Origin of the sequence: Paenibacillus sp. NPDC058071 (genome assembly GCF_042885235.1) — a bacterium.
Classification (GTDB): domain Bacteria; phylum Bacillota; class Bacilli; order Paenibacillales; family Paenibacillaceae; genus Pristimantibacillus.
Genome location: NZ_JBHVSK010000005.1, coordinates 346,029 through 392,987, shown reverse-complemented (window position 1 = coordinate 392,987; position 46,959 = coordinate 346,029). Strand labels below are relative to the sequence as shown.

Here is a 46,959-nt window from a genome sequence, read left to right as displayed (position 1 = left end):
TGGCGGATATCTCCCATGACACACCTCGACCTTTTTTGTTAGTTTTATTGTATCAGGTCGCTGTTACAGCGTGTCTACTTTTTAGTCTACATCCAGATTGGCTCCTGTAAGACGGAAAACCGGCTTACAGAGGTGAATTCAGGGCTGTTGCGCCTCTCTTGTACGCATTTCTCCGCTGTAAGGCGCTTTCGAGCCTTGCAGCACGGTGGCGGACTCGGTTTCTCCTCTGTAAGGCGCTTTCGAGCCTTACAGCACGGTGGCAGACTCGTTTTCTACCCTGTAAGGCTCTTTCGAGCCTTACAGAACGGGTGACGGACTCATTTTCTACCCTGTAAGGCTCTTTAGAGCCTTACAGCACGGGTGGCGGACTCATTTTCTCATCTGTAAGGCGTTTTCGAGCCTTACAGCACGGTGACGGACTCATTTTCTACCCTGTAAGGCTCTTTAGAGCCTTACAGCACGGTGGCAGACTCGTTTTCTACCCTGTAAGTCGCTTTCGAGCCTTACAGAACGGGTGGCAGACTCGTTTTCTACCCTATAAGTCGCTTTCGAGCCTTACAGAACGGGTGGCAGACTTGTTTTCTACCCTGTAAGGCGTTTTCAAGCCTTACAGACGCGAATCGGAGCCGGGGCGCTCCCTCTAAGACGGAAAACCGTCTAATAGGCGCGCATGCGAAGCCACCCCTTTCAGTCAGCCTCGCTGCCCGACCTATCAAAAAAATAAAAGGCTGTTCCGCGCGGGTCTCTATGACCTCGCTGGGACAGCCTTTCTTATCGTTCCGTATCGTGTAGTCCACCCGCTTAAAGTTGCAACTTGCTGCGTACCTCGAATATGGCGAACTTCAAATAGTGGCCTTCGTTGACGCCGAGAAGTTGAGGGTGATCTTTGCCTGCCGCCCGCCATTCCACGAGCCGCAGCAGTTTTCCAGCATCCGCAGCCGCTTCTTGGATCGTCTCCAGGAACAGATCCGGGCGCATATGGTACGAGCAGCTGGCGGTAACCAAATAGCCGCCTTCGTTTACAAGCTTCATACCGTGCAGATTAATGTCTTTGTATCCGCGACATGCCCCTGCTACCGCGCTTTTTGTCTTGGCAAACGCCGGCGGATCGAGAATGACGACGTCCCACGTCCGGCCGCTGCCTTCCAGCTTCTTCGACGTGTCCGTGCCCGCTTTGCTGCGCAGTTCGCGCTCCTCAATTCCTTTTACCTGCGTGCGCAAGTAATCGAAGGCGTCGGCTACGACAAATTCAACACGGTCGGTGAATCCGTTGCGCTCCACATTGCGGCGCGCGGTGTCGATCGCATGCTCCGATACGTCGAGGCAAGTAACCTTTTTGGCGCCGTATTTGCACGCGTGCAGCGTAAAGCTGCCTGTGTGGGCAAAGCATTCGAGCACAGTCGCGCCGTCCCAATACGGGAACGTGACTACTTTGCCGTTCGCATTAACCGGGACTAGTTCTCCTGTCTCGCTGGACTGTTGCGCACCAGAACCGGCCAACTCAACATCTGCTGCCCGACGCTCCAAGCGGATGCCGCTGCGCGAACCCCAGCCTTTCATTAATGGCTCGATGGATGCACGGTTTTCCCGCTGATCGTAAAAATAGCCGGTCTTCTGTCCCTCCACAATATCGACTTCAAGCTTCAGCCCGTTCTCTTCGATCTCGATAATCGGCGGACATTCGCCATACATAACGCCGGTACGCTTCTCCAACCCCTCGAGCTGTCTAACTCCGACGTCGCTTCTTTCATAAATGCCTTTAGGCTGAAAAACGTCGATCAACGCTTCCAGAAGCACGTCCCTGCGAATATCCATCCCCAGCGTCAGCAATTGCACAACGAGCACGTCCCCGAAGCGATCGACCGTCAACCCCGGCAAAAAGTCGGCTTCACCATAAACGAGCCTGCAATCGCTGTCCGCTACAAAACGGGAACGATGCGCCGCACATTGCTCCAGCCGCTCATGGAAAAATGCCGCATCCATTTCCTCAATTGGCTTGTAAGAAACGGTACGCACCATTATTTGAGACTGCGGATTGTAGTATCCGGTAGCCAAATATTGACCCTTATGGGTCACGATGTCGACGATGCCGCCCGGTTGCGTTTCCCCTTCCACCCGATCAATTTCGCTTGCGTACACCCACGGGTGTCCGTTTTCCAAACGCTTCTTGCGGCCGCGCTGCAGCCATACCGTTGCTTTGCTCAACTTTTGATCTTCCTCTCTATGTATCCACCGGGACTATAAAAATACTTGTCATTCCGGCTGTCATTCTTAATCCAGTACGTTCTGGCAAAAGGTACGCCCGCATAAGAATAGACAAGCTTCGCGCTTGTCTTATCTTTAAGCTTGCCTTGGTTTGCGCTTGGTTTGCACTTGGTTTGCGCTTGGTTTGCGCCATCGTTTGCGCCATCGTTTGCGCTTGGTTTGACGCTTATCTTTGCCCTTATCTTCCGCTTACCCGCCGACTTGTTCGCATCGACAAAACATTCAATTCATTCCAAAAAGAAACCCAGATTCAATTCAATTTCTTCTATTATGTTAAAAAAGGGGTGACCCTCCGATATGTTACACTCCATAGTGCTGCCAATGGCAATTGGATTTACGATCTTTCTCGGCGGCATGAAGCTGATGGAACTGGCGCTCCACCGGCTCGCCGGCCCCCAGCTTGGCCGGGTGCTGCACCGTTCGACGACTACACCCGGCCATGGCCTGATCGTCGGCACCGCCACCACCGCTTTTCTGCAAAGCAGCACCGCTGTAACAGTCATTGCCATCGGCCTCGTCAACGCCCGCCTGCTCACCTTCCCGCGTACCCTCGGCATCATTCTTGGCACCAATATTGGCACTTGCCTGACGACCGAACTGATCGGCCTTCGCCTGAACGAGCTGGCGTTCCCGCTGCTAGCCATATCGGCCGCCTTATGGTTAGTTACCGTGCTGCTAGACGAACTGCAGCTTCTCCCGCTTCGAACAGGCGCAAGAAAAAGGGTCGAGAAAACGCGCTTCGGCTCCGTCGCCTTAGGCGGTTTCAGCCTGCTGCTAACGGGAATGGCACTTATGCAAAGCATTGGACCTGCCGTGCAAAGCAGCCCTCTCTTTGATTGGTTTTTGGCCAAATCTGCTGAAAACCTATGGTGGGCGCTTGCTGCCGGAGCGGTGCTGACCGCGATCGTACACAGCAGCTCCGCCGTTATCGGCATTGTGATGGGCTTCGCCTCCATCGACGCAATGCCGCCTGAACTATGCGTCGCCATCGTGCTCGGCGCCAACGTTGGAACCTGTGTGACCGCCCTGCTCGCTTCCATCGGCGGTTCCAAAGGCGGGAAACTTGTCGCGCTGTCTCATATCGTTTTGAACGCAGGAGGGGCGCTGCTGTTTATGCCTTTTGTCGGCCAATTGACCGCCTTATCCGGTTGGCTCGCGCATTCACCCGCCAGCCAGATCGCCCATGCTCAAACAATCTTCAACCTTGCAAGCTCGCTGCTTGCGCTACCACTTTGCTACCTGCCGGTATTTAAACGCATGCAACTTGCCGATTAATCGGCCGGCAATCCGAGCAGGCGCAGCGCACCCGCCAAAATGCGGTTGTTGTTGTCGTAGCCGGATTGCTTCTGGCGTCTCCAGGCATCAGCGGGCTCGAACCAGTCCACCCCGCGAATTTCTTCAACTTGAGCTTGGAGCGTGCCGCCGATCGCTTCGACCAGATAGTAGTGGACTTCTTTGTCTACCGTCCCTTTTGCCTCGTCGTGATACTGATATTTAATTTGATCGATCGGCTCGATAATTTTTCCGATCAACCCCGTCTCTTCGGCGATTTCACGGAGAGCGGTTTGCTCAACCGTCTCCCCTGCTTCCATCTTGCCTTTCGGCAGCGACACTTTTCCGTATCGGTCCTGAATGAGCTGAATTTGCAGCGCTCCGTCCTCCGTATGTCGGAAGACGACGCCTCCAGCCGAAATTTCCTTCATGCCCGGTTCCCCCTTGCCTGCTTGACATCGATTGCGCATTGCATGCAACAACGAGGATTCGGCTTACGCCCATTTGTGGACGGCATACGGAACCCTCGTTGTGGAGCGCGTCGGGAGCAGCGTAGCAGCTTCTCTCCGGCCGCGTCTTTATTTGTTTTCGATTAAGCTTTCACTGTTTCCCCACCCGCAGCGTGAGCGAACGGATGCTTGAACGGAGAATCGCCATCGTTATCTTTCTCAAAACTGTACGAATGCGGCTCCGGCACAACAGCATTGTAATCGTCAAGTACACGCAGCAGCACGCCGCGGTTTTCGTTGACGCCCGGCTCCGTAACTTTCACACGGCACAGCTTCCCGATCAGCTCTTCACCGCCGTTAAAGACGATTTGCAAGTAGTTGTCGGAATAGCCCATAACAAGGCCCGTTCCCGGCGCACCTTTATAATCGCGCTCCGGAATGACGTCGACGACGTCGCCAACACGCTTCTCAGCATAGGCAAGCTGCATTTTCTCCGACAGATCGATCAGACGGTGAACGCGCTCGTTCTTAATTTCTTCGTCAATCTGATCATCCATTCTCGCAGCCGGAGTACCCGTCCGACGGGAATAAGGGAAGACGTGCATTTCGGAGAAGCCGACTTCTTCCATGAAGCGGTAGCCTTCTTCGAACATTTCGTCCGTCTCGCCCGGGAAACCAACGATAACGTCGGTCGTGATTGCAACGCCCGGCATCACTTCGCGAATCCGCTTCAGCTTACCCGCGAATTCCTCAGTCGTATATTTCCGCCGCATCCGTTTCAGGACAGCATTGTTGCCGGCTTGTAGCGGAATATGCAGATGGCGGCACATTTTCGACGAACGGTTCAATACGTCGATCATTGCATCGTCGATTTGGCTCGCTTCGATCGAACTGATCCGAATCCGCTCCAGCCCTTCGATCTTATCCAAATCCCAGAGCAGATCAGTCAAACGGTAGTTTTCCATATCGTCGCCGTAACCGCCGGTATGAATGCCAGTCAGTACGATTTCCTTGTAGCCGGAAGCCACGAGCTGCTTCGCTTGCTCGATGACGCTTTGCGGATCACGGCTGCGCGAAAGTCCGCGAGACCAAGGAATGATACAGAATGTGCAGAAGTTGTTGCAGCCTTCCTGTATTTTCAAAAAGGCGCGGGTTCGCTCCGAGAAATCCGGTACGTCCAGCTCTTCGAATTCTCTCGTTTTCATAATGTTGCGCACTGCGTTGACCGGCTGACGGTCCGCATGAATTTGGTCGACAAAGCTTAAGATCTTTTCGCGGTCCTGCGTGCCGATGACGAGATCGACGCCTGGAATCGCCATAATCTCAGCTGGCGACGTCTGCGCGTAGCAGCCAGTTACAGCGATAACGGCATCAGGATTGCGCCGCACCGCGCGGCGAATAATTTGCCGGCTCTTCTTGTCCCCCGTATTCGTAACTGTACATGTATTAATCAAATAGACGTCGGCAGTCGATTCAAAATCAACCTGCTCGTAGCCTGCATTTTTAAACAGCTGCCATATGGCTTCCGTATCGTAAAAATTCACTTTGCAGCCCAAGGTGTAAAATGCTACCGATGGCATAATCGCTTACGCTCCTCCCATTTCTCCGGCTTCGTATAGCAGGCAAGTCAGCCCGACTAAACCTGCGGTTTCCGTCCGCAAGATCCGCTTGCCCAGACCGACGATTACCGCCCCTGCCGCCTCCGCCTCATTCGCTTCCTTCTCAGTGAAGCCGCCCTCCGGACCGACGACGAGCAGCAGCTTAGGCGCACGGCCCGCCTCAAAGCGTCCGTCTTCGCGGCTTTTCCAAGCCTGTACGGCATCTCGAATGCCGATGCCTTCTGCGCTGTCGCCTTCCCGTTCATAACAAAACAACGTTAAATCGAACAATGCTATGGATGCAATCAGCTCGCGCCAACTGCGCACCGGTTCGATAACCGGCACGCGGCAGCGATGGGATTGCTCCGCCGCTTCCTTGGCGATTTTGCCCCATCGTTCGAGCCTCTTCGCTTCTTTTTTTCCGTCATATTGAACGATCATCCGTTCGGATTGAAAAGGCGCAAACGAATAAGCGCCGATCTCGGTTCCTTTCTGAATGACCAATTCCATCTTGTCGCCCTTCGGCAAGCTTTGCGCCACCGTCACCGACCATGCAGGCTCGCTGTCCATTGGCAGCTCCTCCACGATCGACGCGACAACTTCGCCGGCCGCCGCTTCCGTGACAGAAGCGAGCGCCAGACGGGACTCGCCGTCACTGACGACAAACTTGTCGCCTTCTTTCATCCGCATGACACGGATCGCATGAAAGGCGTCTTCTCCGGTTAATCGCACGCGCGAGCTTTCAAACTGCTCCGCTGCTACAAAATATCGCTGCATAACGTCAATCTAACCATCCTTCATCATAGCATGTTTTAAGCTAGAAAATCCATGATAAAGCTGTTCCAGTCCATATAGGTCGGGAAAACAGCGTTAAACAAACGAACGAAGCCCCAGAATATATCGCTCTGCAGCGCTAAAATCGGATCGAGAGTCACGCGCCGCAGCGGCGGAACGAAGACGAGCAGCAGAAAAATAAAGACGCCCCACTGCGCATTCTGATCCATCTTATACTGGACGGAGCGCGGCATTAAATCTTGAATGATCCGGTATCCGTCAAGCGGCGGCAGCGGGATCAAGTTGAACACAAACAACAAAAAGTTAAGCGAGAACATATAAAAGAAAAAATGAACGAGTGCACTGTAAACACCGGGCGAAACGGCCGCAAACGCGCCCGTTTCGTTCAAAATATAAACGCATAAGATGGAGAACGCGCCCAGCACCAGATTGCTGAGCGGACCGACCGCGGATACGATGACCCCCATCAGCCGAGGGTTCTTGAACCGTCCGCGGTTGACAAGCACCGGCTTGGCCCAGCCGAAGCCCGCAATCAGAATAAGAATCGCGCCAAGCCAGTCGATATGGACGCGGGGATTCAGCGTCACCCGGCCCATATCGTATGCCGTTCTGTCGCCGAATTTATAAGCGCTGTACGCATGTGCAAACTCGTGCACCGTGAAAGCGATAATCAGGACAAGCGCGATAAACGGCAAGTCCTCAAGCGGATAAGCAAGAATACGGTCCCAATCCATGCGTCACGTCACCCCGGCTTTCTCGCCACGAACGCGATCCAATCTTCGTCCCGGCGCTTTTCGACAATCGTAAATCCGGAGCGGACAAGTCCCTCTTCCACTTCCGTTTCTTTATTCTTATAAATGCCCGAAGCGATATAGATGCCTTCCGGCTTCAGCGCCTGATAGACGTCGTCGATAAACAGCAAAATAATTTCCGCTAAAATATTGGCGACTACAAGGTCGACCGGCAGTTCCACAGATGTGCGCTGCGCCTCGCGTTCGTTCGCCACATAGACCACTTTACCTCCAAGCACGCCGAGCAAATCGCTCTCGATTACTTCGATTTTGTCAGATAAGCCGTTCAATTGCACGTTTTCCCCGGCACTCGAGACGGCGACTGGATCGAGGTCGAGCGCGAGCACCCGATCGGCTCCCAGCTTCATTGCGCCGATAGCCAGAATACCTGAGCCGGTTCCGACGTCGATGACGCTCTCCCCACCACGAATGACCGACTCCAGTGTTTGCAAGCAAAGCGCGGTCGTCGGATGCGTACCGGTTCCGAACGCCATGCCCGGATCGAGATGAATAATCTTCTCCTCCGGCGACGGCTCATAGTTTTCCCATGTCGGTTTAATCGTCAAGCTGTCCGACACTTTGATCGGCTTGAAATACTGCTTCCAAGCATTCGCCCAGTCTTCCTCGTCGACAAGCCTCCAGGACAGCTCGTAATCGCCGGGATCGATGCCGAACTCGCGAAGCTCGTTGATGCGGGGCTTCAATTCCTCAGCCAGCTCATCCATGTCCGTGCCTTCAAGGAAGTAGCCTTTAATGACCGCATGCCCCTCCGGAATATCGTTCAACGGAAGTTCGTACCACTGTCCAAGCGAGGTGTCCCGCTGCTTATTGAGCGTACCCGACTCCTCGATGGAAACGCCGTCCGCGTCCCGTTCATGCAAAAAGTTGGAGATCATCTCAATTGCCTGCTCCGTTGTGTAAATCGTGATTTCCTGCCATTTCATGCTTTCGAATCCTCCATTAGCCGATTTATAAGCGGTTAACCGCATAAGTTCGCATTATTATGTAAAACGATCCTTTCTATTGTACACTAATCGGCTTTTATGCACAAAGTAAGCGTTCCTTGTGAAAGTTATGCTACAATAGGGTCTGCTTGCTGGAAAAAGATTGTTATTCTACCCACCGAGAGGGGCTGCGATCGTTATGTCGCCCAGAAATTTCGAAAAAGACAAAGAACTTCGCGCCGAACGCAGACAGCAGCTGCTGGAAGCGGCCATGCACGTCATCGCCCGTCGCGGGCTGCCCGCGACAAAAATTGCCGATATTGCCGCTGCCGCAAAAATGAGCGTCGGCAGCATTTACAACTATTTTCGCTCCAAGGAAGAAATATTCCAAGCGCTCGTCGAGAACGGACAACAGGAGTACCGGACATTCGTCGAAGAGGCGCTTTCACTTGAATCTACGCCTTATGAAAAGCTGCATTGGTACACGTCTAACTGGCTAGTCTACCGCAACGGCTGGGCGATTACCGTCCTTCTGCAATACGCCCGCACGTCCGAAGCGGTACCCGCAGAGCTAACGCAGGCAGTAAGCTCGCGCTTTATTGATAATTTGCGCCCGATGGCCTCGATCATTGCCGAAGGACAGCAGGCCGGCGTTTTCAAAGACGGTGATTCTACCCAGCTTGCGCTTATCTACGTCTCGATGATGGAAGGCCTCATTCTCCATGACATACCGGGCATTCATGAAATTGCGGCGTTAACGCCAGACCGCATGTTATCGCTCCTTCTGAAATAAATTTCCAATAAAACGATTGACTGGCGGCCGGAATTGCTGCTATCATGGTTACAAAGTGAATAATTATTCATCGTTCCTCAACCGGACCGCCGGAGACGCATAACGACTACTTGACCAAAGTGTTGTTATGCTTTTTTTATGATCATTATCCCCACTTATCCAATGAGATTAATTTGCTAAAAGAAAAGGATGAGCAGCATGCAATTTTTTTGGTTTATCCCAACCTACGGCGATGGAAGATACCTTGGCTCCGACAACGGCGCTCGAGCGGCGACGCCCGCCTATTACAAGCAAGTGGCCGTCGCGGCCGACGATCTTGGCTTCGATGGGGTACTGCTGCCGACCGGACGATCATGCGACGATCCTTGGGTGACCGCTTCCTCCCTCATTCCGGTTACGAAACGGCTCAAATTTCTGGTGGCCGTCAGACCAGGCTTGATGTCGCCTACTCTGGCTGCGCGAATGGCATCCGCCTTCGACCGTCAATCCGATGGCCGATTGCTCATAAATGTCGTCACCGGCGGAGATCCCGAGGAGCTGGAAGCCGACGGACTATTCCTCGGCCACGACGAGCGCTATAAGCTGACCGACGAGTTTGTATCGGTATGGCGCAGCCTGCTGAGCCGCGAAACCGTGACGCTCGATGGCCGCTACGTCAAAGTGAACAAAGCGGTCAACTGGCTGCCGCCCGTGCAGCGGCCGCATCCACCGGTTTTCTTCGGCGGATCTTCGCCGGCGGCGATTGAGGTAGCATCTCGCCATGCTGACTACTACTTGACGTGGGGAGAGCCGCTGGAGCAAGTGAAATCGAAACTGGAGCAGGTTCGACGATCAGCCGAAGCGGCTGGACGAACGGTGAAATTTGGCATTCGACTCCATATTATTGTGCGGGAAACGGAAGCCGAGGCGTGGGAGGCAGCCGATCGTCTGATCCGCCATCTTGATCAGGAGACGATTGATAAAGCGCAGCAAGTCTACGCGCGTATGGATTCCCACGGCCAACAGCGAATGACGGCTACCCATAATGGCGATCGTTCCAACCTGGTTATCGGCCCGAACCTTTGGTCCGGTATCGGCCTTGTCCGCGGCGGAGCAGGCACAGCGCTGGTTGGCGATCCCTCGCAAATTGCGGAACGGATGCGCGAATATGCGGTGCTCGGTATCGATACGATCATTTTATCCGGCTATCCCCACTTGGAGGAGGCTTATCGGACGGCTGAGCTGCTCTTCCCGCTCTTTAAGGCTTCATCCAACGGCGAAGCAATTGATTCTAAAAAAGATGCAGTGGTCGGGCGCGGTGAGACGATTGCCTACAGCTTCAAGCCCGGATCGGGCCGCTAGCACCGGAGGTCGAAAATGACTGATAAAAAATGGCTGCAGCCGCTGCTGTCGACGGTCGCCGTCGCCGTCGTACTGTTCATATGGTGGCTCATCACTTTCCGCCAATGGGTCAATCCGCTGTTCGTTCCAGCGCCAGGCAAAGTGTGGGAAGCCTTCATCCAAATCTGGCAGGAGGGCTATAAAAACGGCTCGTTGCTCCATCACATTGGAGCAAGCTTATACCGGTTGGGCGTTGCCTTCGCCTTGGCGCTCGTCACCGCCGTTCCGCTTGGTCTGCTAAGCGGCTCGTCCGTCGTCGTTCGTTCCCTGCTCGATCCGTTTATTGAATTTTATCGCCCGCTTCCGCCGCTCGCCTACTACACCATTCTTGTCTTATGGCTCGGCATCGGCGATTCGTCGAAAGTCGCCTTGCTTTACTTGGCTGCCTTCGCTCCGCTCTACCTGTCCGTCGTCGCAGGCGTGAGGCGCGTTTCCGCCGACCGGATCAACGGAGCGAAGTCTCTCGGAGCCAATCGGCGCAAGCTGTTCTTCCATGTGCTGCTTCCATCCGCGCTGCCGGAAGTGTTTACGGGCATCCGCACGGCGGTTGGCTTCGGCTATACGACGCTTGTCGCGGCGGAAATGGTAGCGGCCGTATCCGGCATCGGTTGGATGGTGCTAGACGCGAGCAAATTTTTAAGAAGCGACATTATTTTCGCTGGCATTATCATTATGGGGGTTATTGCCGTCGCGATAGACGCCCTCCTGCGCTGGCTAGAGCTCAGACTCGTTCCTTGGAGCGGCAAAGAATAACCAGCTTGCAAGATACCATTATTCATTTATCGGATTGGAGAGAAAAAAATGATCAAAAACCGTTCACTGTCGGCACTTTTTATTTTATCAATAGCTTTTACCATCCTTATGACCGCTTGCGGAGGAAACGGCGGCGGCAAACCCGCTGCGACCGATCCGCCTTCCGCGGCGACAGACAAACCCGCCCCCGCGGATACGACGCAGCCTTCGTCAGATAACAATACGGCGGAAGCATTGCCCAAGGAAGTTAAAATCGGCTTTCAAGTCATCCCTAACGCAGAGCTGCTCGTTAAGGCGCTCGGACTTGCGGAGAAAAAATTCCCTGACGTAAAATTCAACTGGGTACAGTTCGACTCCGGCCGCGACGTCAATACGGCGATTGCCTCCGGCAGCATCGATCTCGGACTTGCCGGATCAGTACCGGTAGCGATAGGACTTGCCAGCCAACTGCCGTATCATGTCTATTTTCTGCATGACATTATTGGAGACAATGAATCGCTGGCCGTTCGAAACGACGCTGGCATTGAAAGCGTAAAAGATCTCGCTGGCAAAAAGATCGCCGTGCCATTCGGCTCGACGACGCACTTCAGCTTACTGGCAGCGTTAAAGCAGGACGGCGTCGATCCGAAGTCGGTCACCATCCTCGACTTGCAGCCGCCGGACATCGTAGCAGCCTGGACGCGCAAAGATATCGACGGCGCCTTCGTCTGGCAACCTTCTCTTGCCAAGCTGGTTGCGGACAATGGTAAAGTGATCGTGTCGGCGAAAACATTGTCCGAAAACGGCAGCATTACGGCCGACGTCGGCGTCGTGCACACTTCCTTTTCCAAGCAATATCCGCAGTTTGTGAAAGAATATGTCGGCTTGCTCGACGAAGCCATTGCGCTTTACCGTTCCAAGCCGGAAGATGCAGCCAAAGCGCTCGCCCCGCTGCTCAGCCAGCCGGAAGCGGATACTCTCTCCCAAATGAACGAGCTCGTATGGCTTACCTCGGCTGAGCAAGCTGACGCCAAGTATTTGGGCAACGGCAGCGGAAATAGCGGTTTTGCGCAAGTCCTCAAGGATACTGGCGAATTTCTCGTCGAACAAAAAACGATTCCGTCCGCACCTGACGTCGCCGTCTATCAGCAAGGCATCTACACCGGAGCTTTGACAAAATAACAAACGAAAGGATGATGGGACGATGACGGAAGCCGTTTCGATTACCGGCCTTACGGAAACGCTGCCTGCTGCGGAGCCTGCCCCCGAAGCCATCTCGCTGCAAGGCATCGGCCTTTCCTACAGCACTCGCCGTTCAAACCGAATCGATACGATCGGGCATATCGACTTAAGCATTCGCCAGGGTGAGTTCGTTTGCTTGCTCGGGTCGTCCGGCTGCGGCAAAACGTCGCTGCTCCGGCTTGTCGCCGGATACGAGAAGCCGACTCGCGGAGATGTACGACTGTTCGGAAACGAACAGAAAGGACCGGGCCCGGATATCGGCGTCGTCTTCCAGCATGCCAATCTATTTCCGTGGCTGTCCGTGCAGCGGAACGCCGAGTTCGGCCTGCGAATGCAAAATACGGCTCGCACCGAGCGCCGGGACGTCGCCTTCTATTGGCTCAATCAGGTTTCCATGTCTGATTACTCGGCGCTGCTGCCCCATCAATTGTCGGGCGGCATGAAGCAGCGAACGGCTATTGCCAGAGCGCTTGCTCCCGATCCGCGTATTCTGCTGATGGATGAGCCGTTCGGTGCGCTCGATGCAATAACGAGAGAGTCGCTGCAATATTTAATTCGCAAGCTATGGCTTCAATCTGGCAAAACAGTCATATTCATCACGCATGACGTTGACGAGGCGCTGCTGCTTGGCTCACGGATTATCGTCATGAAGGGCGGCCCAGGCCGCATCGAGATCGATATGCCGAACGGATTGAACGCTGCAGGGAGCGGAAGCTCTGGAGAGGCGTTTCCATTCATTCGCAAGCATGTCCGCTTTGCGGAGCAGCGGGAGCAGCTCGTTAAGGCGCTTCGCACGGTGGAGCACAGCATCTCCTAGCGGCAACGCATCCTAGACCCGGCAACGGCAACTCTCATAAAAGTTGGATACCTGCATAAAAGCAACGCTGATGCTGTATACTTCCTGGGCGCGAAGAGACATTTTAGTGGTATAGCGCCGCACAGCCCTAACAAGCGGTCCAGAACCAAGCGATGGGGCGGCAAGCGTATCCATCACTCGAGCAAAGCAAAGAACCGCAAGCGGCAGTCGCATGCGGTTCTTTGCTTGTGGTTCTTTGCTTGTGGTTCTTTGCTTGCTGTTCTTTGCTTTACGGTTCTTCTTTACTTTGCGGTTCTTTAACTTGCGTTGCGTTTCTCTGCTTGCGATTCTTTACTGCCCGTCCCTCTTAATCAACCATTTCTGCGTTTCCGCCGATCTGGCTGATGAGATGGACCGCCCGGTCAACAACCTGCTCATCCACCGTAACTGTCAGCAAGCCGCTTTCGGGCAGGCCGCCGACATCGAAGGCGCGAAGCGACTGCAGCTTACGCTGCGCCTCTCGCGCTTCTTCCGGTCCGCCGAAGCTCGCTTTAATGCCTATCGGACTCATGACTGCCCGTTTTCGGCCGAGCCTTTTACACGCTTGTCCGCTTGGGCCGCCCGCTCATTCGCTACGCGGTCATCCTCGTCGGCCAACTCCTCCGAAAATTCTACATCTTCGTTTTCCGCAATCGGCAAATCGCCGAAATTTTGCTTTTCCAAATCATTTAATGCATTATCGTTTGCTTTCGTCATACTGCTGATCCACTCCAATGCGAGATTTCGGCTGCAAGCCTAGTCCATAGCATAGCTGCGGACCGCCGGATCTATGCAAAAAAACGAAAAAAAAAGCATTCCGGGCTATTCGCCGCGGAACGCTTTCTTCATCCGTTCAAAAATTGATTCGTGATGCTCGCCGCCTGTCTCCTGAACCGTGCCGCTGGATTCGCCGCCGAATTGGCGGAGCAAATCCTTCTGCTCGTCGGTCAGTTTCGTAGGCGTTACCACCGTCACCTTTACATGCTGATCGCCTTGTCCGTAGCCGCGCAGCTTCGGTACCCCTTTGCCCTTCAGGCGGAAGTACGTTCCGGTTTGCGTCCCGGCAGGAATCTTCAGCTTCACTTTCTCTGTCAGCGTAGGAATTTCGATCTCGTCGCCCAGCGCCGCCTGTACGAACGTAAGAGGCACTTCGCAATAGATATCGTCGTTCTCGCGCTCGAAAAACTCGTGCGACTTCACACGAATAACAATGTACAGATCGCCAGCCGGGCCTCCTCTGAGACCGCCCTCGCCTTCGCCGGACAAACGGATTTGCGCGCCGTCGTCTACGCCGGCCGGGATGCGAACATTAATTTTGCGCTGCTTTTTCACTTTGCCAGCGCCGTGGCAAGTGCCGCATTTTTCTTTGATGACGCGTCCCGTGCCGCTGCAGTTCGAACAAGCGCGACGGTTGACCATACGGCCAAACGGCGTGTTCTGCACGACTTCCTGCTGCCCGCTGCCTCGGCAGACGGAACAGGTTTCCGGCTTCGTGCCCGGCTTTGCGCCCGATCCTGTACAGGTGTCGCAGCTTTCGGTGCGCGGAATCGTAATCTCCGTTTCCTTGCCGAATACCGCTTCCTTGAACTCGATCGTCATCGTATATTGCAGATCGTTGCCCCGCTGCGGCGCATTCGGATCGCGGCGATTGCCTCCGCCACCGAAGAACATATCGAATATATCGCCAAATCCACCGCCGAAATCGCCCGAGAAGCCGCCGGCTCCGCCCATTCCCTGATTCGGATCGACATGCCCGAACTGGTCGTAGGTCGAACGCTTACCATCGTCGCTCAAGACGTCGTAAGCTTCCTTTACTTCTTTGAATTTCGTTTCCGCATCCGCTTCTTTGTTCACGTCCGGATGGAATTTTCTCGCGAGTTGCCGGTATGCTTTCTTAATATCGTCCCCGGAAGCGTCCTTGCCGACTCCCAGCACCTCGTAATAATCACGTTTATCTGCCAACTGTTTCTCACCTCCGCCCATGCTCCATCTTATGCTATAAGTGCGCGACAAGGCCAAAGACAGGCTGCCCTGTCTTTGACCCTTGTCATAAGAGCTTTATTGGATAACACCCTTATACGCGCGAACTATTATTTGTTGTCGTCAACGACTTCGTAGTCGGCGTCCACAACGTTGTCTTTGCCTTTCGCACCGGCACCGCTGCCTGCGCCGTCGGCAGCTTGCGCGCCTTCAGCACCCGGTTGACCTTGCGCTTGCTCGTACAGCTTCACGCTCAGCGCCTGCACGATTTGCGTCAGCTCTTCAACCGCTGCGTTGATTTCTTCCAAGTTTTCGGTCGCGAGTGCAGCCGTTACTTTTTCTTTCGCGGCATTCGCTTTTTCGATCTCGGATGCGTCGACTTTGTCGCCCAAATCTTTCAGCGTTTTTTCAGTCGTGTATACGAGCTGGTCGCCCGCGTTTTTCGCTTCTACCAGTTCGCGGCGTTTACGATCATCTTCCGCGTTCAGCTCGGCGTCCTTCATCATTTGCTCGATATCAGCGTCGCTCAAGCCGCCCGAAGACGTAATCGTAATTTTTTGGCTTTTGCCTGTTCCTTTATCAAGAGCCGATACGTTTACGATGCCGTTCGCGTCGATATCGAACGTAACTTCAATTTGCGGCACGCCGCGAGGCGCAGGCGGAATGTCACTCAGCGTGAAACGGCCAAGCGTTTTGTTGCCGTTAGCCATTTGGCGCTCGCCTTGCAGGACGTGAATTTCAACGCCCGGCTGGTTATCGGCGTAAGTGGAGAACACTTGCGATTTGCTCGTCGGAATCGTCGTGTTGCGGTCGATCATTTTCGTAAACACGCCGCCAGCCGTCTCGATGCCGAGCGACAATGGCGTTACGTCAAGTAATACAACATCTTTAACGTCGCCAGTCAGAACGCCCGCTTGCACCGCTGCGCCGAGGGCAACGACTTCGTCAGGGTTAACGCCTTTGTGCGGTTCTTTGCCAGTCAGCTTCTTAACCGCTTCCTGCACGGCAGGAATACGAGTCGAACCGCCGACAAGTACGATTCTGTCCAGCTCGCTTGCAGACAGGCCGGAGTCGCTCAGTGCTTGACGCACTGGACCAAGCGTACGCTCTACAAGGTTTGCGGAAATTTCTTCGAATTTAGCGCGAGTCAGGTTTGTCTCCAAATGCTGAGGCACGCCGTCTACCATCGTAATGAACGGCAGCGAAATCGTCGTCGTCATAACGCCGGACAGTTCTTTTTTCGCTTTCTCGGCAGCATCCTTAAGACGTTGCACAGCCGCTTTATCTTTGGAAAGGTCAACGCCTTGCTCTTTTTTGAATTCAGCTACGAGATGATCAATGATGACTTGGTCAAAGTCGTCGCCGCCCAGTTGGTTGTCGCCGCTTGTCGCTTTTACTTCGAAGAAGCCGTCGCCAAGCTCAAGAATCGATACGTCGAACGTACCGCCGCCAAGGTCGTATACGAGAATCGTTTGATCTTCGTTTTTCTCAAGGCCGTAAGCAAGAGCTGCCGCTGTCGGCTCGTTGACGATACGAAGCACTTCGAGACCGGCGATTTTGCCTGCGTCTTTCGTTGCTTGGCGCTGGCTGTCGTTGAAATACGCTGGAACGGTAATAACCGCTTGCGTGACAGATTGGCCAAGGTATGCTTCGGCGTCGGATTTCAGCTTTTGCAAAATGATTGCGGAAATTTCTTGCGGCGTAAACTCTTTGCCGTCGATGTTTTCTTTATGATTCGTGCCCATATGCCGTTTAATCGAAATAACGGTGCGGTCCGGGTTCGTGATCGCTTGGCGTTTCGCCGTTTCGCCGACAATCCGCTCACCGTCTTTCTTGAAGCCGACTACGGACGCCGTCGTGCGGTTGCCTTCCGGATTCGGAATTACAACTGCTTCGCCGCCTTCCATAACGGCTACGCAGGAGTTGGTGGTACCAAGGTCAATACCAATTACTTTACTCATCGTCATATCCTCCTAATCATTCTTCGTCATTATATAATGCTGCTATAAGCGATGGTTCAATGTCTTTACGAAACTTATCCGCTTACTTTAACCATTGCCGGTCGCAGCACTTTCTCTTTCAATATATAGCCCTTCTGTACTTCCTCAACGATAATGCCTTCCGCATGCTCTTCGGATTCAACCGTCATAATCGCCTGATGATATTCGGGATTGAACGGCTCGCCTACTGTTTCCATCACCTTCAATCCTTCTTGCTGAAGGGTTTGGTCCAATTGGCGGAAAATCATGTCCACACCTTTCACAAGCGAATCGTAATCGCCGGCGGCGGAAGCCGCAGCAACGGCGCGTTCGAAATTATCGACAACGGGCAGCAATTGCCCGATTAATTTCATAGAAGCGTATTGAGCCAGCTCTTCCTTTTCCTTCATCGTACGGCGACGGAAATTATCGAAGTCTGCTTGCGCACGTAAGTATCGCTGCTGGTTCTCTTCGGCAAGCTTCTCAAGTTCCTCCAAACGCGGTTCGGCTTGAGCCTGCTCCTCTTGCACGGTCTCCTGTTCTTGCTCCAGATCAACCGCTTCTTCCTTAATCTCATTATGTTCGTTGCTCATCCTGTTCACCTCCTTGACCCGAGTTCCTCCCGGCTATCGTCCGCTCGGCTTGCTTATTTGTACCAACGGCTGAACATCGACGTCATATCCTTCGAAATAAGATCGATTAGGCTAATTACTTTGCCGTATTCCATTCGCGTTGGTCCCAAGATTCCGATTGTCCCCACCGATTGTCCGTCTATCGCATACGTGGCGGTAATCAGGCTGCAATTCGCTATTGCCTCATGGTCATTTTCTGTCCCGATACGCACTTGTATACCCGACGGCAAAGCGGAAAACATTTTCATGATGGCAGGCGTCTCATCCAGCAAATCAAGAATCGTCTTCACCTTATCGACGTCTTTAAATTCCGGCTGCGTAAGCATATTCGTCGTCCCGCTCAGGAAAATGCGATGCTCGTCGTCGCTTTGCAGCGCCTTGTCCAGCACACCCAATACTTCCTCGCAATGATCGACGTATCGTTCCAGCTCCTGGCCGACTTCGGCGTACAGCTTTGCCTTCAATCGGACGAGCGGAATGCCGACCAGCTTCGTATTCAGAATGCGTACAACCTTCTCCAATTCTTCCATGCTGACTCCGCTCGGAATTTGTACCGTTCGGTTTTCGACATGGCCCGTATTGGTCACAATGATCGCTACGGCAGATGTTTGATCAAGCGGAATCAGGTTGAAATGCTTTAGCGAAGTGCTAAACATTTCCGGCCCGAGCAAAATCGACGTGTAGTTGGTCAGGTTGGACATAATCATGGCCGCATGCTGAATAACCTGTTCCATTTGATTCATTTTTTCATTAAAGAAGGAACGGACTTTCGTAAAGTCGCTTTCGTTCACCTCGTTAAGCTTGACGAGATGATCGACATAATACCGGTATCCTTTAGTGGAAGGAATCCGTCCAGCCGACGTGTGCGGCTGCTCCAGAAAACCAAGCTCCTCCAAATCCGCCATCTCGTTGCGAATGGTAGCGGGACTGAAGCCGACATCCCCGCGCTTCGAAATGCTTCGTGAGCCGACAGGCTCGGCAGAACGGATGTAATCATCTACTATAGCATTCAGAATCATGCGTTGGCGATCCGTCAACATGTCAATCCCTCCCCTGTATGATGGCCGTTCCTTTGCTCGTTAGCACTCATTAACGCCGAGTGCTAATCATTAATACAAAAATACCAAAATCAATATTCGATTGTCAAGTCGCATCGTCAATTTCAGAATCCCGACTTACAACATAGACGTAAAAAACCGCCTCCCTGTGACTAACGGGCGAGGCGGTTTTGAAGCCATCTATAAGCGCTCCAATACATTCAATACAATAGAAGCCTTAAATTATTACTTTAAGAACCGCAACTTCATCGCATGCGTGCTGCTTCGGGCAATTGACGCAATCGGTCCAAACTTTTTCAGGAAAAATTTCTTTATCGACAATGGCAAAGCCGTTCCGCAGAAAGAAAGGCACCGCGTACGTTAATGCCATAATTTTCGGTATCCCTTGCTCTTTAGCCTGTGCGGTCAGAAAATCAACCAGCTTGCTTCCGATGCCGAGACCTTTATAGCCGTCCGTCATACCGAGCGAGCGAATCTCGACCAGTTCCGAACCCAGCCTTGTCAGCGCGCCGCAGCCGACTACCGTCTCCCCGACTTCGGCTACAACGAAGGTATCGATTTGACGCTTTAGCGCCTCCCGGGATCGGGGCAGCATGATCCCTTGCTCTGCATAGCCTTTAATTAATTCGAATAATACGTCCACATCTTCCACGGTTGCCAATCTGCAAACCGCTTGCAATTGATCTGTCGCTCCCATGCCGTTATCGCCTCCGTCCGGTGTAACCGAAATCTATTGAATAAATATACAACCAGACGCATTAATTATCAAGAGGCAATTTTCACGATTTTCAATTCGCTATTCTTCGAGACCGATAAACGCTCCGAAAACGTCGTTTCCGAACAATACGCCGCGATCCGAAAGCTTGTAGACGGTGTCGCCGTCCGCGGTGTCGATCCGTTCGAGCAGACCGTCTTTGAGCATTTTGTCCAAAACATCGCCGAACTTATCCTCGAGCGTCGTGCCCGGGAATTGCGCGGCGAAGGACGACGAACGGACGCCTTCCAGCAGGCGAAGGCCAACCATCATAAAATCCTCTATCGCTTCCTGCTCGGACACATGATGCGTCTCCAGCCTTGGCAGCTTCGTATGCGTGTAATCGATGTAAGGCTGTACGCCTTTCACATTGACATGACGCTTTCTTCCCGCGTAGCCGTGTGCGCCTGCACCTAAGCCATAGTACGCCTCGTTTCTCCAATATGTGGAGTTGTGGCGACCCTCGTAGCCCGGCTTCGCAAAATTGCTAATCTCATAATGGCCATACCCTGCGCCCTTCAATCGGTCCATTAAATGAACGTACATGCTGTACTCTTCGTCTTCGGAAGGAAGAGGCAGCTCGTCACGCTGGTAGAGCTTATGGAAAAGCGTATTCTCCTCTACCTTTAAGCTGTACAAGGAGTAATGAGGAAGATCGAGCGCAAGCGCCTTTTCCACACTGTCCTCAAGCGATTCGATCGTTTGCTTCGGCAGCCCGAACATCAAATCGATCGACAGATTGGTAAAGCCGGCAGCTCTCGCATTGTCCAGACTGCGATACACGTCGTCGACGTTGTGAATCCGGCCAATCCGCTCCAGCAGCTCGTTATTGAATGATTGAACGCCGAAGCTGATCCGGTTGACTCCGCCTTCGAACATCGCGGCGAGCTTCTCGGGATCGGTCGTGCCCGGATTTGCTTCCATCGTAAATTCTACATCGTCCACCAAAGGAAAATGACGTTTGACCGACTCCAAAAACCGCTTCATCTGCGGCGGCGTCAGTACCGTCGGCGTTCCGCCTCCAACGAATACGGTGTCGATCCGCTCTGGAGGCAGCTCCTTCACGGTCAACTCCATCTCCCGTTCAAGGGCATCCAAATAGTCGTCTACCGGCTGTCCCTTCAACACGTACGAGGTGAAATCGCAATAATGGCATTTGTTCGTGCAAAAAGGAATATGAATGTACAGCGCTTTTGGCGCGGCCATAGGGACTCTCTCCTCGTGCTGCCGTTCGGCCGTTCTCGCTTCCGTCATGCCACTCGGCCTCCTTCTTTCGGCATCCGCTCAAAGGGCTGCCGTTCTATTTTTCAAAAAATCGGCAGAATGGATGAGAACGAGCCGCTCTCCGCCATCCTGCCGATTCGTATGCTTGCATTAATCCTCGTCGATTTTCAGTACCGCCATAAAAGCTTCTTGCGGCACCTCGACGCTGCCGACCTGCTTCATCCGCTTCTTGCCTTCCTTCTGCTTGTCGAGCAGCTTCCGCTTCCGGGAGATGTCGCCCCCGTAGCATTTCGCCAGTACGTTTTTGCGCATCGCTTTTACCGTTTCGCGTGCGATGACCTTCGTACCGATCGAAGCTTGAATCGGAACCTCGAACATTTGACGAGGAATCAGTTCTCTCATCTTCTGGCAAATGACACGTCCGCGGTTGTAGGCGCGGTCGCGGTGAACGATAACCGACAGGGCGTCGACTTGCTCGCCGTTCAGCATAATGTCCATCTTCACCAGGTTAGAACGACGGTAACCCGTAAGCTCGTAATCGAACGACGCATACCCTTTCGTGCTCGACTTCAGCTGGTCGAAGAAGTCGTAGACGATTTCCGACAGCGGAATCTCGTAGGTGAGCGTGACACGGTTCGTGTCCAAATATTCCATGTTCACAAACTCGCCGCGCTTGCCTTGGCAAAGCTCCATAATCGCTCCGACGAAATCATTCGGTACGATTACCGACGCTTTCACGTACGGCTCCTCAACGAATTCCAGCTTGCCTGCTTCCGGATAGTTGGACGGATTGTCAATTTCCATAACAGTTCCATCCGTCAGCGTTACCCGATATATAACGCTCGGCGCTGTCGTAATGAGCGGAATGTTGAATTCCCGCTCGATCCGCTCCTGGATGATCTCCATGTGAAGCAAGCCGAGAAAACCGCAACGGAAGCCGAAGCCGAGGGCAGTCGACGTCTCCGGCTCGTAACGGAGCGAAGCGTCGTTCAACTCGAGCTTCTCGAGCGCATCGCGCAAATCGTTGTAATCCTGCGTATCGATCGGATAGAGGCCGCAATAAACCATCGGGTTGATTTTACGATAGCCCGGCAGCGCTTCCGGCGCCGGACGTTTCGCTTCGGTTACCGTATCGCCGACACGGGTATCCTTCACGTTCTTAATGCCGGCTACGATAAAGCCGACATCCCCGACGGATAGCTCATCGACGATCGACATGCGCGGTTTGAATGCGCCAACCTCGATAACTTCAAATTCGGCTCCGGTTGCCATAAAGCGGATCTTCTTACCCGCTTGAATGCTGCCGTCGATAACCCGCACGTAGACGATAACGCCTTTGTACGGATCGTAGTGCGAGTCGAAGATGAGCGCTTTCAGCGGCTCGTCTGGATCGCCTTGCGGAGCCGGAACTTTCTGCACGACCTGCTCCAAAATCTCTTTAATTCCAATGCCGGCTTTCGCCGAAGCAAGCACCGCGTCGCTGGCGTCAAGGCCGATTACGTCCTCGACCTCTTGCTTTACCCGGTCGGGCTCGGCGCTTGGCAAGTCAATTTTGTTAATAACGGGCAAGATTTCAAGATTGCTCTCCAGAGCTAAGTATACGTTTGCGAGCGTCTGCGCCTCGATGCCTTGCGCAGCGTCGACGACGAGCAGCGCGCCTTCGCAGGCGGCCATGCTTCGCGATACTTCATACGTAAAATCGACATGTCCTGGCGTATCGATCAAATTAAGCAGATACGTTTCGCCGTCATCCGCTTTATAGCTGAGACGAACCGCCTGCAGCTTGATCGTAATGCCCCGCTCTCTCTCCAGATCCATCTGGTCCAGCACCTGCTCCTGCATTTCACGCTGGGTGAGCGCGCCGGTATATTCCAAAATACGATCGGCAAGCGTTGACTTGCCGTGGTCAATATGCGCAATAATAGAAAAATTTCTTATTCTCTTTTGCCGGTCACGAACGTCTGTCATGCACAACCCCCACACAATCCAATATTCTTATTATTATATCAGCTTGTAAGGTTGCCAGCAATCCGCTTATTGCCGTCGCAACTCGAAACCGCCTTAATTCGCCACCGATCCGAACAGCGAGACCACAAATTTGATGCTGCCGCTCGACACCGACTGCAGCAAACCGGCCGTTTCGTCGGCCAGTTTATTGACGGTCGGTTTGCCGTCCCCGGTCTTAATGCCCGGCAACCGTTCCTTCTGCGAATTGAGCTCGGCCAGCTTCCTTACCTCCGCCAGCTCTTTCTCCAATCGGGCAATTTTCCGCTCGGCTTCGTCCGATAACGGCGCGCCCCCTTTGCCGTATGCCGGTTCCGCTTCCGGCTCCGTATAATCTTCCTCCAAAGAACCGTTCCCGGCAACCGCAGTCGGGCGTCCCCCTTCGATCGGCCCGTAAATCCGCTCAATGCCTGTTTGCGACATTTCCATCGCGTATAGAACAATAAAGACGAGCACGCCGCCAAGCACCATCCATTTGATTGCGTTTTTTTTCATTCCGAAAACCTCCTTTCGATAAACAGCCGACCTGGCTGCAAGCTTATGGAGCGGATACCTTCTCCGCTTCCTGGTAAACGTCTGCGATCGCCTGCGCCAGCGCGTTCACCGTCCGATACGACTCCTCCAGCGTATTATCAACGCCGCCTACTTCGATCAGTACGCTGTCCTGCGCAAGCGACTGATTGTATTCCCCATTGCCGTTCGCCGCTGTTTTACCCCAGATGCCGCGTGAGATGCCTGGATAAGCTTTCTCCAGCACTTGATGAATCTGCGTTGCGAACTGCTCGTTTTTGCGCCAATTCGGATTTTTTTGTCCGATAATAAAATAAACCTGCGCATAGCTTTTACCGTTTATATCAACCGTCGTATGCTTTCTCGTATTGGAATCGCGATGAATATCGAAAATGTATTGCAGCTTTTTATTGCTCGCGAGCGCTTCCTGAACTGTTTTCTTCGAATATTTGTACGATAGATTCCAGTTGTAGCCCGGTACGCTTGTCATATAATCGGTGTCGGAATGAGCTGCGCCGATGCCAAGCTCGTTCAAGCGGTCAGCCAGCTTTTCCCCGACCAGCGTTATATTTTTTGTTTTGGAGTTCGGGTCCTTCGCATCCGAATCTAATTCCGGATACCAAGACTCCCGATTATGCGAATGGTAGATAAACACGACCTTGCCTTCCTTCTCCGCTTTACCAGGGTCGATCGGCTGTGAAGGCTCGTCCGTTGGAATAGGCGTATCACCTCCGCCTGGGTCGGGATCTTCGCCGCCCTCCGTTTCCGCAGCCGGTGGATCATGCGGCAACGGCATGTGATCCTCTGGCCCTGCGGAAGTATCCGTGCCGACTCCACTGCGAATGAGCGTCGATTTGCTTAGCCCCATGCCTGGAATTTCACCCGCCAACAGACTGCGAGGATCTTGCGGATTAATATCGGTCAGCAGCCGCAGCAGAAACGCGCTCGCCAGCTTGCCGGAGATTGGCTCCGACGGATGCCCGCTCTCGAACTTCGGCATCTCCATCTCTAGCATATCCCCAAAGAAGCCGCTTGAAACGGCGGCTGCGAAGCCCTTCATTGACGATACTGGCGTATTCGCCGATTCGCGATGAGCGATACCGGCCAAGCCTATCGCGACGAACAAAAGCATCGAGCATAAGGACAATATGGCGAACGTCCTGACGTTAACGAGCAATCGGCGAAGGCGCATGCTTTCTTTGGCTATGTCAATCAGCATTATTTTTTTCATGGTCATCCTCCCATTTGAAACGAATCTGTCTGCTATTAATCTATGAGCCCGAATCGATTCATAGAACCGAATCTAGCAATTTCAGCTGGGAGGGGTTCAAAGCATTCAATAGTTTTAGAGAATGGGGTTCAGTTCAGCTCACGAAAAAAAGCTTGCCTCGTCGGCATTCTGGCGCTATCGCCGAAACCCGACTGCAGACAAGCTCTTTCAACTAAGACTTTAATGCGTATATGCAGCCACATTGTCCGTATCGACCGCATCATGCAGCGCCGCGTTCAAACCGCTCGCGATGATATTGGCAATGTCCTCGATAAATTGATCGACTTCCTTCGGCGTCACGAGCAAATCATGTCCGATCGGATTCAACACTTCTTTCACAAGCAACAGCCGCTCGTTCTCATCCATGCTGTTGATCAGTCCGAACACTTGGTCGTTATCCGCCTTGTTGGCCTTCATATGGCTTTGCATGAGGTCAAAGGCGCTGTTTACGATCGTCGACGCATAGACAACTGTGGGGACGCCAATTGCAATGACGGGAACGCCTAATATATCCTTTGTCAGACCTTTGCGCTTATTGCCGATACCGGAACCCGGATGAATGCCGATATCGGCGATTTGAATCGTCGTATTGACCCGTTCCAACGATTTCGACGCCAGCGCGTCAATCGCGATAATGACGTCCGGCTTCGTCCGGTCCGCAATACCGCGCACGATTTCGCTTGATTCAATGCCGGTAATGCCAAGCACCCCCGGTGCAACGGCGCTGACGGCGCGGTATCCCGGCGCGACCTGATCCGGCATCAGCTCGAAGAAATGACGGGTAACCATGACATTTTCTACGACGAGCGGTCCCAGCGCATCCGGCGTCACGTTCCAGTTGCCAAGTCCGACGATCAGCACGTTCGCCGTCTTGCCTACGCCGATGCGCTGCAGAAAAGCTTCGAAATGCTTAGCGAAATGGGTCGCTACCCGATCTTGCAGACCGGTATCCTGGTTGCGCAGCGCAGGCACTTCAATTGTCACATAATTGCCGATTACTTTCCCGATCGCTTTCGAGCCTTGCTCGTTTTGCACTTGAAGCTGCGTGATCGTTATGCCGTCGTCTTCCGTCGACGAAGATTGAATGCCGGGAATGGCGCCGCCTCCAGCGCTTTCGGCCATTTCTTTCGCTTCGAGGGCAAGATCGGTACGCACATTATATTGCTGCAAATCAAGTTCGCTCAAATTAGTCAGTCTCCCTTCCGGTACATGCCTACTGGAGTTATTGTTTGCAGGCTCCGGCATTTCATACCTTGGAAGCGAAGTCGACGCTATTGCTTTTCGTTCAAGCGCATGGTAATATATTTTAAGTTGTGTTACTTAGAAAAAAACCAGCGTATCTATTGTTTGCTTTTTTGCAAACAACGTAGGAGGTGAAACTCGATGCCAAACATTAAATCCGCAATCAAACGCGTGAAAACGAGCGAGAAACGCCGCGCTCTGAACGCTTCCCAAAAATCCGCGCTTCGTACGGCTGTTAAATCTGCTGACCAAGCTATCGCTGGCACTGATGTAGATGCTGCTAAAGCCGCTCTCGTCGCTGCAACGAAAAAATTGGACAAAGCGGTTACTAAAGGCCTGATTCATAAAAATGCGGCTGCCCGCAAAAAATCACGTCTTGCTAAAAGGCTGAACGCCCTTTCGGCACAAGCTTAAACCGCTAAATAAAACGGCTTCACATCCGGTTAACGCCGGAATGTGAAGCCGTTTTTTAATGTCGTTTGCACCTGCGTCATTCATAATCTGCGGAGCGACTATGCTTCCCGCTTCTGGCCGAGAGAGAGCAAATAAAGCTCCAAGCCGAGACTTTTATCGACCGCTCCCGTCTTCATCCGGTAATCGAGCTCGGCAATTGACGAAAGCAGCCGCCCAAGCCGGCGAACATCGAACTTGCGGCACTTCTCAGCCGCCAGCTTGACTGCATACGGATGCAGGCCTAGCTGCCCGGCCATCTGCTGCGGGGAATATCGATGCTGCTCCAGCTCTTTAATTTGCAGCATAATCCGCAGCTGCCTCGCAATAAGCGCCGCGATTTTAATCGGCTCTTCGCGCCTGATTAGCAGCGCGCGGTAAAGACGAAGAGCGCGGTCGACCTTTAGCTCGGCGATCGCGTCGACAAGCGCAAAGACGTCCTCCTCCACCGTAGACGCCGTGAGCATCTCCGTTTCCTCGACCCCAATCGAGCCGCCAGGTCCGGCATGCAAGCATAGCTTGTCCACCTCGATTGCAAGCTGCTGCATATGTGCTCCAACTCTGGAGAGCAATAGATCTGCTGCTTCGGCAGTCATCGTTCGATTCTGCCCTTCCGCGTGCTTGACGACCCACCGCTTCAATTCCGCCGCATCCAATTCCGGAAAAGCGAGCAGCGCATCGCGCTCCTTGAGCAGCTTCACCAGCTTGCGGCGCTCGTCCAGCTTCTCCGCATCGACGATAAAAAGCAGCACTGTCGTTTCCGATGGAATATCGAGATATTGCTGAAGCCTGTCCGTTTTATGTTCAAGCTTGCCGCCCTCTTTGCCTCCCGCCGCGAATACGACGGAATCGCGTACGATAACGAGCTTTCGCTCCACAAAGAACGGAAGCGTCTCGGCTTCCAGCGTCGCTTCCTCAAGCGGCGTTTCCGCCGTATCAAACTTAACTATACCAAGCTCGCGTTCATCGGGCTTAAACATCGCATTCGCCAGCGCGTCTGTGAACTGGCCGATCCGATAGCGGTCTTTGCCGTACACGACATAGGCCGGCCGGAACTTTCCGCTCTTTATTTCTTTCAACGCTTCCCGCGCTTCCATGCCTTTCGCCACCTTCCGCTTTCCTTACAAGCATACTCAACTTTGACCGCAACGGCAACAAAGGGATGAGCCTTTTAACGGCATCATCCCTTTGTCCCTGAACATCTATATAAACATTGGCAGGCAGGTCCATGGTACCGCCCTGCGAATGGTCATACGACGGTCAAGGCATCGTCGCTGACTCTCTATTCTTTACTATACGCAATCGACCTGCAATGTGTGCAGATAACCATTTCGCACGCCGAATCCAATTATTCCGGCGAACCCTTCGATTCTGTCAGCGTCTCTAGATCGACGATGTAGCGTTCCATGCCGCCGGATTCCAGATGAATGGCGTAAGTTAGCGACTTGCTGTCCTCGGACCAGGCCAGGTCCGCGATCTGGCCGTTTTTGCGGCTCGTTTCGAATACCGCCTTGCTTGCGCCCTGCTTGTATATACGCACCGAATATGCGCCTGCTTTAGCTACATAGCCGTTATCTGGCGACGACGCTTCAAGCGGAGCCGGCGAATCGCCGCTTCCGGCATCCGCTTCCCCTTTTTCCGGCTCGCCACCGTTCGAGGTTGCTCCAAATTCATTGGCAGGAGCTACAGCACCTCCCCCGGCAATGCTCTTCTGGTCGCCTTCCGAAACCGGCGGTTTGTCGGATACTTTCTCCGACTTGCCGGTCACGAGCTCCTGTCTCTGTTCCTTGAACGACTCCACATTCACTTCGTTGCTCGATCGGAAGGACAACGCTCGCGGCTCTTTGTCGGCTGTAGATGCACTGTCTGCTACGCTTTGCTCGGGAGCCGATGCGCTGTTAAGCGCCGCATCGCCTTTGCTGGCGGACTGGAACAGACCGCTGTTGTACGAAACGATGAACAGACCGGCCACCACGGCCGCGGCCGCGACGCCGCTCCACTTCGCCCACGGCAGCCGTTTGCGGGCGGATCGGCTTAAGCGCGACTCCGTCACCGCTTCCGTCTCCACCGACGCGGCATCGTTCATGCGGATCGGCTCAAGCTGATCAAGCTGCGGCAGAATGGCATCGACCAAACTGTAGCTAGGCATCACTTTCGGCAAGTTTTCGAGCTCGGCAGACAACCTCTTGAGCCTTTCAAACATCGCAGCGCAGTCCGGACATTGCCTCGTATGATCCAGCAAAGTTTCCCGTTCTTGCTCGCTGAGGTCACCGTCAAGCTGCCTTTGCATAAGTTCCATCACCTCTTGGCAGTTCATCCCCGGACACCACCTTTCTGATAGTCATGAAGTAACGTTTGAAGCTGTTGCCTAGCTCGGAATAGGTAAGATTTGACCGTGTTTAAAGGCAGGTCAAGCGAATCGGCTATCTCCTTGTAAGAAAAATCCTGCAAGTAGCGAAGGACGACTACGGCCCGATGATGTTCCGGCAGCTTATCGATGGCGCTTCGAATGTCTTTGGCGGCGTAAGCCGACATGACTTCATCCTCAACGTTCTGCCTTTCCTGAAACACCATATCATGCTCTTCAATGGAAACGGTTGGCTTGCTTCTTCTGAATTTATCGATACAGATATTCGTTACTATTCTTTGAATCCATGTTTTAAACTGTGCCTTTTCTTCGTAAGAGCCGATTTTCGTATAGATCCGGATTAGCGCCTCTTGGGCCGCATCCATCGCATCCTGCTCGTTATTCAATATATAATAGGCTGTCCGATAAACATGGGTTTCAATCTCGCGCAATAGAGTGATTAAAGCGTCGCGATCTCCGGACTGAGCCGCTCTAATGAGACTAGGCTCTACCACGAAGGCTCCCCCTCTCTTGCAACCTATTTGACGAACAGGTTGCGGTTAATGTTGCATCTATGTTTTAAAAATCCGCTTAATTTTTTTAAGCGGGGATTAAATGGCCGTTATCGCTTGCGTTATCGACACGTTGGCCGCGCTCGGAACGAGGAAATCCCACATTAAAGAATATCAAAAAAAGAGAACTCCGTATAGAGGGAGTTCCCGTCAGTCCCCGGCAGCCAAGGCCGAAAGGTTCATTTCCTTATCGTTCAACGTCCGGATTTCACCGTTTTGACGAACAGACCGTCCGCCGTTGCTTTATAGGCTGTTTCGCCATCCCGGTCAGTACGCAGCAGGCCGATTCTCTCCGTTTCAAGCCGCTTTAGCACGTCAGGATGCGGATGGCCGTAGCTGTTAGTCGCCCCCACCGATACGACAGCGGACGACGGACGCCATCGTCGAAGCCATGCCTCGGAGGTCGAATATCGGCTGCCGTGATGCGCGACCTTAAGCACGTCGGCCCCGGCGCAGCAGCCGTCTAGCGGCGCTGTCTCGGGCTGCCACAGCCGAATGATAGACGCTTCCGTATCGGAATTGATATCCCCTGTTAATAGGAAAGAGGACTCGTGCAGCGTCAAGTGAAGCACAACACTCGATTCGTTCTGATCTTTAACGATCGGAATGACCTTGGCCCCCATCGCATTTCCTGCTCCAGACTCTTCCTCTCCCAGCACCTTAGGCCACAGCACCGTGACACGTGTATGACGATCCGGATTCCATTGACGCCCGGCTTCGGCCTTGTAGAGCGGGATCGCTCGATCTTCCGCAAGCTTGAACAATTCAGCGGCGTCCTCCGCCTTTTTCAACGTTCCGTTCCACCAGATCCGCTTCACCGGTATCGTTTCGATCAACGCCTTTAATCCCCGAATGTGGTCGCTATCCAAATGGGTAACGACAAGCATATCAATTTCATGAACGCCCCTCTTCATTAACAAAGGAACAACAACTTTCCGCCCAACCTCGAACGGATCGGATCTCTCCTTCCACTCTTCTCCCGGTTTACGAAACTGCATCGTGCCTCCTCCGTCCACAACAATGTGCTTGCCGGAAGGCGTGCGGATATGGATGGCGTCTCCCTGGCCTACGTCAATTACTTGAACGCGTCCGCTTCTATCGAATACATCGGGATAATAGGCGTATGCCAGCAGCAAGACAGCAGCCGCAACCAGCAACAGCGGTGCCGCGACTCTCCGCTTTGGCGCCGCATCGCCAAAAGCTTCGGCGTTTCTCTGCCCCGGGACCAGATCCTGCAGTGGTGCAGTCTCCTCCTCATCCTGATGATCAGTTGCAGGGCGCGCCGCGGCTGCCGGCCGTCTGCGCAGCAGCATAGCCGCTGCTATGTAAAGGCCATACCAAGCAGCAATCCACCAAAGCGGCGGCGTTGCCCAAATAGAACGCAGTCCGTCAGCGCTGGCAAGCTTGTCCACTAGTCCGAATGATAGACGGTTGGAAAAAGCTCCAGCGCCCGCAAGCAGCTTGCCGCCCAGCGGCCACAACGGGCCGACCACCAGTCCGGCCGCTCCAAGCGGCATGACAATAAAACTAATAAACGGTACAAGCAGCAGGTTGGCTGGAAGCGACAGCAAATGAAACTGATTAAAGTAATAAATCGTTACCGGAAAAGATGCCGCTTGAGCGGCTACTGTGACGCAAATCAGGTCGAGCAAGGCTCTCCCTTTACGCCAATCCTGCATCGCTTTGCGCAGCGGCGGCACGCCGATAATAAGGCCGGCCGTTACAAGATAACTTAGCTGAAAGCTGACGTCGCTTAAGTAATAGGGCTCCCAGATCAGCATAAGGACAGCCGAAGCGGCTAGCAAATGCATGCCGTCCTTCAGCTTTCCCAGCCTTGCTGCAACAAGGCCGAGCATCGCCATTAAGCCGGCCCTTAACACCGAAGGCGACGCGCCGGCAAGCAGCACGTAGGCGGGCACTGCCGCCGTCATCACGAGCAGCATTCGCTCGCGGGTCATGCGAAGCAAGCGGAGCAAGCCTCCGAGCACGTATAAAAATACGGCGACATGAAGCCCCGAAATCGCCAAAATATGCGTCAGTCCCAGCCGGGAAAATTGCTGGAACTGCTCCGGATCCAAATCCTCTCGTATGCCAAGGACAAGTCCTTTCATATAGCCCGATTGACTGGCGGGGTACAGCTCGTCAAAGCGGGAGCCGAGGAGGTCGCGCGCATCGTCAACCCGGCCGAGCAGCGATGCCGCGCTCCAAGGCGAACCGGGCGAAGTCTCGACGGCCCCCACGCCTGTCGCTTTGAACAGCCAGTGTATTCGCTGACTCCGCAAATAACGGCGATAGTCAAAACCACCGTCATTGGACGCCTCCGCCGGCTCCGTCAGACGGCCGTCGATGCGTATGCGGTCGCCGCGTCGCCAAGCTGCGGCAGTTTCCTGATCCGGCTGTTGTTCCAGCCGGACATGGACGAGCAGACGCTCCTCGAGCTGCCGGGGTTCGGCTTCGCCGTGCACTTGCACGGCGCTCGCCTTAATGCGAAATATCGCGCGATCGCCATCGACCATGATCGCGGACGCGATGATTCCGTACGCCTCGACTTCGTAAGCAACGCCCGCTCTTTCAACTGCTGCGGCAGTCTCCGGCAATGCCGTCAACGCGGTCGCATTGCGGGCATCCATCCACAGCCGCTCCCCTGCTGAGGCGGCAAAGCCCGCGAGACAAGCCGCTGCCAGAAGCCAGCTGGCCTGCCTAGACGCTGCAAACGCAAGCGCGGCCAGCACGATAGAACCGGCCGCTAACACAAGGCCAGCTGTATTCAGGCCGCCTGCGGCGGCACCGCCAGCTATCCAGCATACTGCGAACCATACGATCGGCCTGCGGTTAAGCATCTTGTTTCCCCCTTCCCAGTTTTGCGGCATAAAAAAACCTCCGACAGCAGCCGAAAAATCGGCCATATCGGAGGTTCTTCCTCATTCTTATAGAACGCAAACTCTTATGAAATAACGCTCATGCTCGCCTGCGGCGGCGGCTCGTAATCATGCAAGCCCCGGAAAGCAATGCCTTTCTGCTCCATCAGCTTCGTCACCTTGTCGCTATCCTTCGGATAGCCTCGGTGGAAGACGATTTCTTTCACGCCGCTGTTCGCCAGCATATTGGCGCACGTCCAGCAGGGCTGATCGGTGACGTATACCGTCGAGCCTTCGCGGTCGGCCCGATCGGTAAACAACAGCAAGTTCTGCTCGGCATGAATGGTCCGAATGCAGCGCTGCTTCTTGACCATCGTTTCTTTGCCGTCCACAAGAACGACTTCCCATTCTTCTGCGATCATGCAGCCAGCTTCCGAGCAATCCTGCACGCCCATCGGCGCTCCGTTATACGCTGTGCCGAGAAGCTTCTTGCCCTGCACTAGCACCGAGCCGACATGACGGCGGGGGCAGCGGGAACGGGTCGACACCATGTAGGCGATATCCATGAAATACGTATCCCAGTCTTTGCGTTCCGCGTCATGTGAGCGGGTCGTTGCCATCATTGTCGACTTCCTTTCTTAGTTGCAAAGCGGAGGGTCCGATGAACGTCCCTCCGCCATTTAATAGAAATTAGTATTTGATTAGTTCTGTTGGCTGATGCGGATCGCTTGCTCCAGATCGGCAATAATGTCGCCGATGCCTTCCGTGCCGATCGACAAGCGAATCAAGCCTGCCGTTACGCCGGCCGACGCCTGCTCTTCCGCTGAAAGCTGCTGGTGAGTCGTGCTCGCTGGATGAATAATGAGCGATTTCGAATCCCCTACGTTCGCAAGATGCGAGAACAGCTGAACGGAGTTAATTACCTTTTTGCCAGCTTCCAGTCCGCCTTTAATGCCAAAGGTCAAAATTGCGCCTTGGCCCTTCGGCAAATATTTTTTGGCCAGGTTATACGACTCATGGCTTTCGAGACCCGGATAGTTAACCCATTCCACCGCCTCGTGAGCTTCCAAGTATTTCGCAACTTCCAGAGCGTTGGAGCTATGGCGTTCCAAGCGTAAATGAAGCGTCTCCAATCCTTGCAGCAATTGGAAGGAGTTGAACGGCGACAGAGCCGCTCCCATGTCGCGAAGCAATTGTACACGTGCCTTAATGATGTATGCAATCGGGCCAACGGCATCCGTATAAACAACGCCGTGATAGCTTGGATCCGGCTCGGTCAAGCCTGGGAACTTGCCGCTAGCTTTCCAGTCGAATTTACCGCCGTCGACAATGACGCCGCCGATCGACGTGCCGTGGCCGCCGATGAACTTCGTTGCCGAATGAACGACGATATCCGCGCCATGCTCGATCGGACGAAGCAGATAAGGGCTTGCAAACGTGCTGTCGACGATAAGCGGAATGCCATGCTCGTGTGCGATGGCCGCAACCGCTTCAATGTCGAGCACGTCGCCTCTCGGATTGCCGATTGTTTCCGCATAGAGCGCTTTCGTCTTGTCCGTAATGGCTGCGCGGAAGTTGTTCGGATCGGTCGGATCGACGAAATGAACCTTGATGCCCAGCTTCGCCAACGTCGTCGAGAACAGGTTGTAAGTGCCGCCGTACAAGCTGGAGGCGGAGACGATCTCGTCGCCTGCACCCGCAATGTTCAAAATCGAGTACGTAATCGCCGCTTGGCCGGATGCGACGGCGAGTGCCGCCGGAGCACCTTCCAGCAGAGCGATCCGTTTCTCGAATACATCCGTTGTCGGATTCATAAGACGGGTATAAATATTGCCGAACTCCTGCAGCGAGAACAGATTCGCCGCGTGCTCGGTATCCCGAAAACCATAAGAAGTCGTCTGATAAATAGGAACCGCACGCGAAAGGGTTGTCGGGTCAATTTCTTGGCCTCCGTGGACGGATAGCGTTTCGAGAGAGAGCTTAGATTGATCAAATTGGGACATAGTTAAAAACATCTCCTCTTCCATATTAATTGCCAAGAATGTATGCGGCGTTAACCGCACTCCGGACAACGGGCTGTCCGTCCAACTGCCGACTGCCCGCTCGGCCTGAAGCGCCGGGCCGGCCTTCGACTTTCCATCGCGTTGACGCGAATCCGTCGGTCTGCCAGAGATTCCCTTGTCCTCTATTATTCTCTCATATTTAGGGCTTTGCGACAATGCTGTCTTTCAATCCATCCATCAGTTTCGGTCCGATCCCTTTCACGCGCCGCAGATCGTCAGCCGAGCGAAAAAAGCCGTTGTGCTCGCGGTCCTCAACGATCGCCCTCGCCTTGGCCGGGCCAATCCCTTTCAAGTCGTCCAGCTGCTCGGCTGTCGCTCTATTAATATCCAGCTTGCCCGTGTCCGTATAGGCTTCAGCGCCGGGCGAAGCCGATGCCGCAGCCTCGGCTGGGGGTTGTGGCTCCACAGGCACAACAGTCTGCGCAATATTTTCCGACGAGGACTGAACGGACTCTGCGGAAACGGCCGCCTGCTCCGTCTTGCTACGGCCAGCGTCCTCCAATATCGTATCCTTCCGGACTGCAATATCAGCAGCCGCTCCGCCCGCCGGCCCGCCCTCCATTTCGGCCAACGCCGCGGCAACGGGCTCATTGAGAGCGGTCCACCCCGCTGGCTGTGCTTCTTTCGGCAGAAATACGGCTGCCCCGAACAGCACTGCCGAGGCCAGCAGCAGAACCGCCGGAAGAATCGTGCTTCTTCGAGTAGCTGCGGTTTGATATCCCTTCATCGCCATTCCCTCCTTCTTCTCGCAAATTACAAATTCGATTTCCCTCGGCACTACGAAAGAGGACTGGATAAAAATGGCTGCGGCCGGTGACATATGTGCCAAGTCTATCTGAATACAGTAAAAGAGCAACGTCCGCGGCCAAATAGGATTGTGAAATGACGATTCGCCGCAATGACGGATTGGAGGGCCTATTATGAATGTCGGATTTATCGGGACGGGCACGATGGGCAGCCTGCTCGTCGAAGCATTTCTTAAAGCCAAGGCGCTTCGCCCAACGCAAATTTCCGTAAGCAACCGGACGTACGCGAAGGCGCAAGCGCTCGCCGAGCGGTACCCGGGACTGAGAGCCGTGCATGCCAATGCGGCCGTAGCGGCCAACAGCGACCTGATTTTCCTGTGCGTGAAGCCGCTGGAGTTTAAGAAAGCGGTCGACGATATGCTGCCGTTCATCCGCCCAGACCAGCTCGTCGTCTCCATCACGAGCCCGGTGCTCATCTCGCATCTGGAAGAAATACTGCCATGCAAAATCGCCAAAGTTATCCCCAGCGTTACGAATGTCATCCTAAGCGGTGCGACGCTGTGCATTTACGGAGGGCGAATCGAAGCGGGGGATCGCGAGCGATTGGAATCGCTGCTCTCTCGCATCAGCAGTCCGCTGCAAATCGACGAACCGTATACGCGGATCGTATCGGACCTGTCCAGCTGCGGCCCCGCTTTCATGTGCTATTTGCTGGAACAATTCGTCGAAGCCGCCGTTCGAGAAACCGGCATACCGCGCGATGACGCCTATAAAGTTGCCGGAGCGATGCTCAGCGGGACCGGCCGGCTGCTGACGGAAGGCGGACTGTCGCCGGGAGAGGTGCAGGCCAAAGTCGCCGTGCCCGGAGGCATTACGGCGCAAGCGCTCGATTTGCTGCGGCGGGAAACGAGCGGCGTTTTTAACCGGCTCATTAAAACGACGCACGCCAAGTACGACGAAGACGTCGCCAAGGTCGCTGTCTCCTTTTACGGCGAAGAGGTGAACGGTCAATAGCTTCTTTAGCCATAGACCGCTCACCTCTTCTAGGTTTGTATTAGTTTGCCACGATGTTGACGAGCTTGCCTTTGACTGCAATCACTTTGCGCACCGTCTTGCCCTCGATCGCTTCGCGCACTTTCTCGTTTTCTTTCGCTATTGCTTCCATATCCGCTTCGTTTGTATCGGCGGCGATGGATATGCGCTCGACAATTTTGCCGTTCACCTGAACGACGATTTCGACCTCTTGGTCGACTGTCCAAGCCTCTTCGAACGTCGGCCAAGGCTCGTACGTGATCGTATCCGTACCGCCCAGCTTCTCCCACAGCTCTTCCGTAATATGCGGAGCGAGCGGAGACAGCATTTGCAGGAAGTTCGCCATCGCCTCGCGAGGCAGCGCTTCTGCTTTATAAGCGTCGTTGACGAAAATCATCAGCTGGCTGATTGCCGTATTAAAGCGGAGATTATCGAAATCCTCGGTTACCTTCTTAATCGTGCGATGCCATGTCCGCTTGAAGGAATCGGATACGCCGTCTGCGCCGATCTTCGCGTTCAGGCTTCCGTCCTCGTTAACGAACAGTCGCCATACCCGGCTGAGGAAGCGGTACGTGCCTTCGACGCCGTTTGTGTTCCAAGGCTTCGTCGCCTCAAGAGGTCCCATGAACATTTCGTACATACGCAACGTGTCCGCACCGAACTCGCCTACAATGTCGTCCGGATTGATTACGTTGCCGCGCGACTTGGACATTTTCTCGTTGTTCGTGCCGAGAATCATGCCTTGGTTGACCAGCTTGTGGAACGGCTCCTTCGTATCGACTACGCCGATATCGTAGAGCACTTTATGCCAGAAACGGGCGTACAGCAGGTGAAGCACCGCATGCTCCGCGCCGCCGATATACAGATCGACAGGCAGCCATTCCTTTTGTTTCTCCGGCGAACAAATTTCCTTGTCGTTCTTCGGATCGATGAACCGCAGGTAGTACCAGCAGCTGCCCGCCCATTGCGGCATCGTGTTCGTCTCGCGGCGAGCTTTCATGCCCGTCTCCGGATCGACCGTATTAACCCACTCGGTTACGTTCGCCAGCGGCGATTCGCCCGTGCCGGATGGCTTGATTGCGTCAACGTCCGGCAGCAGCAGCGGCAGCTGATCCTCCGGAACGGTCTTCATCGTGCCGTCTTCCAGGTGCAGAATCGGAATCGGCTCGCCCCAATAACGCTGGCGGCTGAACAGCCAGTCGCGCAGGCGGTACGTTACTTTGCCTTGCCCTTTTCCGATTTCCTCCAAATGCTTGATCATAGCGGCGATAGCTTCTTCGTTGTTCAACCCGTTCAGGAACTCCGAATTCACATGCGCGCCGTCTCCGCTGTAAGCTTCGTTCGATACGTCTCCGCCTTGCACAACCTCGATGATCGGCAGGTCAAACTGCTTCGCAAACTCCCAGTCTCTTTGGTCATGTCCCGGAACAGCCATAATCGCCCCCGTGCCATAGCCGGCCAGGACGTAGTCGGCGATCCAGATCGGCGTTTTCGCGCCGTTTACCGGATTGATCGCATATGCGCCCGTAAACACGCCCGTTTTATGCTTAGCGAGATCCGTACGCTCCAAATCGCTTTTGCGCCCCGCTGCTTCCTGATAAGCTTCTACCGCCGAGCGTTGTTCGTCCGTCGTAATTTGCGCAACCAGCTCATTCTCAGGAGCAAGCACGCAATACGTCGCGCCAAACAGCGTATCCGGACGAGTTGTGAACACGACAAGCGATGCGTCACTGCCGTCAATGCCGAACGTCACTTCAGCGCCCGTCGACTTGCCGATCCAGTTGCGCTGCATGTCTTTAATGCTTTCCGACCAGTCCAGCTCTTCCAGATCCTCGAGCAGACGCTCGGCGTAATCGGTAATTTTGAGCATCCATTGACGCATCGGCTTGCGGACAACCGGATGGTTGCCGCGCTCGCTTAAGCCGTCGATGACCTCTTCATTGGCCAGCACCGTTCCCAGCGCTTCGCACCAGTTGACCGGAACTTCAGCCACGTAGGCAAGTCCTTTTTTGTACAGCTGGATGAAAATCCATTGCGTCCACTTATAATAATCGGGATCGGTCGTGCTGAATTCGCGGTCCCAGTCGTATGAGAAGCCGAGCGATTTGATCTGACGGCGGAAGTTGTCGATGTTCTCGAACGTAATTTCACGCGGATGGCGGCCGGTTTGCAGCGCATACTGCTCAGCAGGAAGACCAAACGCGTCCCAACCCATCGGATGAAGCACGTTGTAACCGCGCATCCGCTTGTAACGGGATACGATATCGGTCGCCGTGTAGCCTTCCGGATGGCCGACGTGAAGGCCTGCGCCGGACGGGTAAGGGAACATGTCGAGCGCGTAAAACTTCGGCTTGCCCGCATCCTCTCTCGTCTGGAACGTCTTGTTCTTATCCCAAAATTGCTGCCATTTCGGCTCTGCCGCCAGCGGATTGTAGCCGTGGTATTGTTGTTGATCCTGACTCATCGTTCCACTTTCCTCTCATTGTATGTCGCTAGTCTGAAAAACAAAAAACTCCCGCCCCCAGCGTATAATCGCTAGGGACGAGAGATCAATCCCGTGGTACCACCCTAGTTAGCCTCCGGCATGCTTTGCCTTCCGCTCACTTTGAACCCTTAACGCGGGATATACGGCGCATCTGCTAGACGCGCGGCTCCAAGGCGAGATTCATGTCGATGCAGGTCCGGCTTCCACCTTCCGCCGGCTCTCTAGGCCTTGCCGTTCGACACTACTGCTCCTCTTCAACGCCGATTATTCGTTAAAAAGATTAGTTTGATTATAATGAAGCGAAACGCGCCTGTCAAGGAAGAACAAGGCGGTTAATGCCAGAGGAGAAAAGAGCTTTCCCGTTCCGCCCCCCTCTTCTCGCCGCTCCCCCGCCGCGTTCGCTTCTCGACATATTAAGACGGCGGAATATCGCCCGCAACCGGCTCCGTTGCCGTTACGACGATGCTGCCGAACAGCTTCCCGTCCACATAAGCGACAATCCGCCACTGGCCCGGTTCGGGAAGCATGAGCGTAGATGGAAAATAACGGTCGGCATACGAGGTTTGTTTAGTCCCCATGCTGTTCATCAAGAACAGTTCGATGAAATCATTCGAGCCCTTCTTGACCGCGAAAGCTTCAAATCGTCCCGTTAACTCTTCTTCGCCGCCCCACAGCAGCCACATATATTTATTGGGCTGACCCGCTATGAAACCGTGCTCCAGCAACGCGAGCCTGCCTTCGGTCCCCCGGACGTCCGCGAGCGGCGGAGAAGAAAACACGGGACTGTCCTCCCATGAACCGTCCGGCACATCGATAACGGCGTCGCCGTAGAATCGGCCGTCTACCTCCACCGTAACCCGCCACTCGCCGCCTAGCGGCAAACCGGCATCCGGAATGCCGTAGCGGATGACCTGTTCGCTTTCAGCCGGCTCCTTCAGCTTGCCGTTCTCTACCAGCCTCTCGACCCTCCCCGATTTCACATGCTCGGCGTTCACTGTTATCACCTTGTCTTTGTACACCGCATACGGCTCCTTAAATACAATAAGCAGCCCGTTCCGCTGGCCAGCTGTCGCTTCGCCGCCAGGAAACAATTCGAATCGCACGATTCCGTCCTGCATGTAGGCGGTTCTCTTTTCAACTTGCCCGCTTCCCATAGGCCATCCCTCCTGCCAAAACCACAAGCCCGCTGTCAACAGCACTGCCGCAGCTGCTGCTAAAGCACCCGCTAATGCGGTATAACGGGAGCGGCGCCGCGCAGGGGGAACCGCGCCGCTCTCGCTATGAACCGTTCTGGCCGCCCTCAACCGAATTTTTGTCTTCAGCTCCTCCGGCAGCGCCGTCTCCCGGAATGGCGTTTCTCTTAATTGAAGCTCAATCGAGAAATCGCCGCTCTCCCTTTGATCGTTCATCGCCCTCTCTCCTCCCCGTGCGCCAGCATGCGCGACAGCTTCACTTTCGCCCGGTGGCTCCGCGACTTGACCGTCCCTTCGGTCACGTTCAGCACTGATGCTATCTCTTTCACGGACAAGCCGTAACGGTAGTCGAGAATAAGCACTTCCCGGAATCGGACAGGCAGTTCCATTACCCGCAGCCATACCTCCTTCGCCTCTTCCCGGAATAGCACTTCCGCTTCAGGAGAGGGTGCGGAACCCATAGGCTCGACGTTGCGTGCCAAAACGGTTTTTCGCTTGTATGAGGATTTATAAAAGGAATAGCAGCGGTTACGCGTTATAGTGAGCAGCCATCCACGAACTGTTCCTTCTCCCCGGTACCGGTAAAGGCTCTCATAGGCGGCCAAAAATACATCCTGGGCAATATCGTCGGCGGTCTGCCGCTGCTTCGTTAGAAAAAAAGCATAGCTCCACACATCATGGCCGAACTCATCCATCAATTGCTCCAATATGAGATTGCGGTCGTATCCGCCCGCCAAATGGGTCAAATAATGCGTTTCCACCTGCTCACCTCCATCGAATAGACTCCGCAGCCGACCGCTCGGTTCCCAATATGTAAAATTTAAATGCTATAGTCACGGTGTAGTTGGATGCTTTACAAAGGAAAGGCAATTAAATATCATTTTAGGATAGAGTAGAACTTATGCCAAAGGTGGTTTTTGAAATGCCTCGCCTGTCTCGTGAAAAAATGATTGAAGGCGCCATAAAGCTGCTCGCGATGCGAGGGCTTCATGCCGCCTCTTTTTCAGAAATTATTGAAGCTACCGGAGCCCCTAGAGGCTCTATCTATCACCATTTTCCCGGCGGAAAAGATCAACTGATCGCGGAAGCGATCGATCTTGCAGGAAGCCAAGCGGTCGAATTGTTAAACGCATTGGAGGACCAAGCGGCCGAAACGGTGGCCGAACAGTTTATCGCCATGTGGAGATCGCTGCTAACCGCTTCCGCCTATCAGGCCGGATGCTCGATTCTGGCCGTCACAACGGCATCCGGCTCCGATGCTCTGCTAAGCCGGGCTGCCGCTGTTTTTCGCGAGTGGAGCAGCCGTTTGTCCGAGCTGCTGTATCGAGGCGGACTGGACGAGGATAATGCGCGCCGCATGGCAGCATTGCTTGTTGCTTCATGCGAAGGCGCCGTTGCGATCAGCCGCGCTCAAAAATCGCTGGACTCTTTTGAACTAGTGGCCGAACAGTTGCTTATCGACATTAAGAATGCCAGATCTAACTAACTCCTAAATTGCTGCACCCATTATTGTTGCTTTCTCGCCGCCAGCGCTTGTGCTGCCAAAGCAGCAAACTCCTCTTGGCCGAATGCCGTTCCGCCAATCCCCCAGCCTCCTTCAGCCGCTTCCGTTAAAATAACCCACGTCCGCTGCGCCTGCGTTTCATCTCCGGAAACTCGGGCGATAAGCTCCGTTGCCTCTTTCGTAAACGTCTTTTGCCCATCCCGATTCAACGCTCCTGGAGGAGTAATGACTTGTATGCGAACATTGTTATCAGAATTGACGCTTCCCGTATGAACAGCTCCAGTACTTAAACGATGAATAAATACAGCGGTATTGTTTAGATGAAAAGGACCTGGCGTCTCCACGCCTTCCGCACGAAGCACAGCAAGCGCAAGCTCTGTTCCCAGCTTGTCGTCCGCGTCAACCGGAAACAGATTATCCGGCATATAAACATCAATCATTGGCATCTTGATCTACTCCTTTATTTTACGATTATGACAACCATCATAATTTTATATGACGGTCGTCATAATCGTCAATACCGTCGAATAAAAAAAACGCTAGCAAAACAGATTTCCGTCGTTTCAAGATGAACGGATCTATTTCGCAAGCGTTTATCTTTCATTTACAGGCCGTTATCAGGACCGGTACAGCCAATTTTCCGGAATGTCTGCAAGATCCTCAGACGCACGGAAGCGTTCACCGATTTCACTGAAGCGCCGAACGATATTTTCGTCCAGTAAGCCGTCCTGGTTGGGAGCGCCGTTGAGCAAAAAGGATACATTGCGGCTATTCGACTCGGCCGTCTTCTCGAGCGCCCATTCTGCCGTCCGAAGCTCCATCGCGGAGTCCGCCGTTCGCCAGAACCACGTATTCGTTAAAATGTTGCAGCTCGCTCCCGGTCCGTTAAAGGCATCGCCGATTTCCTGTCCGGCCGCATTTTCAAAGAAAGCGATATCGGTATGCTCGATGCCCGACTCGCACCCAATATTCATCAGCAAGCATTGCGGCTGCAGCCCTTTCACCCATGCATCGAGCTCTTCGAACGGAAGATCGTTGTAGCTTGGGCCGCCCCAGGGCGCGTTCCAGCCGTCAATGATTAGAAACGGTATTTCTCCGTAACCGGTCAGCAGCTCCGTGATTTGATTTTTAATAAATTGCTTGTCTTCCAGCGTGCATTTTCTCCGTCCGATTTGATGATGCAAGTCCAATGCGGAAAAATAAAGCCCCGCCGCAATCCCTTCCTGTCTGAACGCTTCAAGGTATTGTTTAACGACATCCGTTTGAAGCGTCGCATTTTTGACGGAATGGTCGGTGTATGTTGTCGGCCATAGGCTGAATCCTTCATGGTGCTTCGCCGTCAGAGCGGCAAATTTCATTCCGGCCGTTTTAGCCGCTTTGGCCCACTGCGCACAGTCCAGCCGGGTCGGGTTCCAATTCTTCGGATCGAAGACGAATCGCCGAGGCTCATCGTTATTTTCATGATCGTATTCCCAATCAATGATCTCGGAGTCTGCAAATTGAAAGGTGGCGCTATTGAAATGAATGAACATGCCCCATCTTTGATTCACAAACCATCTCTGCCGTTGGATCAATGTTTGATTGCTCAACCTTAAAACCCTCTCTTTGTTGTATTTTCATCCTATGATATCTACCACACTATAAGAAATCGTCCCCTATTACAGCTGACAATAGCGACATTCTATAGTACAATTTCTGCATTATTGAAAGGGCGTGATTCGATGCTCGTGCTTGAAATGCAAGTTCCACCCTTACCTCTGCTCGCCACCGTTGGCTATGTATTGTGGCCGTCAGGCGTCATGCATGCCGAGCGTCAGTTCGACGCCTTCGACATGATCATATGTACCAAGGGCACCTTATATATGGAAGAAAATGATGTTCCGTACAACGTTGGGCAAGGAATGATGCTCGTGCTTGAGCCGGGAAAAAGACATCTAGGCAGCCGTCCTACCGACGAGGAAACCGAGGTCTATTGGATCCATTTTCAATATCCTGCTGACTCGCAGCCCAAGCTGGCCCAGAAACAAAGCTGGCGGCAGCCGCTGCTGGAAACGACGAACCAAGACGTCGCTCCCCCGCCCGCCGTGATTGAAATCCCTAAATTCGCAGCCGTCGATTTAAGAGTCATCGTGCCGCTGTTGGCGGAAATGCTGCAATTGCACAGCATGCTGACGCCCAGCCGATCGTTCGAGCTGCAAACGCTGTTCAGTCAACTTCTAGTCCAATTGCAAAGAGGGATGGCTTCAGGCAGCCATCAAGCCCGTTCCCGTCTTCTTGGCGAGAAGGTTGCCGCCTACTTGGCGGACCGCTTGAATGCCCCTTTCGACTCCGCGCAGATGGAGCGGGACCTGCACTATCATTTTGATTATTTGTCGCGGTGCTTGAAAGATTATACGGGGATGAGTCCGCTCAAATTTAGACATTATTTACAGGTGGAACGCGCCAAGCCGCTGCTGACGCACTCGGAGCTGTCATTGGTCAAAATCGGGGAGCAATGCGGTTTTCAGGACTATAATTATTTTATTCGCCTGTTTAAACGCCAAACTTCTTTCACGCCCGGCGAGTATCGGAAGCGATATCAGGTCATCCGCTTGGATTAGAAAGCGAAACTAGGTTACAATTGCAATATTGGAGGGATAGCAAAATGGCTATGAAATTTATTAGCAATAATAACCTAACCGACCCGACACTCAACTTGGCGCTGGAGGAGTACATTCTGCGCTCGTTGCCGGACACGGATGATTATTTGCTGTTTTATATTAACGAACCGTCGATCATTATCGGCAAAAACCAAAATACGGTTGAGGAAATCAACGCCGAGTACGTGGAATCGAACGGCATTCACGTGGTTCGCCGCCTATCAGGCGGAGGCGCCGTCTATCACGACCTCGGCAATCTGAACTTCAGCTTTATAATGAAGGATGACGGCCAGTCGTTCCATAACTTTAAAAAGTTTACCGAGCCGGTCGTCCGGGCTCTCCATAAACTCGGGGTAAATGCCGCGCTGTCGGGACGCAACGACCTGCAGGTCGGGGAACGAAAAATTTCCGGCAATGCGCAGTTTTCGACCAAAGGCAAAATGTTCAGCCATGGCACGCTGCTATTTGATTCGGAGATGGAAAACGTCGTCTCGGCGCTGAAAGTCAACGCGGAAAAATACGTATCCAAGTCGACGAAATCGATCCGCAGCCGGGTCGCCAACATATCGGAATTTTTGGCCGAGCCGATCACGGTCGAGCAATTCAAGCAATTTATAATGGAATCGATCTTCGAGGGCGAGGACGACATTCCATATTACGAGTTGACGGAAGAGGATTGGGCGAATGTCCGCAAGCTGGCGGACGAGCGCTACCGCAGCTGGGAATGGAACTACGGCCGTTCTCCGGCCTTTAACATGCGCCAGACGAAACGGATCGAAGGCGCCGGCACGTTCGACGTCCGGCTGCAGGTTGAAGAAGGCGTTATCGTTGGCGCAGCCGTATACGGCGACTTTTTCGGACGGGGCGACAGCGCCGAATTCGCGGCGAAGCTGGTTGGCGCCCGTTACGACGCTGGCGCTCTGAAAGCGATCTTGGACGATACGGATCTGGCTTTTTATTTCGGTCCGGTTACCGCGGAACAGTGGCTGGAGCTGCTTATTTAATAAAAAAGACGACCGGAAGGCAGCTGTTGCCTCCTGGTCGTCCTTTTTTTATTTGGCCGTGCATCGGCATGCAATGTTTACGGCTGTTCCAACAGCTTAAATCGTTCCAGCTGCTCCATCTGCCGTTCCTTCAGCAATATTTCCCGTTGCTTCGGTCCGAGCAGGTCAAAATGCGGATATTCCGTACGCATATGTATATATTTAGGATTCAAGCCGTTGCTCCGGCACCAGTCTTTCAGCTTTGCAAGATCTGCGCAGCCAACCTTGGTTACCGTCTTTGCGCCCGGGAAGCGCGGATCTAGCCAATAATGCGTCAGGAATGCGATTTCTCCGCGGGCCACCTTGCTTTTCCATGCTTCCATTTCGGCTCGCTTAATTCCGAAAGCCACCTTTCAGCTCTCCTTACGCTTCGTATATTTTTTTCACCCTGCCGACCTGTCCGTCAGTCAGCCGCACTTTAATGCCGTGCGGGTGCGTGCTCGAGTTCGTCAGCAGTTGGCCGACGACGCCTCGCGTCAGCTTGCCCGTTCGCTGATCCTGCTTCAGTACGATATCTACCGTAAGCCCCGGTTTGACCGCGGAACGCTGTGTTCCATCCATTGCCCATCCTTCTTTCACCTCTATTTATCGCAATCAGCATAGCATATGCAGCCGAAAGATGCACATCGGAGAGACAACTGTTATACTAAACTTCAAAACGTACGAGAAGAAATGAGGAAATTCAACCCATGTCAACCGATTTTAACGCAATGGGCATTATGCCGGAATTGACGGAGCGGCTTCAAAACGACGGGATCGTAAAGCCTACTCCAGTACAGGAAAAAGCAATTCCGGCGCTGCTCGCCGGTCAAGATATGATCGCACAAGCGCAGACGGGCACAGGTAAAACGATCGCATTTGCGCTGCCGATTCTGCAACGGATCGACGTAACAAAGGATCAGGTGCAAGCACTCATCTTGACGCCAACGCGGGAGCTGGCGATTCAAATTACAGCAGAGATGGCCAAGCTTGCGCCGGCTGTCGGCGCAAAAGTGCTTGCCGCCTACGGCGGTCAGGACGTCGTCGCCCAAATCCGCAAATTGAACAACGCGCCGCATATTGTCGTCGCGACGCCGGGACGGCTGATCGATCATATGAAGCGCGAGACGATCAATCTCGGCAAGCTCCGCATGCTTGTATTGGACGAAGCCGATCAAATGCTGCATATGGGCTTCCTGCCGGAGGTTGAATCGATCGTTGTGCAAACGCCGAAAGCGCGGCAAACGATGCTGTTCTCGGCTACGATGCCGGAAGCGATTAAACGTCTGGCCGAGAATTATATGAAAACACCTGTAGATATTCGTATCAAAAGCACGAACGTGACGCTCGACAGCATTAAGCAAATCGTACTGGAAACGACGGATCGCGGCAGACAAGGAGCGCTCATCGAACTGTTGTCGCAGTATCGCCCTTATTTGGCGGTCGTCTTCTGCCGGACGAAAGTACGCGCCAAAAAACTGAACGAGGCGCTTCAGGACGCCGGTTTTGCGTCCGATGAGCTGCATGGCGATTTGACGCAGGCGAAACGCGAACAGGTAATGAAACGTTTCCGCGATGCTAGGCTGCAAATATTGGTCGCGACGGATGTGGCGGCTCGCGGTCTTGACGTTGAAGGCGTCACCCACGTCTTTAACTTCGATGTGCCGCAAGACTCAGAAACCTATATTCACCGGATCGGCAGAACTGGACGGGCCGGACAAAACGGTGTTGCCATAACGCTTGCCTCCCCTTACGATCGCGGCGCAGTGCAGCATATCGAACGGGGCATTAACGCAAGTCTCGACAGACGGGCGATCGATTCGGAAGGAAGGATCATATCGGGCAGCCGGGTGCAGCGGACGGACGACGAGGGCGCGAGAGGCGGCCGAAGCGCGAATACGAATCGCGGCGCGTCGAGAGGCAGAGCCTCTAGCGCTACGGCTAGCGATGGACGCGGCAAGCGCGGCGGCGATCGGAGCGGCGGACGCCAGGAGCAGCGCGGTGGCGATCGGAACGGCAGTCGTCAGGAGCAGCGCGGCGGTGATCGGAACGGTAGCCGTCAGGAGCAGCGCGGCGGTCGAGGAGCAGCCGGCAAACCTGTCAAGGCTGGAGCAAGAGCGGCGGCGGGCAACCCATGGGAAGATACCGCAGCCCCTGCTGAACGCGGAGCAGCCGGCCGCAGTCGCGGCAAAGGACCAAGAACGGGCAGCGCCCCGGACGGCCCGAGCTCATGGGGCGGCAGAAAGACGGAAGGGCGTTCCAACGATGCCGGTCGCGGCAACTCGGGCCGATCGCAAAG

The 46,959-nt window shown here is 53.9% G+C and carries 44 protein-coding genes and 1 other annotated feature (1 of these 45 cut by a window edge); of the genes, 12 read left to right on the top strand and 32 right to left on the bottom strand.

Features of this window, described 5'->3' with window-relative positions; all coding sequences use genetic code 11:
* Positions 1 to 801 precede the first annotated feature (801 nt).
* A complete protein-coding gene (locus ACFVTB_RS11460; protein ID WP_387748567.1) occupies positions 802 to 2,205 on the bottom strand; it encodes a class I SAM-dependent rRNA methyltransferase in 1,404 nt (467 codons plus the stop codon).
* 357 nt (positions 2,206 to 2,562) lie between these two features.
* Between ACFVTB_RS11460 and ACFVTB_RS11455 the strand changes: the two genes are divergently transcribed.
* Complete coding sequence (locus ACFVTB_RS11455) at positions 2,563 to 3,540, top strand: Na/Pi cotransporter family protein (protein ID WP_387748565.1); 978 nt, start codon at positions 2,563 to 2,565, stop codon at positions 3,538 to 3,540.
* Here the strand turns inward: ACFVTB_RS11455 and ACFVTB_RS11450 are convergent.
* From ACFVTB_RS11450 to prmA, 5 genes are all read right to left on the bottom strand, one after another.
* Positions 3,537 to 3,968: an NUDIX hydrolase gene (locus tag ACFVTB_RS11450; protein WP_387748563.1), complete on the bottom strand. Its 432-nt coding sequence runs from the start codon at positions 3,966 to 3,968 to the stop codon at positions 3,537 to 3,539. The two genes, ACFVTB_RS11455 and ACFVTB_RS11450, sit on opposite strands and share 4 nt — an antisense overlap.
* A 161-nt stretch (positions 3,969 to 4,129) precedes the next feature.
* Entirely contained in the window at positions 4,130 to 5,566 is a 1,437-nt protein-coding gene (gene mtaB, locus ACFVTB_RS11445; RefSeq protein ID WP_387748561.1) for a tRNA (N(6)-L-threonylcarbamoyladenosine(37)-C(2))-methylthiotransferase MtaB, read from the bottom strand.
* Positions 5,567 to 5,572: 6 nt separating this feature from the next.
* Entirely contained in the window at positions 5,573 to 6,361 is a 789-nt protein-coding gene (locus tag ACFVTB_RS11440; protein ID WP_387748559.1) for an RsmE family RNA methyltransferase, read from the bottom strand.
* Between the two features lie 35 nt (positions 6,362 to 6,396).
* A complete protein-coding gene (locus tag ACFVTB_RS11435; RefSeq protein ID WP_387748557.1) occupies positions 6,397 to 7,113 on the bottom strand; it encodes a site-2 protease family protein in 717 nt (238 codons plus the stop codon).
* 8 nt (positions 7,114 to 7,121) lie between these two features.
* A complete protein-coding gene (prmA, locus tag ACFVTB_RS11430; protein ID WP_387748555.1) occupies positions 7,122 to 8,114 on the bottom strand; it encodes a 50S ribosomal protein L11 methyltransferase in 993 nt (330 codons plus the stop codon).
* Between the two features lie 199 nt (positions 8,115 to 8,313).
* On the opposite strand from prmA, the gene ACFVTB_RS11425 reads away from it, so the two are divergent.
* From ACFVTB_RS11425 to ACFVTB_RS11405, 5 genes are all read left to right on the top strand, one after another.
* Positions 8,314 to 8,907 carry a TetR/AcrR family transcriptional regulator gene (locus ACFVTB_RS11425; protein WP_387748553.1) on the top strand — a complete coding sequence of 198 codons (594 nt, stop codon included), beginning with the start codon at positions 8,314 to 8,316 and terminating at the stop codon, positions 8,905 to 8,907.
* A gap of 198 nt (positions 8,908 to 9,105) precedes the next feature.
* Positions 9,106 to 10,248 (top strand): FMNH2-dependent alkanesulfonate monooxygenase, encoded by a 1,143-nt coding sequence (gene ssuD, locus ACFVTB_RS11420; protein WP_387748551.1) that lies wholly within the window; start codon positions 9,106 to 9,108, stop codon positions 10,246 to 10,248.
* A 15-nt stretch (positions 10,249 to 10,263) separates the two neighbouring features.
* Positions 10,264 to 11,040, top strand: coding sequence for an ABC transporter permease (locus ACFVTB_RS11415; RefSeq protein ID WP_387748549.1), 777 nt, complete (start codon positions 10,264 to 10,266; stop codon positions 11,038 to 11,040).
* A gap of 48 nt (positions 11,041 to 11,088) precedes the next feature.
* Positions 11,089 to 12,201: a taurine ABC transporter substrate-binding protein gene (locus ACFVTB_RS11410; protein ID WP_387748547.1), complete on the top strand. Its 1,113-nt coding sequence runs from the start codon at positions 11,089 to 11,091 to the stop codon at positions 12,199 to 12,201.
* 22 nt (positions 12,202 to 12,223) lie between these two features.
* Positions 12,224 to 13,078, top strand: a complete 855-nt coding sequence (locus ACFVTB_RS11405) for an ABC transporter ATP-binding protein (RefSeq protein WP_387748545.1) — start codon at positions 12,224 to 12,226, stop codon at positions 13,076 to 13,078.
* A 346-nt stretch (positions 13,079 to 13,424) separates the two neighbouring features.
* On the opposite strand, the gene ACFVTB_RS11400 is transcribed toward ACFVTB_RS11405, so the two are convergent.
* The 12 genes from ACFVTB_RS11400 to gpr all read right to left on the bottom strand — a co-directional run bounded on the left by ACFVTB_RS11400 (position 13,425) and on the right by gpr (position 25,629).
* Positions 13,425 to 13,628 (bottom strand): hypothetical protein, encoded by a 204-nt coding sequence (locus ACFVTB_RS11400; RefSeq protein WP_387748543.1) that lies wholly within the window; start codon positions 13,626 to 13,628, stop codon positions 13,425 to 13,427.
* A complete protein-coding gene (locus ACFVTB_RS11395) occupies positions 13,625 to 13,813 on the bottom strand; it encodes a YfhD family protein (RefSeq protein WP_387748541.1) in 189 nt (62 codons plus the stop codon). Before ACFVTB_RS11395 ends, ACFVTB_RS11400 begins: the two co-directional genes overlap by 4 nt.
* Before the next feature lie 105 nt (positions 13,814 to 13,918).
* Complete coding sequence (gene dnaJ, locus ACFVTB_RS11390; RefSeq protein WP_387748539.1) at positions 13,919 to 15,058, bottom strand: molecular chaperone DnaJ; 1,140 nt, start codon at positions 15,056 to 15,058, stop codon at positions 13,919 to 13,921.
* 128 nt (positions 15,059 to 15,186) lie between these two features.
* Positions 15,187 to 17,037, bottom strand: coding sequence for a molecular chaperone DnaK (gene dnaK / locus ACFVTB_RS11385; RefSeq protein ID WP_387748537.1), 1,851 nt, complete (start codon positions 17,035 to 17,037; stop codon positions 15,187 to 15,189).
* A gap of 74 nt (positions 17,038 to 17,111) precedes the next feature.
* A complete protein-coding gene (gene grpE / locus ACFVTB_RS11380) occupies positions 17,112 to 17,648 on the bottom strand; it encodes a nucleotide exchange factor GrpE (protein ID WP_387748535.1) in 537 nt (178 codons plus the stop codon).
* Positions 17,649 to 17,701: 53 nt separating this feature from the next.
* Positions 17,702 to 18,727 carry a heat-inducible transcriptional repressor HrcA gene (gene hrcA / locus ACFVTB_RS11375; RefSeq protein WP_387748533.1) on the bottom strand — a complete coding sequence of 342 codons (1,026 nt, stop codon included), beginning with the start codon at positions 18,725 to 18,727 and terminating at the stop codon, positions 17,702 to 17,704.
* A gap of 235 nt (positions 18,728 to 18,962) precedes the next feature.
* Positions 18,963 to 19,442 carry an N-acetyltransferase gene (locus ACFVTB_RS11370; protein WP_387748531.1) on the bottom strand — a complete coding sequence of 160 codons (480 nt, stop codon included), beginning with the start codon at positions 19,440 to 19,442 and terminating at the stop codon, positions 18,963 to 18,965.
* 99 nt (positions 19,443 to 19,541) lie between these two features.
* The gene (gene hemW, locus ACFVTB_RS11365) at positions 19,542 to 20,753 is read right to left on the bottom strand and encodes a radical SAM family heme chaperone HemW (RefSeq protein ID WP_387748529.1); all 1,212 of its coding nucleotides are present in this window, start codon (positions 20,751 to 20,753) and stop codon (positions 19,542 to 19,544) included.
* Between the two features lie 120 nt (positions 20,754 to 20,873).
* Positions 20,874 to 22,691 carry a translation elongation factor 4 gene (gene lepA / locus ACFVTB_RS11360; RefSeq protein ID WP_387748527.1) on the bottom strand — a complete coding sequence of 606 codons (1,818 nt, stop codon included), beginning with the start codon at positions 22,689 to 22,691 and terminating at the stop codon, positions 20,874 to 20,876.
* Between the two features lie 93 nt (positions 22,692 to 22,784).
* Positions 22,785 to 23,222, bottom strand: coding sequence for a hypothetical protein (locus ACFVTB_RS11355; RefSeq protein WP_387748525.1), 438 nt, complete (start codon positions 23,220 to 23,222; stop codon positions 22,785 to 22,787).
* Positions 23,223 to 23,265: 43 nt separating this feature from the next.
* A complete protein-coding gene (gene spoIIP / locus ACFVTB_RS11350; protein ID WP_387748523.1) occupies positions 23,266 to 24,468 on the bottom strand; it encodes a stage II sporulation protein P in 1,203 nt (400 codons plus the stop codon).
* A gap of 219 nt (positions 24,469 to 24,687) precedes the next feature.
* Complete coding sequence (gene gpr / locus ACFVTB_RS11345; RefSeq protein WP_387748607.1) at positions 24,688 to 25,629, bottom strand: GPR endopeptidase; 942 nt, start codon at positions 25,627 to 25,629, stop codon at positions 24,688 to 24,690.
* Between the two features lie 261 nt (positions 25,630 to 25,890).
* Between gpr and rpsT the strand changes: the two genes are divergently transcribed.
* Entirely contained in the window at positions 25,891 to 26,163 is a 273-nt protein-coding gene (gene rpsT / locus ACFVTB_RS11340; RefSeq protein ID WP_387748521.1) for a 30S ribosomal protein S20, read from the top strand.
* A 98-nt stretch (positions 26,164 to 26,261) separates the two neighbouring features.
* On the opposite strand, the gene holA is transcribed toward rpsT, so the two are convergent.
* The 7 genes from holA to ACFVTB_RS11305 form a co-directional block, all read right to left on the bottom strand.
* Positions 26,262 to 27,308: a DNA polymerase III subunit delta gene (holA, locus tag ACFVTB_RS11335; RefSeq protein WP_387748519.1), complete on the bottom strand. Its 1,047-nt coding sequence runs from the start codon at positions 27,306 to 27,308 to the stop codon at positions 26,262 to 26,264.
* 239 nt (positions 27,309 to 27,547) lie between these two features.
* Complete coding sequence (locus ACFVTB_RS11330) at positions 27,548 to 28,516, bottom strand: anti-sigma factor family protein (RefSeq protein WP_387748517.1); 969 nt, start codon at positions 28,514 to 28,516, stop codon at positions 27,548 to 27,550.
* Entirely contained in the window at positions 28,513 to 29,061 is a 549-nt protein-coding gene (locus ACFVTB_RS11325) for an RNA polymerase sigma factor (protein WP_387748515.1), read from the bottom strand. Before ACFVTB_RS11325 ends, ACFVTB_RS11330 begins: the two co-directional genes overlap by 4 nt.
* A gap of 251 nt (positions 29,062 to 29,312) precedes the next feature.
* Positions 29,313 to 31,958, bottom strand: a complete 2,646-nt coding sequence (locus tag ACFVTB_RS11320) for a ComEC/Rec2 family competence protein (RefSeq protein WP_387748513.1) — start codon at positions 31,956 to 31,958, stop codon at positions 29,313 to 29,315.
* A gap of 104 nt (positions 31,959 to 32,062) precedes the next feature.
* Positions 32,063 to 32,596 (bottom strand): deoxycytidylate deaminase, encoded by a 534-nt coding sequence (locus ACFVTB_RS11315; protein ID WP_387748605.1) that lies wholly within the window; start codon positions 32,594 to 32,596, stop codon positions 32,063 to 32,065.
* An 81-nt stretch (positions 32,597 to 32,677) separates the two neighbouring features.
* Positions 32,678 to 33,979 carry a homocysteine synthase gene (locus ACFVTB_RS11310; protein WP_387748511.1) on the bottom strand — a complete coding sequence of 434 codons (1,302 nt, stop codon included), beginning with the start codon at positions 33,977 to 33,979 and terminating at the stop codon, positions 32,678 to 32,680.
* Between the two features lie 199 nt (positions 33,980 to 34,178).
* On the bottom strand, positions 34,179 to 34,766 hold the full coding sequence (locus tag ACFVTB_RS11305; RefSeq protein WP_387748509.1) for a ComEA family DNA-binding protein: 588 nt from the start codon (positions 34,764 to 34,766) through the stop codon (positions 34,179 to 34,181).
* A 193-nt stretch (positions 34,767 to 34,959) separates the two neighbouring features.
* Between ACFVTB_RS11305 and comER the strand changes: the two genes are divergently transcribed.
* Positions 34,960 to 35,799, top strand: coding sequence for a late competence protein ComER (gene comER, locus ACFVTB_RS11300; RefSeq protein WP_387748507.1), 840 nt, complete (start codon positions 34,960 to 34,962; stop codon positions 35,797 to 35,799).
* 40 nt (positions 35,800 to 35,839) lie between these two features.
* Here comER and leuS read toward each other — a convergent pair whose 3' ends face one another.
* From leuS to ACFVTB_RS11285, 3 genes are all read right to left on the bottom strand, one after another.
* Positions 35,840 to 38,281 (bottom strand): leucine--tRNA ligase, encoded by a 2,442-nt coding sequence (gene leuS, locus ACFVTB_RS11295; protein WP_387748505.1) that lies wholly within the window; start codon positions 38,279 to 38,281, stop codon positions 35,840 to 35,842.
* A gap of 70 nt (positions 38,282 to 38,351) precedes the next feature.
* Positions 38,352 to 38,569: a binding site (T-box leader), on the bottom strand.
* A 146-nt stretch (positions 38,570 to 38,715) separates the two neighbouring features.
* Positions 38,716 to 39,711, bottom strand: coding sequence for a DUF4871 domain-containing protein (locus tag ACFVTB_RS11290; RefSeq protein ID WP_387748503.1), 996 nt, complete (start codon positions 39,709 to 39,711; stop codon positions 38,716 to 38,718).
* On the bottom strand, positions 39,708 to 40,256 hold the full coding sequence (locus ACFVTB_RS11285; protein WP_387748501.1) for an RNA polymerase sigma factor: 549 nt from the start codon (positions 40,254 to 40,256) through the stop codon (positions 39,708 to 39,710). The genes ACFVTB_RS11290 and ACFVTB_RS11285 overlap by 4 nt, the downstream gene beginning before the upstream one ends.
* A gap of 161 nt (positions 40,257 to 40,417) precedes the next feature.
* Between ACFVTB_RS11285 and ACFVTB_RS11280 the strand changes: the two genes are divergently transcribed.
* On the top strand, positions 40,418 to 40,981 hold the full coding sequence (locus ACFVTB_RS11280) for a TetR/AcrR family transcriptional regulator (RefSeq protein ID WP_387748499.1): 564 nt from the start codon (positions 40,418 to 40,420) through the stop codon (positions 40,979 to 40,981).
* Positions 40,982 to 41,001: 20 nt separating this feature from the next.
* On the opposite strand, the gene ACFVTB_RS11275 is transcribed toward ACFVTB_RS11280, so the two are convergent.
* Together ACFVTB_RS11275 and ACFVTB_RS11270 are read right to left on the bottom strand one after the other, a co-directional pair.
* Positions 41,002 to 41,445: a tautomerase family protein gene (locus tag ACFVTB_RS11275; RefSeq protein ID WP_387748497.1), complete on the bottom strand. Its 444-nt coding sequence runs from the start codon at positions 41,443 to 41,445 to the stop codon at positions 41,002 to 41,004.
* A gap of 171 nt (positions 41,446 to 41,616) precedes the next feature.
* Entirely contained in the window at positions 41,617 to 42,573 is a 957-nt protein-coding gene (locus ACFVTB_RS11270) for an alpha-L-fucosidase (RefSeq protein WP_387748603.1), read from the bottom strand.
* A gap of 147 nt (positions 42,574 to 42,720) precedes the next feature.
* Between ACFVTB_RS11270 and ACFVTB_RS11265 the strand changes: the two genes are divergently transcribed.
* Both ACFVTB_RS11265 and lplA read left to right on the top strand, forming a co-directional pair.
* On the top strand, positions 42,721 to 43,599 hold the full coding sequence (locus ACFVTB_RS11265) for a helix-turn-helix domain-containing protein (RefSeq protein WP_387748495.1): 879 nt from the start codon (positions 42,721 to 42,723) through the stop codon (positions 43,597 to 43,599).
* A gap of 50 nt (positions 43,600 to 43,649) precedes the next feature.
* Complete coding sequence (gene lplA, locus ACFVTB_RS11260; RefSeq protein ID WP_387748601.1) at positions 43,650 to 44,642, top strand: lipoate--protein ligase; 993 nt, start codon at positions 43,650 to 43,652, stop codon at positions 44,640 to 44,642.
* A gap of 77 nt (positions 44,643 to 44,719) precedes the next feature.
* Here the strand turns inward: lplA and ACFVTB_RS11255 are convergent, their stop codons facing one another.
* Positions 44,720 to 45,031, bottom strand: a complete 312-nt coding sequence (locus ACFVTB_RS11255; RefSeq protein ID WP_387748493.1) for a hypothetical protein — start codon at positions 45,029 to 45,031, stop codon at positions 44,720 to 44,722.
* A gap of 13 nt (positions 45,032 to 45,044) precedes the next feature.
* A complete protein-coding gene (locus tag ACFVTB_RS11250) occupies positions 45,045 to 45,242 on the bottom strand; it encodes a YwbE family protein (protein ID WP_387748491.1) in 198 nt (65 codons plus the stop codon).
* Positions 45,243 to 45,370: 128 nt separating this feature from the next.
* On the opposite strand from ACFVTB_RS11250, the gene ACFVTB_RS11245 reads away from it, so the two are divergent.
* Positions 45,371 to 46,959 carry the 5' portion of a DEAD/DEAH box helicase gene (locus ACFVTB_RS11245; RefSeq protein ID WP_387748489.1) on the top strand. It continues 106 nt past the right edge of the window, so only the first 1,589 of its 1,695 coding nucleotides appear in the window; its start codon is at positions 45,371 to 45,373; the stop codon falls past the right edge of the window.

Bases quoted from the DNA above. Each gene is read 5' to 3' on its own strand.
- ACFVTB_RS11310 (WP_387748511.1), bottom strand. From the start codon at position 33,979: ATGTCCCAATTTGATCAATCTAAGCTCTCTCTCGAAACGCTATCCGTC.
- hemW (WP_387748529.1), bottom strand. From the start codon at position 20,753: ATGACGGAAGCGAGAACGGCCGAACGGCAGCACGAGGAGAGAGTCCCT.
- ACFVTB_RS11450 (WP_387748563.1), bottom strand. From the start codon at position 3,968: ATGAAGGAAATTTCGGCTGGAGGCGTCGTCTTCCGACATACGGAGGAC.
- ACFVTB_RS11330 (WP_387748517.1), bottom strand. From the start codon at position 28,516: ATGAACTGCCAAGAGGTGATGGAACTTATGCAAAGGCAGCTTGACGGT.
- ACFVTB_RS11355 (WP_387748525.1), bottom strand. From the start codon at position 23,222: ATGAAAAAAAACGCAATCAAATGGATGGTGCTTGGCGGCGTGCTCGTC.
- ACFVTB_RS11265 (WP_387748495.1), top strand. From the start codon at position 42,721: ATGCTCGTGCTTGAAATGCAAGTTCCACCCTTACCTCTGCTCGCCACC.
- comER (WP_387748507.1), top strand. From the start codon at position 34,960: ATGAATGTCGGATTTATCGGGACGGGCACGATGGGCAGCCTGCTCGTC.
- ACFVTB_RS11315 (WP_387748605.1), bottom strand. From the start codon at position 32,596: ATGGCAACGACCCGCTCACATGACGCGGAACGCAAAGACTGGGATACG.
- gpr (WP_387748607.1), bottom strand. From the start codon at position 25,629: ATGGCCGAAAGCGCTGGAGGCGGCGCCATTCCCGGCATTCAATCTTCG.
- hrcA (WP_387748533.1), bottom strand. From the start codon at position 18,727: ATGTTGACGGATCGCCAACGCATGATTCTGAATGCTATAGTAGATGAT.
- ACFVTB_RS11370 (WP_387748531.1), bottom strand. From the start codon at position 19,442: ATGGGAGCGACAGATCAATTGCAAGCGGTTTGCAGATTGGCAACCGTG.
- ACFVTB_RS11455 (WP_387748565.1), top strand. From the start codon at position 2,563: ATGTTACACTCCATAGTGCTGCCAATGGCAATTGGATTTACGATCTTT.
- lplA (WP_387748601.1), top strand. From the start codon at position 43,650: ATGAAATTTATTAGCAATAATAACCTAACCGACCCGACACTCAACTTG.
- ACFVTB_RS11425 (WP_387748553.1), top strand. From the start codon at position 8,314: ATGTCGCCCAGAAATTTCGAAAAAGACAAAGAACTTCGCGCCGAACGC.
- ACFVTB_RS11290 (WP_387748503.1), bottom strand. From the start codon at position 39,711: ATGAACGATCAAAGGGAGAGCGGCGATTTCTCGATTGAGCTTCAATTA.
- ACFVTB_RS11320 (WP_387748513.1), bottom strand. From the start codon at position 31,958: ATGCTTAACCGCAGGCCGATCGTATGGTTCGCAGTATGCTGGATAGCT.
- ACFVTB_RS11405 (WP_387748545.1), top strand. From the start codon at position 12,224: ATGACGGAAGCCGTTTCGATTACCGGCCTTACGGAAACGCTGCCTGCT.
- ACFVTB_RS11435 (WP_387748557.1), bottom strand. From the start codon at position 7,113: ATGGATTGGGACCGTATTCTTGCTTATCCGCTTGAGGACTTGCCGTTT.
- lepA (WP_387748527.1), bottom strand. From the start codon at position 22,691: ATGACAGACGTTCGTGACCGGCAAAAGAGAATAAGAAATTTTTCTATT.
- ACFVTB_RS11280 (WP_387748499.1), top strand. From the start codon at position 40,418: ATGCCTCGCCTGTCTCGTGAAAAAATGATTGAAGGCGCCATAAAGCTG.
- ACFVTB_RS11250 (WP_387748491.1), bottom strand. From the start codon at position 45,242: ATGGATGGAACACAGCGTTCCGCGGTCAAACCGGGGCTTACGGTAGAT.
- grpE (WP_387748535.1), bottom strand. From the start codon at position 17,648: ATGAGCAACGAACATAATGAGATTAAGGAAGAAGCGGTTGATCTGGAG.
- rpsT (WP_387748521.1), top strand. From the start codon at position 25,891: ATGCCAAACATTAAATCCGCAATCAAACGCGTGAAAACGAGCGAGAAA.
- leuS (WP_387748505.1), bottom strand. From the start codon at position 38,281: ATGAGTCAGGATCAACAACAATACCACGGCTACAATCCGCTGGCGGCA.
- ACFVTB_RS11400 (WP_387748543.1), bottom strand. From the start codon at position 13,628: ATGAGTCCGATAGGCATTAAAGCGAGCTTCGGCGGACCGGAAGAAGCG.
- ssuD (WP_387748551.1), top strand. From the start codon at position 9,106: ATGCAATTTTTTTGGTTTATCCCAACCTACGGCGATGGAAGATACCTT.
- ACFVTB_RS11440 (WP_387748559.1), bottom strand. From the start codon at position 6,361: ATGCAGCGATATTTTGTAGCAGCGGAGCAGTTTGAAAGCTCGCGCGTG.
- mtaB (WP_387748561.1), bottom strand. From the start codon at position 5,566: ATGCCATCGGTAGCATTTTACACCTTGGGCTGCAAAGTGAATTTTTAC.
- dnaK (WP_387748537.1), bottom strand. From the start codon at position 17,037: ATGAGTAAAGTAATTGGTATTGACCTTGGTACCACCAACTCCTGCGTA.
- spoIIP (WP_387748523.1), bottom strand. From the start codon at position 24,468: ATGAAAAAAATAATGCTGATTGACATAGCCAAAGAAAGCATGCGCCTT.
- ACFVTB_RS11410 (WP_387748547.1), top strand. From the start codon at position 11,089: ATGATCAAAAACCGTTCACTGTCGGCACTTTTTATTTTATCAATAGCT.
- prmA (WP_387748555.1), bottom strand. From the start codon at position 8,114: ATGAAATGGCAGGAAATCACGATTTACACAACGGAGCAGGCAATTGAG.
- ACFVTB_RS11305 (WP_387748509.1), bottom strand. From the start codon at position 34,766: ATGAAGGGATATCAAACCGCAGCTACTCGAAGAAGCACGATTCTTCCG.
- ACFVTB_RS11395 (WP_387748541.1), bottom strand. From the start codon at position 13,813: ATGACGAAAGCAAACGATAATGCATTAAATGATTTGGAAAAGCAAAAT.
- ACFVTB_RS11415 (WP_387748549.1), top strand. From the start codon at position 10,264: ATGACTGATAAAAAATGGCTGCAGCCGCTGCTGTCGACGGTCGCCGTC.
- ACFVTB_RS11275 (WP_387748497.1), bottom strand. From the start codon at position 41,445: ATGCCAATGATTGATGTTTATATGCCGGATAATCTGTTTCCGGTTGAC.